This window comes from Streptomyces sp. GLSS-08, from assembly GCF_056387915.1.
This window is the reverse complement of sequence record NZ_JBWJAQ010000035.1, coordinates 1-48,052: the sequence shown is the minus strand read 5'-3', so window position 1 is coordinate 48,052 and position 48,052 is coordinate 1. Positions and strand designations below refer to the sequence as shown.

Below are 48,052 nucleotides of genomic sequence, written 5' to 3'. Positions count from 1 at the left end.
CGCCCCCCCCGGCCACCTCATGACCCCCGTCCCGCCGGGACGTAGCCGTCGTCCACCCGCCGTCACGAGCCCCGACTCGTACGCCGCCACCGGCGCCTGCACCGGCGACCGGCGCCCTGCACCGGCGACCGGCGCCTGCACCGGCCGACGGGGCGCAGCACTGCCCGGTAGGTGCGAGGCGTCCGGTCGAGGGGGTCGGCCGCGCGGTGCCCGCCGTCGCGGAAGTACACCTCGCCCAGCGCCTCGGCGGCGACCTGACGCAGCTCGTCCTCGTCGACACCGGCCTCCTGGGCTGCAAGGAGGCGGGCGGCGTGGCGGGGCGGCAGGGCGAGAGTGAGGTGGCGCACGCGGGCCCGGTCGGTGCTGCCGACGGCGGCGGTGTAGCCGAACCTCGCCTGCACATCGATCATGATGCCGCTCGTGGTGGCGGTGCTCGGCTCCCCGGAGGTCGTCGCGGAGTTGGCCCGCCGGGTCGCGGATGTGGACGCGCTGGAGAACGGGGTGACGGCACTGTGGGAAGCCGTCGTGTCCAGGAAGCCGGCCAACGCGCGAGCGCTCGCCGCCGCCGGGGCCGATCCCTGGCGGCTGTCGCTCGGCGGCTGGTCACCGGGGCGGCTGAGCCTCGCCGGACCGACACCTGAGCTGTTCCCGGTACCGGAAGGGGTGGCCCTGACCGACGCCGAGCGTGCGGCAGCCCAGGAGGCCCATCGGCTCACCACGGCACTGGGCGAGTTCTATGACGACGGTACGGGGCTGGCCTGCGTGGCCGGGATCGACGCGGCCGAGGCGGTGCGCCGTCTTGAGGCGACGCCGGTGGACGGCGAACTCCTGGATGAGCTGCAGGAGTTGTTGGAGGAACCCTACGCGTACGACGTGGACGAGAGTCTGCACATCGTCGGCGTGACGTCCGTGCCGGGCGGCTGCGTCGTCACCCAGCCCTGGGGGTACGCGCCGAGCATGCCGGGCGTGCTGGCCCGGCTGTCCGCCGGCACCCTCTGCTACGGCCTCTACGCCAATCCCAAGAGCGGCGACCAGGGAAGCATCGCCCGTCATGGAACGATCGAGGGCTCGGACCTGCACCCGGGCGGAGGGCCGGACGAGAACGACAGCCCGGGGGAGGTGCTGGCCTCATACCTCTACCTGCACGACGCCGTCGCCTACGCCTGCGCCTTCGCCGGACTGCGCCCGGCCGACAGGCGCGCCGTGGCCGGACCGCCCGATGTGTGGGTCGAACTGCCCCGACGCGACTACTGGAGTCACTGACTCGGATTTCCCGACCAGCGCTCGGTGGTGTGGAGGTGAGAAACGCGAGCGGCCATCAGGTGGACCTCGATCCGCGGACCGGCAGGGTCCGCGAATGGCACGAAGGCCCGCTGGACGCACCGAAGCAGCCCGACGAGAGTCCGGCGAAAGGGCCTGGAGGGTGTGCCCGGGGCGCTGCCCCGGGCACATTCCCCTGGGTTAACGTGTGGACACCCAACGCCGCCCTCTGTGCGGGCCGAAAGGGCGTCGCATACGCCAGGTCACCCCCCTCGGTCTCTTCGGTGACCTCTCCAGCCAATCCCACTTCAGCCACAACGCGGAGGAGATCGTGGCGCTTTCGGGCCGGACAGCCGCACATGAACGCGCACGCGTGGCGGAATATCTGAGAACGGCGCCCGTGATCATTGCCCTCATGGGGCACTCGGAAAACGTCGTGGGCCGCCGATTCGCCGTCACGGCCGGCACGGCTGCATCAATACCGGGGATCAGGCGGCGACGAGCTCCTGCTCACGGTCCGGCGTTTTGACCTGGGGCTTCTTGTTCGGCAGCGAGAGACGGAAGACCTTGTGCCACGCGGAGAACACCTGCTTGGGCAGCGGGCCGGTGACGTACTCCAGCTCGTACTTCTCGAACAGCGCGTGCACCTTCACCGCGACCTCGGCGTACCGGTTGCTCGGCAGGTCCGGGAACAGGTGGTGCTCGATCTGGTGCGACAGGTTGCCGGTCATGAAATGCATGGCCTTGCTGCCGCTGATGTTCGCCGAGCCCATCATCTGGCGCAGGTACCACTGGCCGCGCGTCTCGCCCTTGATCGACCGGCGCTCGAAGACCTGCACGCCCTCGGGGAAGTGCCCGCACATGATCACCGAGTGGGTCCAGATGTTGCGGACCAGGTTCGCGGTGAACGTGGCGGCGAGCGTGGAGAGGAACGACGGGCCCGACAGCAGCGGGTGGATCACGTAGTCCTTGAGCACCTGCTTGCGGATCTTGCGGCCCACGGCCTTGGCCCGCGCCCGGAACTCCGGGTTGTTGCGGCGCCGCTTGTTCAGGTTCTTGCCGAGCTCCAGGTCGTACGCTGCGATGCCGTACTCGAAGAAGCAGGCGTTCAGGAAGTTCCACAGCGGCTGGCCGAGGTGGAAGGGGTGCCACCTCTGGTCCTCGTCGACGCGCATGATGCCGTAGCCGAGGTCGTTGTCCTTGCCGATCACGTTGGTGTACGTGTGGTGCAGCTCGTTGTGCGAGTGCTTCCACTGGTCGGCCGGCGAGACGTGATCCCACTCCCAGGTGGTGGAGTGGATCTTCGGGTCCCGCATCCAGTCCCACTGGCCGTGCAGGATGTTGTGGCCGATCTCCATGTTGTCCATGATCTTCGCCACGGACAGACCGGCGGTGCCGAGCAGCCACGCGGGCGGGAAGAACGAGAACAGCAGCACGCCCCTGCTGACCAGCTCGAGCTTGCGCTGCGCCGAGATGACCTTGCGGATGTAGGCGGCGTCTTTCTCCCCGCGGTCGGCGATCACCTCGTCGCGGATCGCGTCCAGTTCGCGGCCGAGCTCCTCGATCTGCTCCGCGGTCAGGTGGGCGGTGGGGTCGATGGCGGTCAAGGTGCTCCTACCGTTCGATGTCGCAGGGGCCCGCCGCGGCGGACACGCAGGTCTGGATGAGGACGCCCGGCTCGGCCTCGGTGATCTCGCCGGTGCGCAGGTCGCGGACGGCGCCCGCCTTGAGCGGCGTGACGCAGCCGAAGCAGATGCCCATGCGGCACCCGGAGGGCATGAGCACGCCGGCCTCCTCGCCGACATCCAGCAACGGCGTGGCGCCGTCCGCGTCGACGGTCTTGCCGGTGGCGCTGAACGTGATCTCGCCGCCGTCACCGGCGACGACGACGCCTGGGCGGAAGCGTTCGGTGTGCAGGCGCTCCTGGACGCCGTGCTCGGCCCAGTGCTCTTCGGCGGCGTCGAGCAGGCCCACGGGCCCGCAGGCCCAGGTCTCGCGCTCGGCCCAGTCGGGCACGAGTTCGTCGAGGCGGGCGATGTCGAGCGTGCCGTCCGTGTCGGTGTGCACCTCGGTGAGCCGCAGCTTCTTGTCCGCGACCAGGTCGTGCAGTTCGCTGCGGAAGATCACGTCCTGCGGCCTCGGCGCGCAGTGGACCATGACGACGTCGTCGAACTCGGTGTCGCGCAGCATGCCCATCACGGGCGTGATGCCGCTGCCGGCCGTCAGGTAGAGCACCTTGGCGGGCTTGGCCTGCGGCAGCACGAAGTCACCGGTCGCATGGTCGAGCTGGATCAGCGTGCCCGGTTTCGCCCTGCGGACCAGGTGGTTGCTGACCTTGCCGTCCGGGATCGCCTTCACGGTGATCGTGACGCGGCCGTCTGGGCGGTTCGTCGGCGAGGTGATGGAGTAGGCACGCCACAGGCGCACCCCGTCGACATCGACCCCGATCCGCACGTACTGACCGGCTGTGTGGCCGCGCCAGCCCCGTCCCGGCCTGATCACGACAGTCGCGGCGTCACCCGTCTCGGGGTGCACGGCCTCGATGCGCCCCCGCAGGTCAGCGCCCGCACGCAGCGGGCTGACCAGGTCGAGGTAGTCCGACGGCAGCAGCGGCGTCGTGACCATCTCCAGCAGTTTCCACGCCCTGCTGCGGAGGGCTGCACTCGTCATGACTCCAGCTTGCTGCGCCCCAAGGCGTAAAGTCCTGACCGCAGGACGTAAATCTGATCGGCTGAATTGTTCGCAGGGAACAAAACGTGAACCATGCAATCCGGAAGGCCGGCGAACTGGCCCTGGACGACACGACGGTCACCGCACTTCGGGCCGCGCTGAAGACCACCGCCGACGAGGTCGTCCAAGCGATCATCGACGAGGTCCCTCCCTACGCCAACGCCCTCGCGGGCCGCATGGGCGCAACCATCCGCCGAGCCGTCCGTACCGCCCTGGGGCACTACCTGGACCTCGCGAGCGGGAACGCCACAGGCGGCGACGCCGGTGACGCGGCCTACGAGCTGGGCCGCGGCGAGGTGCGCGACGGCCGTTCGATGGACGCCCTGCTCAGCGCCTACCGCGTCGGCGCCCGCGTGGCCTGGCGATGCCTGGCAGCGGGTGCCGTACCCGCAGGTCTGCCCGCCACCGAGGTCGCCAAGTTCGCCGAGCTGACCTTCGCCTACATCGACGAGCTCTCCGCCGCGAGCGCCGCGGGCCACGCCGACGAACTGGCCGCCCGGGGCAGGGCCCACGAGCGCCACCTGGAACACCTGGCCCGCGACCTCCTCGCCGGCGCGAGCCCGGACGTGCTGCGGGCCTCTGTCCAACGGGCCGGGTGGCAGCCTCCGGTTTCCCTGACCGCGGTCCTGCTGCCCGCCGCCCAGGCCCGGCCGGCCTACCGCACACTCGACCCGAGCACCCTCGTCCTCGACGATCTGCCGGACGCCACCGGTGTGCTGCTCGTCCCCGATGCCGACCGATCACATCTCTTGCGGCAGCTGACCGACCGCACCGCCGTGGTCGGCCCGGCCCGGCCATGGACTCGTGCGTCCGCCTCGTACGCACGAGCCGTACGCGCGCGCTCCCTCACCTCTGATATTCGCGACACCGAGGACCACCTGCCCGAGCTGGTGCTGAGCGCCGACGTGGACGCGTTCGCGGACCTGCGTGCCCGAGCCCTCGCACCATTGCGGACCTTGCCCGCCGCGACCTCACGGCGGCTGGAGGAGACGTTGCGGGCGTGGCTGCTGCACCAGGGCAGGCGGGAGGAGGTGGCGGCGGCGCTGTTCGTCCATCCCCAGACGGTCCGGTACCGGATGTCGCAGCTGCGGGGGCTGTTTCCGGATCTCGCATCGCCACACCGGGTCCTTGAACTGACGCTGGCGGTCGGTCTTCGGGTCAGCTGACGCGTACTGCCTGGTTCTCGGTGCATCAGCCGGCTCATGCGGCCCGCAGAAGAGCGGTATCAGCGAGCTGAGACCGGGGGTTGTGCCTCCCTCCCTTCCGACAGCCAGCCAGCCAGCCGGACGACCGACCGGGCCGGCCCGGCCCACGCGCGGGGGATGATGGGAGGTGACAACGGACGTGAGATCAGGAGCTTCCATGGCGAAGCGGGTTCACCGACCCCGTGAGGACGCGGAGTTCAGTTTCATCCTAGGGATGAGCGCAGTTCCGGTCCTCGCGTACTTCACCGGGACATGGCCCAAGGCAGTCGAGCCCTGCCGGGTGATGGACCTCGTCGTGGGTGGCATCGCCGACGACTACGCGGGCCGTCTGACGGCCGTCCGCGCCGACATCACGCGTTGTCCGGCCGCAACCGAGCGATACGGGATCACCGAAGCCCCGTCCTGCGTCCTGCTGAAGGAGGGGGAGGCGGTGGCGCACGGCACGGGGCCCATGACCATCGCCGAGGTACGGGAGTTCCTGGACGGCCACCTCTGAGCACGGGCCGGGTGAACAGGACGCGGCCGGGTTGACCTCGGTTTTTCAGCGGAATGATCATGGTACGCGGGCAACTCGTCCTCGAAGTCACAGGCGGCCACGGCTTTGAAGCCGTACTGTCCCCCGACTTGATCACCCTTCTGGCTGATCGGCGAAGTACACAGGGGGAACATGAAGCGAAGATGCACGGCGTTGGCCATGACGCACATACTCAGCCGACGCATTGCACCCGTTCTGATCCTGGTTCAGCTCGCGTACGTCGCACTGCTCGAAGCCATGTTCGCTCTCGCACCCGACACCGCAGAGCTGGACCACACCAACCCTTCGAGCTCGGGCGGGACCCTGCATGCCGCGGTCGGCGTCGCCGTGGTCCTCACATGGGCGGGAGGAGCCGCACTCCTGGGACTGGACAAAGCGCGGACAAGCGCACCCCGTGCCCTGAGTATCGCCTGGCTCGCGGTCCTCGCCCTGGGAGAAGTCGCCGTCGCCGTCACTTCCTGGCCAAGATCGCGGAAGAGACCTTCGGCCCGGACACGCTGAGCATCACCGCCGCCACGGCGATGTGCATAGGCATCGCTCTGGCATGCGCCACTGAACTGCGCACACTCGTTCGTCCCTCTTCTGCCGACACCAGCAGCTGACGCGGGGACATGAGCGCACGGAGGCCCCCCGCCATGGCCGGGGTGCCACCGTCACGCCCCGCGCTCCGGGTCGTGCCAGGCCGCCTCGGCGAGTCCGCGGGCGTCGAGGGCGAAGAAGTCCGCGACGGGCTCGCCCTCCACGACCGCACCGACGCCGTCGATATCGACCACGGACCCGATCAGTTCTGCGTACCGTTCGTCATCGGCGGCCTGCACCGCCATCTCGAGTGCGATCCACCCGCCTATCGAGGACCCGATCAGTGCGACGTCTCGTTCTCCGTGCTCCCCCCGCGCTACACGATCATGCGCGCCCCCGAGGACACCACGGAGGAGGCCGAGGAGTACGCGGACGCCCACGGCTTCCGCTCCACCCGCCCCCTCGGGCCCGGCTGGACGATTCTCGGCCCGATCGACGACATCGGCCGCGAGGAGAATCGGTGCCACGGCGCGAACGCAGCAGCACTCGTCCGTCGGCAAAGCGGGCGAGCTGCGCCCTATGACCGGCCCACTTGGGCTCCGCAGCGTGCCCAGGCGGTAGGTCTGAGCCCGGAACAGGGGTGGTGAGCATCGGTTCAGGAAACGTCCAGACCATGGCGACCATTCAACCCCGCCCGGTCAGAGCATCAACAAGGGATCACGTGAGGGACCCTGCCGGATTCGGGACCGCATGCCGGGTGATCACCTCTGGCCCGCCAACCTGTGTCACTCGACCTATAGTGGCTCAGCTGCGCGCCGCCAGCCGCACTGTCGGCCCATCCGGGAACGTGAGGAGATGCGCCATCGCCTGTTCCTGCTTCTGGTCCTGGTCCTGATCACCGCTACGGGGTGCGTAACTGTCCCAGCCCGGCCAGGAGTGGAGTCACCTTCCGCGCATCCGCCTGTGCGAGCGCAGCGCCTGTCCGGGCCGGTCACCATGATCCGGGTGTCTCAGGCGCCCGCGCGGGAAGCGCTGGTGCGCGTGGGCGACGACCGCAAGGGATGGCCTCACACGCGGACCCCGGTACGTCCGCGCCGGGCGACTGCTGCACCGCCCGCAGTTGCCCAGCAGCACGACCGCCCCGTGCACTCCAAACCCCGCCCGGTCACGCCCCGACGCTCCCGCCCCCAAGCGCCGGCCGCTCCGCGCCACGCACCCAGCCGCCCTCGCCCGCGTCCCGGGCCCGAGCAGATGCGCCGGCTGTGCCGCAAGGCCGACGGAGTTGCGTCCTCGGGCATCGTGAACCTGTGCCACCAGACCTGGGGGTAGCGAGGACTCGCCTGCGAGCTTTCGCCGTCACCCCATCGGTTTTGTCCATGAGAACGGGTTCTGGCACGAGTTGTGTGACGCGGGCGCACGTTCAGCGACGGCCCCGTGCCTAGTAGATGTGGTCGTCGGCGCGTTCATCCTCGGGCGTCCGTCGGAGACGCCACACGCCGAAGCCGGCCCCAAGGGCTCCGCCCATGAGAGCTGCCGCTCCTGCCCACACGCCGCTGGGCGAGAGCGCCGCAGCGAGCAAGCCGGCCAACAGGGCGCCAATCATCAGGTACATGACGACGATGAAGCACGCAGCAAGGTAGCGATTCCTCAGCGGCGTCATGCCACCTTGCATGAGGTCCTCCTGTCCCCTTCGGCTGGTCCCCTTCTCGCCTGTCCCAGAACGTCCATGACAATCCGGCTCACGGGGTCGCGTCACAGAAGATGAGCCAGAGCCTTCTCGGGCTCTGGCTCAAGATCTGTGGAGCCGTCACGCTGAGTGGTTCGCCAGCCCTCGACTATTCGAGGCGGCGGGGTGCCGAGCCTTGTACGATCCCGGACGGGATGGGGCCCGTAGCGCAGTGGTTGTCGCGCCTTCACCGCATGTGGGAGGACGCCGGTTCGAATCCGGTCGGCCCCATCCTGCTCTTCCTCCTGCAGCTTCCTATGACGCCCAGAAGCACCTCTGTTATTGCTCAGAGTGCCCGTCACAAAAGTCCTGCCAGAACCGAAACCGGTGAACAAAGCCACTCGGGCGTCGGCGAGGACCTGCTCGTGGTCGAAGGCGAGGGCGCCGGGGTCGGTGAGCGGCACCCACTGCACGGCGACGACGTCGGTCCCCGGCCCGGGCGGTGGTGCCGGCGGGCACGCTGATCGCGTAGGCGACGGCCCCGTACCGCCCCCGCAGGTCACGACCCGGCGGCGGCGTAGACGTCGATCAGCGTGAGGTGGTCCTCCTCGGTGGCGTGGATGCCGGTCTCCGCGGCCAGCTCCCGGACGGCCGTGGCTTCCGGGCTCTCGCCCGCGTCGATGCGTGCCGCGTCCGGCACCTGACCGTCGCCGCCCGCCAGGACGGCATGACCTGGGGAACGCTCGCGTCCACCATGACCGGCGACCCGCACGCACGAAGCGCACCGCCGCCCACGCCACCATCACGTGGGGGTCGTGATGGATAGGCGTGGCGGTTCGGCGCCGTGCTCCTGGGACGTCGTCGGCGTACGTCATCTCGGAGAGGTACAGCGGCTGTCGGTGGCGTACTCGAGGAACGCGGCCGGGCCGGTACCTCGAGAACAGAACTAGGGCGCGTATCGAGTCGTGATCAATCTGCGGGAATTGTCCTTCTCGCAGCCGGGATCGGCAGATCTCGTGCATCACGGAACGTAACTGTCCGATCGGGCAGAGGAGCTCAGTGAGCCGTAGCATCCGACGCTGTTCGGGTCGACCGGACGCGGTGGCCGGGACAAGCCGCCTTGGCTCGCGGCAACCACGATCACCTGCGTAAACGCCGCACCTCGGGCGCTGGGGGCGGGGATCGACGGGGAGGGTTCAATCCAGCTCGGAGGAGCGGACATGGCGGATCAGGGAGAGCGGCAGCGGGTGACTGTGGTCACCGGCGGCAGCCGGGGCATCGGGGCGGCGATCTGCCTGCGGCTGGCAGCCGAAGGGCACGACGTTGCCGTCGGGTACCGCTCGGGCGCCGAGGCGGCCGAGGGCGTGGCCGAAGGGGTGCGCGCGCTGGGCCGGGCGGCCGTCGCGGTCGCGGTCGACACCGCCGATGCGGCGGACGCGGACCGTCTGTTTGATACTGCCGCCGCGCACCTGGGGCCGGACACCGGGCTGGTGAACAACGCCGGGGTGAGCGGGCCGGTCGGGCCACTGACCAGCGCAGATCCGGAAGGGGCGGCAGGTCGTCGGACATGGGCTCGGCTCGTTGGCGGTCGGAGTGTCACGGTGCGCAGTAATTCGAACAAGTGCTCTAATGAAGTGTATGACGCACCGCTCGTTCCCGCCGGATCTGGTCGCCCTGCACGTGGCCTACACCCGCACCTACCAGGCACTCGCCCATGCACGGCCGGTGCACAGCGCACGACTGCGCCGGGACCTGGTCCAGCTGCAGGCCCGCCTGCTGGACCACCCGTACTGGTCCCACCGGCCCGGCAGCCCGACGGCGGGCTGGGCGGTGTTGCGCGAGCAGCTTGCGCGAGGAAGCGGCACCCGGGGGAGGCGAGCAGGATGAGGCACAAGCTGGAGTACTTGAGTGCGCGGCAGGAGCAGATCCTTGCCTGCATCCGACGCGAGATCGTAGAGCGGGGTGAAGCGCCCACGGTGCGGGAGATCGCTCGTAGCGTCGGTCGGGCGAGCACGTCGTCGGTGGCCTACCAGCTGCGGCAGCTGGAGAAGCGCGGCGAGATCAGCCGCGAGGCACGGCGGCCGCGGTCCGACCGCCTCGGACAATGACAACGACTGGCGGAGCTGGTTGGAACGGCGCCGCTGTCAGGAGGCCGGCCCGGTGCGGAGCCGCCGCGCGTCCCGAACGAGTACGTACGAAGCGCTGAGGAAGATCACGGCTTCAGCCACGAGCCAGAGAACCGAGGCCCCAGAGCGGTACTCGCGAACGGCAAGAACCAGCAGCGTTACGCTGGTAAGGACGCCGAAGGCCGAGATCAGAGCGCTGATGCGTTTGGTCACACGGACATCATCAGCGACACCCTCGGCCAGCGGTAGTGATCCAAACGAACCGGCTTAGTGCATCCATCCGACGCGGAGCTTGGGACTGTGTACCGCCGCCAGAGGGGTGCTGAGGGCCCGTCGCGCAGGACGTCGGCCAGGGGTGCCGCGAGGATGGGCACGGTGCGCCCGAAACCAGTCGGTGGCAGTTGTCCTGTGGCCTCCTCGTCCGACCCGAGCGGGTTTTTCGCGCGCAGACGTCCTCGCGCGGTCCATGCCTTTCCTTCGTTGAGAACGACCAGCCCTCGGTGAGACAGGACACGTGTTGATCAACTAGCAGGAAGAGGGCAGGTCAGAACGCGTCCTGTTATGGCTTGGCCGGTGAACTCCCACCGCGACACCGTGTGCATGCGGGGCCACTTCGTCGTGGCCGCCCGATGGGCGGCCACGACCGCTGAGACGGCGTCCGCCAGCGGAGTCCCGGACGGATCCGGCATCACCGGGTCGTCGGCGAGCGCGACCAGGGCGACGGTGAAGTACCGGCGAACGTCTTCGGACCGTCCCCTGAAGCGGCGGATCCAGCCGCGGACCGTGCCCTCGGCCCGGCCCAGATGCGCGGCCACCTGGCGGTGCCCCATCCCCAGGGTCGCTATCTCCAGCCCCGCCGCGATCACCTCGGCCGCGTCCGGCGCGGCCAGATCGCCGCCGGCAGCAGCACGTGAGTGACCTGGCAGCCCGAACATCGCGACCGGCGAGGACGCACGGACAATCGGGCCCCGAGATCACCGCGTACTTCCCGGGGCGGCCGTGCCCCCACGGCGCGGGGACCCCCTTGCACGACGGGCACTTCAACTTGCCTTCCCGCAAATGCTGTTCGACCAGCAGCACGTCCGTGTCCACGATCAGCACCCGGTGGCCTCCGCAACGTGGAGCGTGCTCACCTCCCGAGCACGGACAAAGCACGGCCAGCCTGCCCAAACATCTAAAGGATCATGTGGCGTCCGGGCGATCACGGAGGATCACTCAGCTTCCGGCCACCCGTCCAGGGCGGCAGCCAGGCGGTGGCGAAGAGCCTGATCCTTCAACTCGCCGGCCAGACGGTAAGCGATCGGCCCCACCTGCCATCCTGCGTGATAATCGAAAGGCGGAGGCGGACCAGCTGCATTGTGCGCGAGCTTCGCTACCAGCTCTGCGAGCCGGAAGCATAGGTCCTCCGCATCTGTCAGGGGCTTGTCCTTGTCGAGCCCGCGCTGACGGATCCGATCGAAGACCGCCCGGCCCTCCGGCCATTGCGTGCTGTCTACGGCAAGAGCCAACGCAGCTTGGATCTCCGGGGACTTTCCCAGCGTCAACGAAGCAGCCTTGAGCACCCCGCCCGCCCACACGACCGGGTCCCGCTGACGCTCAAACAGTGAACGCCCCCACAAGGCAATTCGGTCCGCGCTTCCACTCACTTCGCGATCATGCCAAGACCGTCAGCCACCGACAACCACGTTCCCAAAGCTCCTTCGTGTTCACCGTGTCGTCGCACACGAAGCGGCACCAACCCACCCGTCAAGATCACCAATCATGTTCAAGCTGAGAGTCGCGGACCCCCGCCTACATGCTCATGCAGAGAGTCGTCCAACACGAAACACCCTCGGGCGCCCCGACGCTGCTTTTCACCTTCGACGACCGGCCGGGGCAACTGGGCAGGACGTGGCACAGCGACGGCCTCCTGACCGCGTACCGCGACGGCGGGGACGCTGGGACGGTCTCTTCCCCGCGCCCGTCGGTGCCGGCCTGGCGGCTGTCCAGACCGGCGGACGGGGCGACGTCACGCAGGGACGCCGAGCGGCGGGTGCTCGAGCACGCGGGGCCTGTACTCGACCAGCTGGATGCGGCCGTCGAAGGTGCGGTGCTCGTTCATCTCGAGGGCAACGTCCGGATAGCCGTCGTAGATGCGTTCTTCGCCCGTGGCACCGGTGATCACCGGGAACATCACGACGCGGAAGCGGTCGACGAGTCCGGCTCGTAGCAGGGACCGGCACAGGCTGAGGCTGCCGATCGTGCTGAGGAGCCCCGAGCCGCTCGACTTCATGGCGCGGACCGCCTCGGCGGCGTCATCGCGGACGAGCGTGGAGTTCGCCCATGTCAGAGGCTCCTCGAGTGAGGAGGAGAACACCACCTTGGGCGCTTGCGTGAGTTCGTCGACGGACGCCTCTTCTTCGGGCCTGAACTCGTCTTGACCTTTCGGGACCTCGCCTGCGGCGAAGCCTGACATCAAGCGGTAGGTGTTCGCTCCCATCAGGTAAGTGGCCGCGGGCTGGTCGCCGAGCCATGCGAGGTACTCCGGGCCTTCGAGGCCCCAGAACCCGGGCCATCCCTCTCCCGATGCGTAGCCGTCGAGGGAGGTGATGAAGTCGACGAGAAGCTCCGACATGGCGGTGTCCTTTCCTCGGGCGTCACGAGTTTGGACCGGCCGGCACCCACAAACTCATCGGCCAGTGAAGTAACTCGTCAAGTGGATCTTGTCCACAGGAGCATTCGGATCATCCTGCGCGAGCACTACGACAACGCGGAAAGCCAGCGGTGGCGGTTCGTCCCCCACGCCCGGCTACCTCTGGGCCTTCGCCTCTATCACTGCCTCGCCCGGCGCCAAAACCCACTACCCGCGCCGCCCTGACGACCACGGAGACTGGCACGCCGGGACGGTGAGGCCTTTGGAGAAGCCGTAGGCGGCATCCGCGGTCACCCACCGGAACGGGATCTTCTCAGCGATCGCCCTGCGGACCATCGCCTTCGCGATCACTACCTTCGTCTCGAAGGCGATCGTGTCTTCGATGCCCGAAGCCCGGCACCGGTCCCGGTCATCGGTCCATGACGTGGGCAGATACAAACGGCGGTCGATCAACGTGCGGCCGCGGGCACCGGCATAGGCGAGGAAGACACCGACCTGACAATTCTCCGTCCGCCCCGCCGTTCCCGAGTACTGACGCTGGACGCCGGCCGAGCGGACGCCCTTTTTCAGGAAGCCGGTGTCGTCCACGATCAGCACCGCATCGGGGTCACCGAGGTTCTCCACCACGTAGTCGCGCACGTCGTCCAGGACCTCATCAGCGTTCCAGTCGATCCGGTTCAGCAGCCGGTGGATGCGGTCCGGAGCAGCGTGACCTGCCTGTTCTGCCAGTGTCCAGCCGTTCTTCCGCTCCAGCGGAGCAACCAACCCCTGCATATACGCAAGCGCCGACTCCCGCGGCTCACTCCGGCTGAACCGATGCACGAGTCGCTCGTGCAACCGCTCCAACTCACCCGCCCACAACCTGACATCAGCAAGGTCCCCACCCATAACCACACCAACGAAAGACCTGGCCAACAGTCACGGCATAGACCGTTGCAGTACTAGTTCGAGAAGAGTTTCGACCTCAGACCATACAACCAAGGTGAGGTGCACGAGTGGGAGTTCGGCGGGCGGCGGTGACGGCGGGACCGACACCGAGAAGGACGGCTGAGGCCAGGCGCCCCCGCGTCAGTTATTCGGCGGCGGTGATGTCACCGACGGGGATGCAACTGACATCCGAGATTCCCGCCTCGCACAGTGTGGCGCCCTCCAGGTTCGCCTTCTCCGACACGATCTGCCAGGCCCAGTGGTAGTACACGGTGTTCGGCTGGAGGGTGCCGAACACCGAGTCGATACCCTTCGCTCCCTCGCCGCCGTAAAGCATCTGGTCCTCGGTCATGTACGGCGTTGCGCCGTCGAGTACGCCCCCGATGTGCGAATTAAGCTCGTCCTTGAGGCTCGGATAGTCGATCGCCAGCGCTGCGTAGGGCGCGTGAATGCTGCGGTTACGGGGCTCGGCCTCCACGCGCAGGAGCAGGGTGAGCGCCATCGTGCCGGCCGGCGGAGGAGTGCCTGGGACGTTCACCGCGGTCTCGGCTTTGAGGATCTGGACGGTGTACGTGTACTTGCCGTCCACGTGCAGCACGGGCTCGCGCGCCGAAGGCATCTTCTTCGGTTCGGGTTGGGCGGTCGCGTTCTTGCCCGGCGAGGGGGTCCCTGACGCTGTCGGCGACTCGTCTCCTCCGGCTTCGGCCGTGTCCGCCGTGTCGCCGTTGCCGCACGCCGACAGTGCGGTCATGACGACGACAGCGGCACACGCCCACCGCCTGGGCGCGCGGATCCGTCGGCCATCCCTCATTGAGCTACTCCCCCGGTTCCCACACATGAGAAAATCCAGTAACTAGGCGATCATCTTAGGGGATGGCCATGACAACGCGGGGCGCCCGGGCCTCAGTCCTAGCGGCCGGTCGAGGCGGCCGCCGACACGAAGACGATACGGACTGACCGCAACGGGCCGCTAACTGGCTCTAACAAAAGCTGTTGATCATGTGACTTGTGGCTTGTCCGCTCGTTGGTTTGGTCGTGGGGAAACGTCTGTCGCGACCGTGGATTGTGTCGAATGAACTGTGGTCGCTCATCGAGCCGTTACTGCCTGTGCCGGGTCCGAAGCTGGTCGAGGGCAGACCTCGAGTGCCGGACCGCCAGGCCCTGTGCGGGATCTTGTTCGTGCTGCATACCGGGATCCAGTGGGAGTACTTGCCCCAGGAGCTGGGCTTCGGGTCGGGGATGACCTGCTGGCGGCCTGGAACGAGGCCGGCGTCTGGGACCAGCTGCACGTGCTGCTGCTGGAGAAGCTGCGGGCGAAGAACCAGCTGGACTGGTCGAGGGCGGTGATCGACTCCTCGCACGTCCGCGCGGCCCGACGGGGCCCAAAAGCGGGCCCAGCCCGGTCGACCGTGCACGTCCGGGCAGCAAGCACCACCTCATCGTCGACGGCCAGGGCATCCCGCTCGCGGTGTCCTTGACCGGCGGAAACCGCAACGACGTCACCCAGCTCCTGCCGCTGCTGGACAAGATTCCGGCCGTAGCGGGCCGGGCCGGCAGACCGCACCGACGGCCGGACGCGCTGCTGGCCGACCGCGGCTACGACCACGACAAGTACCGCCGCTTGCTCTGGCAGCGAGGGATCCGCCCCGTGATCGCGAAGCGAGGCCAACCACACGGCGCCGGCCTAGGCATCTTCCGCTACGTCGTCGAGCGCACGATCGCCTGGCTCCACGGCTTCCGCCGCCTGCGCATCCGCTGGGAACGCCGCGACGACATCCACGAAGCGTTCCTCGGACTGGCCGTCTGCCTGATCACTCACCGCCACGTCCAACGGTTTTGTTAGGGACTGTTAGCGGACGTGGCCACCGGATGCACGGATCAGGTGAGAGCGCCGAGTTGAGGACGACCCGGGACGGGAGGGGTTGGGGAGCCAGTCTCTCAGGCTCTTCGCCATCCTCGGCTGACGAAAGCCCCAGCCCAGGATGTGTGATTTTCGCTGCCGTACTGAGGGTGTCTTGCTGTCGCGGTAGGGGGCAGGCGTTACAGGAACCCTTGCCCCTGTATGGAGACCAGCATGACGACCTCCCGGGTGCCGCGGCTCTCGCCCGGCGGCATACGTGACAGCGCCGCGATCGCCCGACTGGAGCAGGAGAACGCGCAGTTGCGGCATGCTGTCGCTTCCTACGCGACGGTGGACCAGGCCATATGGTGTCCTCACCGCGATTCACCGGCTCGCGCCGACCGCCGGATTCGACGTGCTGCGTGAGGTGTCCCAGCGCACCAACACCAAACTGCACACGGTGGCTGAGACGGTGATCGCCTGGGCTTTGGGGCAGCCGCTGCCGGAGCCGGTGGGGCGGGAGTTGGAGGCGGCCGTGCAGCGGCGCTCACGTCGGCGGGATGCCCTGGACACGGAAGCCGGGTAGAACACCGTGGCCGGGCACGGCGCGGGTCAGGCGGTCAGGGCCTGCTCAACCGTGGGATGGCAGCCGATGACGTCGTCCAGGCCGACGATCTCAAGGAGCCGCAGCACCGACTCCTGGGCGCCGGCGATACGCAGCCACCCTTGAGCGTCACTCATGCTCTTGTGGGCGGCGACGAAGATGTTGATGCCGCTGGAGTCCATGAACGTCACGCCGCTGAGGTCCACCACGGTCCGCGGCGGAGCCGCGCCGTCGTGGGACAGGAGGGCCTCGCTGAGCATGTCCTTGACGGTGTGGTCGATCTCGCCGCGCAGGGTGACCACCCGGATGCCGTCGACGGCAGTGTGATCGACCGACAGCTGGCCGGGCCGGGCTGCTCCGTGAGTGTCTGTCACTGTTTCCTCGACTGTGCTCGCTGATGGGACCTCAAGGCCCCGGCGCGATAGTGCGCCGGTATCCTGCGTCGATGCTACGGCGAACATGCGTGCGGCCCGTTATGCGGTTCCTGCGGTTCCCACGGGGCAGGTGAGGCATGGGTACGCGCAGGAAGTGTGAACGGGGGAACAAGGGTGGAGTCGGCTGAATCAGTCCCCGAGGGTGAGGCCAGCGTGATGCCGGACGCACCTCCGATACAGGACACCGTCGCTCTGGACGGCGACGGGCACGTCATAGCTGAGGCGCGTCACCGCGCGAGGGACTTCCTCACCCGCGTCCAGGCTGTGCACGGCATCCCGGTGTCCGCGCGCGCGATGGACCTGACCCAGCTGGTGGTCAGCGAGCTCGTCACCAACGCCCGCAAGTACGCCCCCGGCCCCGTGCTGATGGAACTGCGCATCGCCGGCGCCGTCGTGGAAGTGATCGTGTGGGACAGTGATCCCGTCCTGCCTGTGGCCCGGGCCGCCGATGCGGACAGAGTCGGACAGCACGGCCTGGAGATCGTCATGGCCGTCGCTCAGGGCTTCGAGGTCCAGCGGGAGCCGGTCGGCAAACGCATCACCGCCCGCATAGCCCTACCCGACGACCCCGGCGGAGACATCACCGGACGCCGCCCCCAATAGCAATCGCCGTTGGTGACGACAAAGGCGATGTCGGCGCCGTGGACGGGTCCGGCAGTGCCCTTGACTGCGCGAGACCACCCAGCCGGCGACGGTGGTGTGCTTGCACTGCGCTACGAACATCCGCCCGGCCGGGTCCTTCCCGACGGCATCGGCGGCCTGGCCGCCGTGCTGCCCGACGTGCCGGGCAGCAATCCCGTCACGGATCATCAGATCCCGCACCGTGAAGGCGCCCCTCTTCGCCTGCGCCGTGGACGCGAGCTTCCCGCCCTCGGCGGCCGGCCGCAGCAGGGGCCGCCACCCCGTCGCAGCCGGCCCCACAGTACGGAAGTGGGCGCCTGAAGTACTACGCCGAACCCACTGCGGTACCTCTGTGGGGGCCGTGCCAGTCCAGGCACAGGACGGTGGCGTCGTCTCGCGGCGGCAGGCCATCGTAGGCGTCGGTGACCGCGCCGACCAAAGTGCGCACGACCTCGCGCGGGTGATCCGTTGCGGTCTTGCGCAGCAGGTCCGGCAGGTCGACGGTGGCCGCCTGGTGTTCTTGCATGCCGTCGGTATAGAGCACGAGGCGGTCGCCGGAGCGAAGGTCGATGTCCTGCGCCTGGTACGGAATGGGCCTGGCGATGCCGAAGGGCAGGTTCACCCGCAACTTGATCTCCTCGACCGCGCCATCGCGCTGCCGCAGCGGCCAAGGGTGGCCGGCGTTGACGAGCTGGGCGCCGCTCCCGTCCAGGGCGATGCGCAGCATCTGGCCGGTGGCGAACGTCTGCCGGCCGTGATCGAGCAGCGCCTGGTGGGTCTGGCGGGCCTGTTCTACCAGGTCCGCGCCGGCGCGGCGGGCGCCGCGGGAGGCGTTGACCGCGAGGGTGGCCATGAGCGAGGCGTCGACGTCGTGGCCCATGGCGTCGGTGACCGACAGGTGCAGGAAGTCGTGGTCGAGGTTGTAGTCGTAGGTGTCACCGGCGATGTCGGAAGCCGGGACCAGGGCGCCGGCGAGGGCGAACGCGGCCGTCTCGCACGAGGAGGCCGCCGGTAGGAGCTGGCGCTGGATCTCGGCGGCCAGGCTGACCGACGTGGTGCGATTACCGTAGTGGTAGAGGTCGGTGAAGCGGCGGTCGGTCACGATGATGTACGCCAGCGCATGCGCCGCCTCCTCCACTTGCTCCAGCACCTGCGGCGTGGCCTGGTTGAGGAACAACTCCAGGACCCCGATGGTGTCGCCGCGGTTGCTGACCGGAGCCAGCACCCGCTGCCCTTGCTCCCCGACCGTCGCCCGCACAAGCTTCTGAGTCCGCAGGACCTCGTCGTAGGCGCTGTTGCCGGCGAGGGGTACCTGTTCGGGGCGCTCTTCGTAATCGGTTGCCGCCGTGTCATGGACCCGCAACAGGCGCCGGCCGACGATGTCGACGAACAGGAACGACACGGATCGCGCGCCGAACCGGTCGCGCAGATTACGCGCCACGACATCAAGGGAATGCAGCGGCGCGGCCCCCTCCGCCGTTACCAGGACATCGGCCAGCCCTATCCGATCAATGTCCACGGCAGCCTCCTCGATACTGCACCTGCGATTGGACGACATCGCGGCGCACGCCGTCACTGACGACGGTGAAGGCCAGCCGCTGGGTCAGTGCGGGCGCGTCTGCGGAGCCGACTTCTCGCCGGTAATCCACGACCACGGCTTCGGTGACCTCGCGCAGACGTGCCACGGACGCGTCAGCGAGGTCGGTCGACGACGCGCTGGCGGACGGCACCTCACCGTCGATGGTGATGTTGGCCGTGAACCCGGCGTCCGGCTGCGGATGGACGGCGGCGAAGGCCACGTCCGAAGCAGTGGCTTCCAAGCCTTCCGGACGGGCCGGAAGCCAGCCCTTCGGCAACCGGAATTCGAGGGGCAAGGGCAGCGTCGCAGGCAAGGCGGGCCCTCCTTTCTACTTAGCTGAGAGTGCAGGGAAGTCAGCAGAAGTTGGGAACAACTGCGGGAGAGAGGAACGGAGTGGAGGGTCTTTGTCGAACAGGCCTCGGCTTCATAGCGCTGGCCGCCGGGGCCTGGGTGGCCGACGCCTCCCGCATCGACGACGTCCTCGCCCGCTGTCCCTGACCGATAGGGCGTTGCTCAGGACAGCGCGCGTGGTCCGTGCCCGCTGGCTTGTGGGACGACCGGCCCTGGCGATAGCCCGGGGGGCGCCTTCTCGTTCCTTCCTCCGGTCACTGTTGTTGAGCACGCCGTGGGCGGGTTGAGGAACCTGGGGCGCAAGGGCTGCTGCAGGCGCGTGTGTTTCGCTCAAGTGCGGGGGAGGCGGACGACGGTCACGAAGAAGTCGTCGATCTGCCGGATGGCGGAGACGAACTGGTCGAGGTCGACGGGCTTGGTGACGTAGGCGTTGGCGTGGAGCCGGTAACTGCGCAGGATGTCCTCCTCGGCTGCGGATGTGGTCAGTACGACGACGGGGATGTGGGCGAGGTCGGGGTCGGACTTGATGCGTTCGAGAACTTGACGGCCGTCGTATTTGGGCAGGTTGAGGTCCAGCAGGATCAGGTCGGGGCGTGGTGCGCCGGTGTGCTCGCCTCGGCGGTAGAGGAAGTCGAGGGCTTCCTCGCCGTCGCGGGTGACGTGCAGGGTGTTGCCGATCCTGTTGTCTTCGAATGCTTCACGGGTCATGAGCTCATCGCCAGGGTCGTCCTCGACCAGAAGGACTTCTATGGGCTCGAGGGGCGGGGTGCTCACGCAAGGGCTCCTTCAGTGGCAGGCGGCTGTTCGTCGTGGGGCGGGGCGGGCAGGGTGAAGCACAGCCGGGCCCCGCCGGTGTAGGTGGTGTCGATCCAGATGTGGCCGCCGTGGTGTTCGATGAGCTTCTTGCACAGGGCCAGGCCGATGCCGGTGCCGGTGTAGGCGTCGCGTCCGTGCAGGCGCTGGAAGATGACGAAGACCTTGTCGGCGAATTTTGCGGGAATGCCGATGCCGTTGTCGGTGACGCAGAAACGCCATGCGTTCTCGTGGCTGTCGCGGACGGCGGTGATGTGCACGGCCACGGGGCGGTCGGGGGCACGGAATTTGATGGCATTACCGACGAGGTTTTGCCACAGCATGGTCAGCAGGCTGCGATCACCGGTGACGCGCGGCAGTTCCTCGGGGCGCTCGATGCGTGCGCCTGCTTCGTCCACGGCCACGCTGAGGTTGGCCAGTGCCTTGTCCAAGGTGGTGTCGAGGGCGACGGTTTCGCGGGCGTCGTTGAGCCGGCCGACCCGCGAGAAGGTCAGCAGATCGTTGATCAGTACCTGCATGCGCTTGGCGCCGTCAACGGCGAAGTCGATGTACTGCTTGCCCCGGCCGTCAAGCTGCTCACCGTAGCGTTTGTCCAGGAGCTGGCAGAAGGAGGCAACCTTGCGCAGTGGTTCTTGCAGGTCGTGGGAGGCGACGTAGGCGAACTGCTCGAGTTCGGCGTTGGAGCGCCGCAGCTCGGTTGCCTGGGCGTCCAGGTCTTGTGCCTGCTGGGCCAGGCGTTGCTGCTGGGAGCGGGAGGCTGCGAGTTCGTTCACGATGCGGCGGCGCATGTCGTCCACGCCCAGGGTCACCAAGCGCAGGTCGCTGGGGCCGCGGGCGCGGATGTGGTGGCCGAAGTCGCCGTCGGCGATTCGCCGGGCGTCGGCGCGCATGTGGCCCAGCGGGCGGCCGACGATGAAGTGGAGCATGACCGCCAGGGCTGTTCCGATGAGGAACAGGGTGCTGAGCATGGCGATGAAGGACCAGTTGCGGACGGAGCGGGCGTTCGCCAGTTGTGCTTTGGCCTGCTCTCTCACCTGTTCGATATGCGTGTTCTGCTGGTTGGACAGGGTGCGGAGGTGCTCGAAAGTCTGGTGTCCCTCCTCCATCCTGGCCCGGTCGTCCTCGCGTACCGATCCGGCCTGCGCCGCGGTGATCAGCGGCGTCGCGTAACGGCGGCGCCAGTCGTCCGCCGCTTGGAGGAGGGTGTCGAGGTCGGTCTTCAGCTGCTTGTCATGCGCGATCAGGCCGCGCATGGTGCGGCCGTGTGCCTGCTCGGACTGCAGGCCGTCGGTGTAGGGCTTGAGGAATCGCCGGTCGCCGGTGATGGCGTAGCCGCGTACTCCCGATTCCTGGTCCACCAGCGCGGTCTGGATGCGGAGGGCCTCGGCTCGGGCGGGCTGGACTTGGCTGATGATCCGGTCGGAGAGCTGGGCGGTCTGTGCCAGCTGCTGGGAGCCGATGGCCGCGGCCACGAGCAGGATCACTCCCATCAGTGCCAGGCCCAGGTGAACCCAGCCCTGAACCGTCAGACGGGCGGCCCACGTCAGGCCCTCGGGCGCGGCGGAGTCGTTCGCCGCCGGGGCGACAGGCGGGCTGATGGTACTCACTTCGTGTTCCAGTCCAGGTGTACGACGGCGCGGTCGTCGATGTGCCCGCCGTAGGCGGCCGACAGTGCCTGCGTGCGGGCGATGAGGGTGTCCAGGAGTTGCTCCGCCGGCAGGTGCGCGTGGTCCTGGGCGATGGCGAGAAGGCCTTCCTCGCCCAGACGCTGTCCCTCCGGCCCTGTGCGGCCCTCGAACAGGCCGTCGGTGAACAGAAGGAGGGCTCCGGTCCCAGGCACCGCAACACGGCTCTGCGGCCAGCGGGCCCGCCCGGCGGGCAGTATGCCCAAGGCCGGCCCGCCGGGGCTCTGCAGCAGCTGTGCCCCCTGCGCGCCGGTGATGAGGAAAGCGGGCGGGTGACCTGCACGCAGCATGAGCGCCGTACCCCGGTCCGGGGCGAAGGTCACGGTGGTGAGAGTGGCGAAGATTTCAGCGGAGGAACGCTCGGCGCACAGGATCTCCTCCATGAGGTGCATGAGGTCGTTGCCCCGGGCTCCGGCCAGAGTGAAGGCGCGCCAGGCCACCCGCAGGCAGACGCCGAGCGCGGCTTCATCGGGTCCGTGCCCCGACACATCACCGACCAGCGCGTGCACGCTGCCGTCCGCCGATTCGACGACATCGAAGAAGTCACCGCCGAGAAGGGCGTTGGCGCGCCCGGATTCGTACCGGGTGACGACGCGCACCGTCTGGGACCGCAGCAAAGGAGAGGGCAGCAGTCCGCGTTCCAGGCGTGCGTTCTCCTCGGCGCGCAGGCGGCTTGCCTGCATGGCGGCCGCGGCCTGCTCGCTCTGACGGCGCTGAATGGCGTAGCGGATCGCCCGCCCCAGTGCGGACGGCTCGATGAGTCCCTTGAGGAGGTAGTCCTGCGCGCCGGCCGCGACGGCGGACAGCCCCATACCCTCTTCGGCGAGCCCGGTCAGCACCACCACGGCCGCGCGCGGTGACGCATGAAGGACATCCCGCAGCAGATCAAGACCCTGCGCATCGGGAAGGTGCAGATCCAGCAGGACACACTGCGGGGCTTGCGCGCTTTCCAGCATGGCCCGGGCCTGCGCCAGGGTGCGTGCCCGTCGCACTTCAGTGGCCGGGGCGGCGTCGTGGAGGAGCTCCTCCACCAGCACAGCGTCCCCGTCGTCGTCCTCGACGAGCAGGATCTGCGCCAAACCCTCTCCACGCGGCGCGGCAGGAGGCGGAAACTGCTTCTGTACGCCGTCGGCCGCCCGGCCGACGGCGTCGATGAGCCCCACTATGAATCCCTCCACATCGCCGCGCTCTGGCGACTCCGCGAGAGAATACTTGTCGTGTCTTAATGGTTGCAACGGGGGGCGCCGTTACTCCGCTTCCGCGACCCCGCCCTGCCAGTCCAGACACACGACCATCGCGTCATCGGCCGGCGCCGGGGTGCCCCTCCACTCCTCCAGAGCACGCAGCACCGCGGCCGGAACCTGGGCGGCTGGCAGCAACCGGGTGTCGGTCAGAGCCCTGGCCAGCGCACGCTCGCCGTACTTCTCACCCTCCGCCGAAGCCGCGTCGTAGATGCCGTCACTGACGAACAGCAGCCGGTCCCCGGGCACCACATTCATCAACTGGACCTCGTACGGCGTCTCGTCCACCATGCCCAAAGGCAACTGGGCGTCGAAGGGCACAAGCGAGACCCTGCCCTCACGCAGCAGCCACGCCTGCGGGGAGCCGGCGTCCACCACCTCCACCCGCCCGGTGGAAAGCTCAAACCGCAGCAGCAGTGTGGAGACGTGCATGCGCCCCTGGTAGTGGGCGTAGATGGCCTGATCGGTGAGCGCGGCCTGACCTGCCAGCGCCGTGCCACCCCGGCGGGCGTTACGCAAGGCATTGACCGCCAGATTCGTCAGCAACGCGGCGTCGATGCCCTCACCCATGCCATTGGTCACCGTGAGCGTCAGGTAATCGGCCTCGGCACACCAGTCGAAGTTGTCACCGTGGATCTTGTAGGCCGGCTCCAGCTGAGCACCCAGCTCGTACTCGGGACGAGAAGAGGCCCGCGCCGGCAGGAGCTGCCACTGCAATTCCGCCGCCAGCGTCAGCCGCCGGGTCCGACGTGCCTGCAAATACAGGTCGGTGTCCCGCTCGGACAGCACCAGCTCCCGGCCCAGAACGCCCGCGATCACCTTCAACTGCTCCACGTCGCACGCCTGTGCCGGCAGCGTCACACGCAGAACGCCCAGCCGGTCACCGCGCACCGTCACCGGCACCAGCGCCTCCACCCACCCCGGCGCGACGTCCCGGACAGTGGTCTCCTGCGAGCCGAACAGGCGCCCCAGCTCCCCGGTGAACGCGGAGATCGGCTTCCCCGTGTAGGGAGGGACCACCACCGGCTGCAGCACGGTCATCCCGTAGTCCGCCAGCAACAGCTCCACCTCCTGCGCACCCCAGTGCTGGGCCAACAGGTCACGCAATGTGTCCAGCAACCGGTGCGGCGCCGCGCTTTGCAGAGCCCGCTCCAGCGCAAGAAGAGTCTTCACCTTCGGTGGACCGCCTTCACAGATCGCCAGCCGCCCAGTGCGGCTGGAAAAACATGCGTCAATGCGTGCACGTACACCGAGGGCGCAAGCGCCGGAGCGGCACGTGGCAGACACCTCGGCCGCGGGATGACACAGTGGGCAGGTGACCCGCCATCCCGCTCTGCCCACAGTCGCCGAGGCTGCCAGCCGCGCTCTTGACCTGATGGAGGAGAGGTGGGCCAACGTGCCCGATGTGAGCATCGCGCCCTTGTCGCCCTCGCAGCTGCGCGTGCTGTACACGCTCGAAGACCACGACGGGACGAACCTACGCACTCTCTCGCGGACACTGTCGATCACCTCTGCGGCGGTCAGCCAGCTCTGCGACCGCATAGAGGCAGTCGGCTTCCTCGAACGCGTCCCCAACCCGCACAACGGGCGGGAAGTGCAGGTGCAGCTCACCGATCCGGGACGCGCCTACCTGGAGAGGCTGAGAAGCGAGCGCCGTGAAGTCCTGACGCCGATCATCGAAGCCCTGCCCAGCCACGACCGCGCCGCACTGCTGGAGGGCCTGTCCGCTGTAGCCGCCCTCACCGCCGTCGCTGAAGCCTCCCCGCCCCCCTGTACCGCACGCAGAGCCTGACGCCGTCCCGTCCATCCCCTGCTCCCCGGCTCGAAGACTCACGCGCCTTGACTGAACACGAGGACGCACACTTCTGCCCCGGTTTCCGGATGCCATTTTGACCCCGGAACAACGATTGTCAAAACTTAACGATCTGTGCGGCAGTCAGACATTCACCCGCCGCCCCACGCACCAGGAGCCACTGCGCCCGTTCAGCCCCAGACGGACGACTGATTGAACGCGCTCATGCCCTGCAGCAGATCCCGCCGACTGCGCACACTCAGCGGTTCCAGCAACCGGCGAAGCTCATCCAGACGCTGCTCCTCCACCTCACGCAACAACGCCTGCCCGGCAGCGGACAGCCTGATCAAGGTCTCCCGACGGTTGCTGAAGTTCTCCTCTTTCACCAGCAGACCAGCGCTCTGCAGTCGGCCGATCAGCCGACTGATCGACGACGGCATCGCACCCGTCACCTCAGCGATCTTCGTGGACGTGACAACACCCGCCGCGCCCACCACCCTCAGCACACGGAACTGAGCGGGCGGAACAGCAGGCGCCACCCGGCGGTCGACGCACTCCCACAGGCGGACAAGCCCATCCGCCGCCTTGGCGGTGCCCCCCTCAGACCTGCTCAAGCCGACCACCTTCCCCATGCTGCATTCGCGGCCCCGCATCAATCCAGCGCTGGAGTGCTAACACCCCCATACCGGTGATCACCAGCATCATGCTGGCAGGCGTCAGTCAGGGTAAGCCACCCTCCCTGGTCCAGCACTGCCACTGACCACGCCGGCGACCTCGACGCCGTGCCGCGCCTGACGGTCGTCAAGTGAGCGAGGACATCGAACACCCCGGCCCTGGTCCTCGCAGTGCCCAGAGGTCACATCGCCTGGCGGCCAGCGACGCCGCCGCCGGGATCGTCGGCGCCGGGCGAACGTGGCACCGCCCTGGCATTGCCGACGCTCCTGGTCACCGTGCCCTGTGCTCATCCTGACCGCCGAAACGGCCCCCGTCCTCGGCCGGCTGGTGGGCATGGAGGCTCGTCGAAGACGGCAGACCTAGCGCCATCGTGACGCGTGCACGATCCGGTCGTGATCCCGTCTCCACTGGCTGGGCCGTCGGCCGCCGTGTCGCCAACAGCCAGGGCTAAAACGGCCCGGGCATCGCGCCAGCGAACCCAGCCATGACACAATCAAACTGATCCGTGGTCAATGCCGCCCCGGTCGCTGAGGTACCCGACGACGCGCTGTTGCGCCCCATGCTCGCCCACCATCTCCTGGGCGACCCGACTGCACGGACAGGTACGGTCCCTGCGTGAACTGCCGCAGCGCGCCGCGCCACGGCTCGGGTATCGGAACGTTCAAGCAAACTACCCCTGGCTGGGAGCTCGTAATGGCGCGGATAGTCCTGCGTGACAAGACCGCTGAGGATTCTGGGCATTGGGTTCCCGGAAAACCTCCCCTGTCTACGTTCGGTCGGGTGCTGGCCATGATGCTGGCTTTCGCGGGGACGGTCGTATTTGCGGTGGTTCTGGCCCGGCTGACTCTGGAACCCTCGGCAGCATCCGTGCCGCTGACGCACAATAACCTGCGCCCTGGTGACTCCATCCGCGCGTACCTCGAGCAGCCCATGGCCGCGGACACAGTCAAGCAGCTCGGCGGCAATATCGTGATGGGGATACCGTTCGGTGTGCTGCTGCCGGTACTGGTACCACGAACGCGAGGACTCGTCCGCGTGGCGGTGGCCACAGCTCTCGTGATGATCCTCGTCGAACTCGTCCAAGGCGCCCTCATTACCGGGCGCGCCTTCGACGTCGATGATGTGGTGCTCAACACCACGGGTGCCCTCCTGGGTTACCTGCTGATCGGCCGCCGGATGGGTCTCGCAGTGCATCCCCGACGCCGCCACTGGTGGCACCGGTTCACCAAACGCCAGGTGACTGCCCAAGACCCGGCATAGGTGCGCCGCGCCCCCTGTTCTTCCGCCGCTCCTCGCCGGGCGCACCATGGAGTTTGATGCTCGGGGCCCGGCCCCGGAGGTGGGGGCGACGGCCCGCACCACGCCGCCGTCATATCGCGTAGGGGAGTTGCGGCAGGTCCACAGCCGCAGCACGCCGGCGGCAGGCAGACCGTAGCGGTCCGCGGCCCGGCTGATCAGTGACGCGGTCAGAGCTTCCCGGCCGGCGGCACGGTCCGTAACACCCGAAGACCAGTACGTCGGCACGCCAGGTCCGGGCTTCGTTGCCGACCTCCAGCTCAGCTCTGAAGCCCGCCGCCCGAGCGGCGGTGGCCAGCTCCAGCTTCAGCAGGTGATGCTCCGGCGACTCGTTCGCCAACTGGCAGTCACGCGGCCGCACCTGGTGGTAAAGGTGCCTGGCACGGTGCGGGGAGATGCGGGCGAACACCCTTCCCCGGCACTCCGTGCACGCCAGCTCCAGCCCTTTCACACGGTGGACGTCCGCCCAGGACCGGCCGCAACCGAGATCATCCGGCGACGCATCCAGCCGACCCCAGTCCGCGTGCAGGGCGGTGTATTCCATCGGCCCCCAACGTGTGGTCTGAGAAGGACAGCATCCCCCGTGCCGTCACGGCGATACCGGGTTGGACGAGACGGTAACGCCGCAGGCGTTCTATGTTCACGCCCGCCCGGGCCCGGCAGGCCATCTTCACCGAGAAGACACTGGCCCCAGGCGGATAGGAATCATGATGAGGATCATCGAGGACGGTCTCTACGCCCATGACCGGATCGTCTGCGGACCGCTCGCCGAGGCAGCCCTGCGACGCGCGCGGCGCAGGGCTGCGCCTGGAGCGGCTCCAGCAGGATCTGGCCGCACTGACCGACGCCCAGCTGCTCGACGAGGTGCGCCGCGCCCTGCGTCACTTCATGCAGCGCGAACCGCGCATGGACCAGGTGGCGAGCCTCGCCCGGCAGATCCGCAGCGGTACCCGCTGCGACTGGCTGGTGACCGACCGGCTCGCTCTCGCCTGACCGGGCCCGCTTCAACGCCCCGGCCCCTATGCACCTGGGGCCGGGACGTCCCGCCCATGTCTGGTCGGGGCGAGGGCTCCACTCATGGATCGTCCAAGCCGCAGCCAGAAATCGAAGGGGCAGGTCCGCAACGGCGCGGGCGGGCTAGAGAGAGCATCCAAGCGCTCGGCTACTGGCCGGGGTGAACAGCCTGGGCGCCGGTCCCCGCGTACGCCTTGGGCATCAACGTGAGCACAAACCGCCCCGCCGGATGGGCGGCTGAGGGCCTGGACGCGTGGATGGCGTGGACGGCGGCCCAGGAGTGCCCGAAGCGCAGCAGTTCGGTCGCGGTGACCGCGGCATCGGTGTCGAACGCCTCGATCCGGATGAACCGCAGCCCCTTGATGTAGGAGAGCAGTCCGGGCCGCTCGGCGTCGCCGGCCGTCAGCGACAGCACCGGCGCATACAGATCACCCAGTCCGCCGGAGGCCTGAACGTAGAACGCTGCGACCGCCTCGTTGAACGGATCCTTCGGGTCGAACAGCGCTGCGGCGGTCGTGTGGTCCAGGACGACCGCGATCGCCGCCACTACGCGGCCGTCTGCGAGCCGTGCTGCGCTCCGCCCAGGCGCTCCAGCAGAGCCCGTGCCCTCGCCTCGGCCTCGGGACTGGGCGCGCTGCCGAGGGCGGAGGTGAGTTCGGCGCGGGCCAGCTCGGCACGCTCGGCGTATTCGGCCTGCGTCGGCGTACTCTGCGCCAGCTCCTCGACCAGGCTGCGGATGGTCGTGCCGTGCTCGGCCGCCAACCGCGCCAGCCGGTCCCGCGCGGCCGCGCTCACCTTGATGCTCGTCTCGTCTACTGCCATAGTCCGACTCTACCGCGTTCCTCTACTGACGGTAGAGGAACGCGGTAGAGTCGGACACCGTTTCTCCGGGCCGGCGCCGGAGCGGGGCCCCGCTCCGGCGTCCGCGGCAAATACCCCGAAGCATGTGGAGCGCTGCGGGCCGCCTGCGATCACCGGGACGACTCATCGCAACTGCTGTCCTCTGACGAGCGCAGTGGGCAGTGACGCGCCGAGCACCAGATCACGTGGCAGCGCCAGTTCGAAGCGCTGCTCCAGCACGGCGAGAGAGGCACGGTGCGCCGTGTCCCTCTTTTCCTCCTCCGGGATTCCGGCCGCGATGATGTCAGCGCGGATGAGGTCAGCGCCGGGGCCGGTGATCTCCTGCGACCACGTGTGCATGTACATGTCGAAGCCGCACACGTACTGATCGTCGTGGAAGTAGGCGAATGAGGGTGGTGGGACCTTCGGGTTCTGCTTCTCGTAGTACAGCTCGAAGACGTGGACCCCGTCTCGGGATGTCCCGTCGTGGTACGCGGGCCCGAGGACGGACGGCCAGTGGCCGTAGGCTACGACGAAGCCCAGGCCGGCGTGGTCGCCGTAGCGGACGGCGATGCTGTCGGTGTCGCCGCGCTCGGCGTCGAGCCGGTCGATGAGCTCTTCGGGCTGCGACCCGGTGGTGGCGTGAACCGGTACGGGACCGCCCGTTGCGGCGAGGCGGGCGGCGAGCTGTTCGCCGGTCAGGCCCCGGGCCAGCTTGATGTAGTAGCCGAGCCAGGAGATGTCCGCATCGGCTATCCATGTGATCCCGCCGGAACTCACTGCACGTCTCCGTCCTCTGGTGTGGTGCGGCCCGGGACCGGCCCTGTGACCGGCTCCGGGCCGCATGTGCGGTCTGCGTCTATCTTGCTATCGGATGTCGCACTTGATCGTCGGCTTCGTAGCATCGCACCTGTCGAAGCCCGGCGTTCGGACAAAATATGCGTCCTGATCGATCAGCCGGAGTTCTTTGGCGAACGTGGGAAAGCGGCTCATCGAGGTGGAGTTGACCCACCCGGACATCGCGGACCGGCCGCACACTTCAGACCACGTCGGCGCAGCCTTGCGCTCGTCATCGTAGAGCCGCCAAGTGCCGTCCGACAGCTTGGTGGCGTATGTCTGCGTGCACTTGTCGCCCGAGGTGACCTGGTTGGTGCCGCCCATGTCCGAGGGCATTCCGCCGCTGTTGTAACTCGCGGCGAAGATGAACTCGTCACAGGAGGCCTTGTCGGTGGCGGAGATGTCGGTCACCGGTGTGGTACCGGGATGGCCGGATTTGGCGGCCCAGCCGTCCGGGCAGATGACCCTGCGGTTGGCGTCGGGGTCGCGGCCGTACTTGTTGCGCTCACCGTGCTCGCCGGTATCACCCCTGCGGTCGGGTAGGTAGCTCAGTGGCGCACCTTGGCGGATCTTCGCCTGGATCAGCCAGGCGTGCGCGGCAGCCGCCGGGGTCTTGGCGGTGTTGAACACATAGCCGGGCATGTAGTCCCGGAACACGCAGCCCGCCGGCGAGTACACCATGTCGCAGCGCGCGTACACCGGGTTGCCAATGAAGCCCTGACTGTTGTCCGTGGGGAACGTCTCCGGCACCGACGTGGAGAACGTCGCGTACGGTGCGAACGCCAGCGCCTGGGAGAGGTCGGAGTCCTTCTTCCCGGACTCATCCGGCACTCCGCCGGACCACTGCACGGTGGCCGTCGCAGTCTCCTCGTGGGGGTCGATGTCGTAGGACCCGCCCCACATCAGGTTGCCGTCCCAGGCGTAGGAGGGCTTGTCCATGCAGCCGGCGGAGCACTGCGGGGAGATCGTCAGCTTGATCGCCCCCGGCTGAGCCGGGAACGGCAGGTGCCCGGCGGGCATCGGCAGCGGCGTGACACGGGCCCACAGTTTCAGCTCCGTGCCGGTCAGCGCCGTGCTCATGTGAGAGGAGTACAGGAATTCCTGGTAGCCCTTCTCATCCTGGCCCGCCTCGTCGGTCACCTGGACGGAGAACTTCCCGTACATGCACGCCTTGTCACGGGTGAAGATCGACAGGTAGGTGCCCTCAGTGGCACCCACTTCGCAGGAGGTGTGCAGCGGCGGGTTCGCGGCTCGTGCGGACTTCAGCCTCGCCCTGGATGCGCGGGCGGCTTCAAAGTCTGCCTTCGTGGCCGGCTCCCAGGCGATGCACAGCCGGTCACCTTGCGCGGTCGCCTCGCAGTGCCGGTCATTTCCGGCGTCCTTTGTCTGCACCGAACCCCAGCCGGGGACCGGCTGCCAGGAGGTGTCGAACGCCGGGTCCGTCGCGTCCTTCTTAGGAACCAGCGACTCAGGGTTCCGCGCCGAGGTCGAGGCGGAGGAAGCTCTCACCCGCGGCCAGTACCTCGCCGACACCGCGACGGACTTGGACCGGCCCAGGCTCACCGGCCCCGCGGGCGCGGAAGCGGAACAGCGCCTCACCGCCTTCGCCCAGCACGCCGTCTTCGAGGGGCAGGTCGTCACCGACGAAGCACGCCTCCTGCGGATCATGAAACGCCACGACCCCGCCATCTACCCCGGCACCTTCGTCACCTGCGTCTACAACCCCGACCGCGCCATGTGCCGGCCGCCAGCGGGCACGCCGGAGGAACCGGAGCTCAGGGACTGCCAGCCGCTCGCCTGCCGCAACACCGCCCTCACCCCGGCCAACCGCGACGCCCACGCCCGACACCTGGCCGATCTCGACCAAGCCCTGGCCCAAGGCGGCCGTCTCACCCCTTACGTCCGCCACGCCTCCAGCAGCAGCGCCAGGACACCACCGACTTCCTCACCGGACACACCCCGGAGCCCACATGAAACCGCCGATGCCCGACGCCGATGCCGTCCGCACCGCCATGGACACCGTCCTCGCCGAAGCTGCGTCCGCCGGGCGCCGCGCCACGGTCACCGCGGTCGAGCGGCGCCTCGGCGTCACCCACGCCACCTTCTACCGCCACCACCAGGACCTGATCACCAACTACTTCCAACCCCGCGCGATGCCCGCCAGTCGGCCGGGAATCCCGTCCCAGGCCACCGGCCAGCGAGACCAGAACAACCTGGGGCGCCTGCGGCAGGAGAACGCCGACCTCCGCCGGACCCTGCACCTCTACGGAGAAGCCATCCGCTAGCTCACCCTTGAAAACGACGCACTCAGGCAGCGAGGCACCCTCGTCGCGCTGCCCACCGGCCGATGTCCGTAGGTGACGGCATTCTCAGGGGCTTTCCGTCTCACCTGGGCGGCGTAGTGCACGGTCAGCGCCACCTTGCGTGGGCCGGGCGAAGTGCCGGGAATCGGATCGCCATCAACGGGGTTGGTGGGGGATGAGCCGTTAATTGGAGGAACATGCGAGCGATTCAGGTGTACGAAGTGGGCGGTCCCGAGGTGCTGCAGGAGGCCAAGGTGGACCAGCCGCGGCCGGGTCCGGGCGAGGCGATCGTGGAGGTCGCCGCATCCGGGGTCAACTTCCTAGACGTCTACCACCGCGAAGGCCGGTACAGCCTCCCGCTGCCCTTCACCCCGGGCGCTGAGGGCGCCGGCACGGTCGTCGAAGTTGGACCCGGTGTCGCTGACGTCGCAGTCGGGGACCGGGTCGGTTGGGTGGAGATTCCCGGCACGTATGCCGAGCGGGCCGTCGTAGACTCCTCCCGGCTGGTGCCGCTGCCCGACGATATCGGCTTCGAGACAGCCGCCGCCGCGCTCCTCCAAGGCATGACCGCGCACTATCTCGTCAAGGACGCCTACCCGGTTCAGGGGGGCGACACGGTGCTCGTGCATGCGGCTGCTGGTGGCATGGGGCTACTTTTGACCCAGCTCATCACCCATCTCGGCGGCAGGGTGATCGGCACGACGTCGACCACGGCGAAGGCCGAACTGGCGAAGCGTGCCGGGGCCGCTGAGGTGATCCTTTCCTCCGCAGTCGACGATCTCGCAGCCGAGGTGAGGCGGCTCAACGGCGGTCAGGGGCTGCCGGTTGTCTTCGACGGCGTCGGCGCGCACACCTTCGATGCGAGCCTCGCCAGCCTGCGAACCCGCGGCCATCTCGTGCTCTTCGGCGCGGCAAGTGGTGCCGTGCCGCCGTTTGATCCGATTCGGCTCGCCCACGGCGGTTCGCTGACCCTGATCCGACCCAGCCTCGATCACTTCATCGCCGATCGGTCCGAACTGCTCCGACGGGCCGCCGATGTGTTCGAGTGGGTGCGCTCCAAGGCGCTTAAGGTCACCGTAACGGGCCGCTACGCATTGTCCGAGGCCGCCCAGGCCCACAGCGATCTGGAGGCTCGGCGTACCACCGGCAAGCTGCTCGTCATACCCGATGCGGCCGCTATTGGACGCCGCGAGGAGACGCAGAGCTGATCGCGGGTGACGAGGTCGGGGATCTTGGAGACTGAGATGTCGAGGGCATGGCCGCCACTTCCACACGATGCGTAAGGAGCTGGCGCCGTACGCCAAGGCCCTGGCCGTACGGGAACTTGTTGGCAGGGCGCGCGAGGTTGCGGCGGCCAAGGCCTGACATACAGGTGCCTCCGGGGGAGTTGTCGGCAACCAAAGCACCAAGCGCGGTAGGCGACTTCGTGGGGTGGCTCCTTCAGGTCGGCTGCGCCAGGCCGAACTCGCGGTGGAGGAAAGCCGTCTCGCCTCCGACAGTTCGAAGTGGAACGCGAGCAGCGTGTGCACGACGCAGGATGGCACCATGACGACGACACTCGCCGCTGCCTGGGCACGAGTCCGAACGGCTTTGGACTCGCGTGCCCCCGCGACAGCACGGACCGTCCGGCCACCGGCGACCTTGCACAACATATCCCGATCTCCTCCGGTAAAGACCTGTCGAGGTAGCGCTCCTGACCGCCCGAGCGGCGCGGCGGGACCACCAGTCGGCGGGCCAGGGCCCCTGCCGCCTCGTTGCCGTGGTCCGTTCGCACGATGTGGAGAGAATCGTCTCAGGCACCCGGCATGTCAGCCAAGTTGTACAACGCCCACTGAACCGCTCCGAATCGATGGAGGCCCGGGTGAGGCTTCGCACTGACAGCGGTGGGTACATCCGCAAGCATGGACGCCGGCGCATGGATATCGCTGATAGCTACGGGGATCGTCTTGCTCATCGGAGCAGGGCTCATCTGCTACGAGCATTGGGGATCCGGCGCGAACCAGAGCCGGGAGTATGACCTCGGTCCGGACAACACCAGCGGCGGAGGCGGAGGCGGCTGACGCCCAGAAGGGGCGCCGATGCAGGTTGAACCTATGGGAGGGCCAGGCAACCCCGACGCGGACGGCCAACAGCAGCCGCGCACCGAGTCGTGCACGGTGACCCTCACCCTGCACACCGCAGACGCGGGCGAACTGGCCGGCAAACAGGTCAGCAACATCAAGGAAGCCGGCACCGACCGCGAAGTCGGCTGAACGGAAGCCCTGGAACTACACTCGGTGCGCGGCACGACAGCCACGTTCGTCGCAGCCACCAGTCATCCGACCAACCGCTCGGACACTTCGTTGCAGTGCGAGAGCGGTCACCTGTACGTGGTCCAGCTGACCGATGCCGACACCATCAGCCTCGGTGACGAGGGCAGCCAGTCCGCCGGTGCACCCACGGTCCTGCACCACAGCCGCGGCACATCCTGAGCGGCACCGCGGGGGAGGCGCGAGACGGCACCGGCGGCCGGCAGCGTGGGGAAGAGCGGTTGCCGACGGCCCGGCCTATGCCTTCTCGGTGAGGTGAGCGAAGACGACGAGGTTCTCGGTGTAGTCCTTCGCGGTGCCGTCGTATGCGCCGGCGCAGGTGATGAGCCGTGCGAGTGCCTTAGGGGTGTCGTCGTAGACGCGGCGATTCGGGAAGTCGTCCTTGCTGAAGCTTTCGACGGAGTCGACGACAAAGACGGCAGTGGTGCCGTCCGCACGCATGACCTCGAAGCTGTCTCCGGCGGTGAGTTCATGGAGCCGGGCGAACACCGCAGGGGCTGTGACGGTGTCAAGGTGCCCAGCGATGAGCGCGGTCCCCTGCTCGCCCGGCGAGATCCCGGCGGCATGCCAGCCCACCAGGTTGGTGTCGTTCGCCGGCGGCGCGCCGAGTGCGCCGGAAGGCCCGATCGCCAGGGGAGTGAAGGGCGCGTTCACCCCGATCTTCGGAATCTTCAGCCACGTGGGGGCCGATCTAGGCATCGTCACGCCGACCCCCGGGCGCGATGACTTCGTGGCGGACGACGAGGTGGGCTCTCGAGACGCGGACGAACCGGTCGCATCGTGGGTGAAGCTGTTCGGGCCCACCACGAATACGAGCACGAGCAGGACCAATGTCCAGAAGACGGCGGTTGCGACCCATCGCGCTCTACGCCGGGACAGACCCGCACCGGTGAGATCTGGTCGGGGCTTCACCAGGAACACCTTTCGAATTCGCGAGACGGGTTTGGAGGCCGGGCGAGGGGTGCCCGGACGTGAGGGCCGCCATCCAGAAGGGACGGCCCTCGCGTCCGGCCCGTCCTAGGCCGTCGTGCCGGCGGCCTTCTTGCGTCGATAGAGAACGAACGCGGCCGCCGCACCGACCAGCACGACCCCACCGGTCACGTTCGTGCCGTTGCTCGCGAGACCGCCTCCGCCGGTGTGCATGCCGCCCGTCGGCTTCTGGTGCTCGGGCTTCTGGTGTGTGTAGCCCTCCTCCTTCTGCTCGTCCTTGCTCCAGCCGTTGTCGTTGACCAGAGACAGAGCACCACCACCGGTGTGCATGCCGCCGTGCGGCTTGCCACCGTCCTCGTCGTGCTCCTTGGACCATCCGTCACCGTCGCTCAGGGACAGGGCGCCGGATCCGGTGTGCATGCCGCCGTGCGGCTTGTCGTGGTCCCACTCCTTACTGCGCGAGGAGTCGTCCTTGTCCCAGTCGCCTGCGGAGAGGGCATGGGCACCTGGTGTGGTGATCGCCAGGGCGGCAGCAGTCGCGGTGGCGGCAAAAAGAATGCGGGCAGAGCGCATCGATGGCTTCCTTCCGTCCCCTACGCCGGCCGACTCTTTTCGTCGGCTCTTCACGCGTAGCGACATGGCTTACCGTCAGCCGTCCATCGGTCGCGTGCCACTCGCGGTAGTGCATACGGGAAACGCCCCAGCAATGCGTGATCCGAATGGATGTCAGCGACCTTGCGGGCTGGTGCCCGGTGCGCGTCTCTCACGCATTTCACCGCCCGGTGCGTCCCACCTCGATGCCGTCGACGGCCGTCCTCGCAAGGGCCGGTCTTTCGTACGGCCCATCCGACGTACGGGCCGGCCCTCGATTTGCCCGGAACAGCGGCAGATCGGGTGCGGAGGACGTCCGCTCGCAGCCGGTCCGTGCGCGGTTGGTGGACGGAACGTCCGGCACCGCGTACGTCTCACCGACACTGTGGGCTGGGGGGGTGCCTCTATGTCTTTCGTCAAGCGAGGCGTGGGGTTCGGGGTGCCGGGGGCGGCCGCGACCACCCACGAGTGATGGTCGCACTCTGCCCGAATTGTCACGCGGTCAAAGCGCGCGGGCGGACCCGGAAGCAGCTCACCAAGATATTGCGCGGCGTCGCAGAGCGAGCACATGCGGCCGCGAACACCCTCTTGACCGAGACCGAGAAGTAGCTCCCCTCGGGCGCCGGTAGAGCGCGATTCGTACGGTCTACGTACGCACTTCGTACGGTTATTGAAGGTAGGGTGGCGCTCTGGAGGTGCTGCATGTCCGAGTTGTTTGATGCGGTGGATGCGCTGGTCGCATCTCGCTCGCCGTTGCCGCCTGCGGTGGAGCGTAAGCGGCTGCGTACCGCGCACGGTCTGACGTTGGATGAGGTTGCTGCGGCGTTGCAGGTGCGTCGGGCCACGGTGTCGGGCTGGGAGTCGTTGACGAAGCCGGTCGAGCCGCGGGGCCGGGAGCGTGAGGCGTATGCGCGGCTGCTGCGGCAACTCGCGGAGCTCTACCCCGCCCCGGAAGAGCCGGCCGCCCCGGCGCCCACCGCGGTCGCCGGCACGCCCGCCCCGGCAGCACCCGCGCCCGCCTCGGAGCAGGCGCGCCCAGTGCCCCCCAGTCCGGGACCGGAGGCTGCGGCCGGGACCGTAACTGAGCACCCCCAGCCACCTGTTGTCCCCGTCGCCCCGGCTTCGGAGGGTGCACCGCGTCCCTCGCGTGCTACCGGGGCGTCGTCGACATCGCGTCGTCCGCCCGCGCGGAAGGCGGCCCCGGCCGGGACCCCGACCGAGGGTGCCGACCCGCGGTTCGAGAACGGGCCGCTGGCGGTCGTCGACGTTGAGGACGGGCAGGTGATGGCGTACTGCACTGGCGGCCTGATCCTGGACGTGCCCGCCAAGTCCCTGCCGACCCTGGTGGACTGGACCCTGAAGGAAGCGAAGCTCGGCCAGCCGAGACTGTCCGGCCCCGGCAAGGACGGCGACCCGCTGCTCGTCCTCACCGAGGCCGCCCTGGAGCGCTACGGCCTGCCCGTCACCCTCGCCGACGACGAGCGCCTCGCCGGTCGGATCCCGGAGAGCCACAAGGTCGTCAAGCAGCTGGTGCGCGCCGAGTGGCAGCTGACGAAGCGCGGGTTCGGGCCGTGGGCGCGGATCTACCGCCCCGCGCAGGGCTCGGACCGTCAGTGCGTGCAGCTGTGCATTCCGTCGTGGCACGCGCTGGGCACCCGGCACTGGGGCGAGGTGGGGCAGCTGTCGCCGGCCGAACTGGCCCGCGTCCTAGGCGTGTTCGCCTCCCGGGTGATGACGCCCCGCGGATCGACGGCGGTGACCGGCCTGGAGCTGATGACCGCACTGCACCCTCCGACCAGGGCCTCCGAGCCGGACGCCGACGGCAAGCGCCACTCCGAGCACAACCCCGGATCCCTGGGCAGGGATCCGGTCGACCCGGCGCCGTGCGAGGCCCCCGACGGGCACCCGCTCCTCAAGGACCTGCCGCGCTTCCACGTCCGGGGTTCGGCGGAGAAGCTGTTCGAGGAGGCCTACGACTGGGCGCGGCCGATGACCGACGCCGAATGCATGCAGCGGCACCTGGTCGGCATCGACGTCAACATGGCCTTCGCCGCCGGCGCCAATGGCCTGATCGTCGGCCTGGGCGCACCGACGCACGTGACGGCGCCGGAGTTCGATGCGAAGCTGCCCGGATCGTGGCTGGTGGACCTCTCGCACGTCGCCCTGTCCCGGGTGAAGGTCGGCAAGGACAAGTGGGCAGACCTGGACGCGAGTCTGCTGCCCAGCCCGTTCACGCCGAAGGGAGACCGGCCCGAGGGCCCGGCCTGGTACGCGACACCGACTGTCGCCTACGCGCAGGAGCTCGGCTACGACGTCACGCCGGTCGAGGCCTGGTTGCGGTATGACAACGGCCGCTATCTGGATGGCTGGTACCAACGGCTGCGCGACGCGTACCTCGCCACGATGGCCGACCTCGGCGTCCACGCCGACCTCTCCCCGGCCGACTTCCTCACCGCGATGGACGGCTACAAGGACCGCGACCCGGAACTGGCGATCGTCGTCTCGGCCATCAAGGCCACGGTCAAGGGCGGCCTGGGCAAGCTGCGCGAGCGCCCGCGCGGGGAGGGCTGGAAGCCGGGCGAGCCGTGGCGGGCGCTGTCGCGTCCGACGTGGCGCCCGGACATCCGCGCGGCAGTCATCTCCCGCACCCGGATCAACCTGCACCGCAAGATCATCAAGCACGCCGCGTTCACCGGCCGGTACCCGGTCGCGGTCCTGTCCGACTGCGTCGTCTACGCCGCCGACGGGCCCTCCCCGCTGGACTTCCTGCCCTACCGCGACGGCAAGCCGCTGCCGGGCGGCTTCAAGCTCGGCGTCAACCCCGGCCTGGTCAAGCACGAAGGTACTCAGTCTGTGCTGTGGGGCGAGGAGGTTCGCGAGCGGTTCAACGCCCCGGAGCTCAACCTCGCCCGGTACATCAAGGACGGCACCGTCACCGACATCGACAACGGCGAGTAGGGGAGCAGGCAAGCGATGAGCATGTTCGGGGACGGCCTGGACAAGGCGGTGCAAAAGGCGTTCACCCGCCCCGCACCCAAGTCCGCGGGCCCGCAGATGCGGTACATGGTCAAGCAGCTCGGCGGCACGAAAGCGGTCGCCGAACTGCTCGGCATGTCCCAGCGGCAGGTGGAGCGGTACGTAGCGGGCACAGCCAAGAAGCCGCGCCCCGACCTCGCCGCCCGCCTGGAGCACGAGGTAATCAAGCGCTGGCAGCCGCAGATCCGGGCTAAGGCCCGCAAGAAGGCCACGACGACCGGCGGCATCGTCATCGACGCCCGCGCCCGCATGGGCTACACCGCGCCGATCGGCTCGACCGACCAGGACCGCATCCGGCACCTGACCGTCGCCCTGCCGCCCCGCTACGCTGCCCGCCTCTTCGACGCCCAAGCGGCCGGCGCAAGCGACACCGAACTCCAGGAGATCGCGGCCGAAGCCCTCAAGGAGGTCTACTTCCAGGACGGCGGCCGCCGCGCCGGCAGCCTGGAAGAGGTCCGGTTCACCGACGTCGAACACCTCGAGTTCGACCTGTAGCAGCCCGCCCCGAACAGGCCGCGAGCCCGGCCCAGTTGGTCCGGGCTCGCTTGCGTATCCGTGGGGGCTCGGATGTTCATGCACACGTGCCGTGTCCAACGACCGCGGCCTCCACCAGCCAACACCCGAGGTGAGTACCTAATCCTGATCCATGCATGACAAAACGCCTTCCAGGGGCGCGTGTAGAGATCGGGGATGCAGGTTGCACACGAACGTCCCGAGCTTCGTCGCCGACAAGCGCCTGCGGGACTACGGACAGTTGATCAGCCCATAATCGGAGTCAGTGCCGAGCGACCCGGCGCATCGCACCCGCCCCGGGTGCGCTCACCGCGATCGGAGAGCATCGTGAAGAACAGCGCGTTGTGGCGAGTGGTTGACAACGACAGTGGTAGCCAGTCCATCGTCAGCACGCCCTCCGAGGCGGTCGCGTTTGTCAACAGCCGCTTCGACACCGATGACGACGACGAGCCGTTCAGCATCACCGAGGTCGGTCCTCTCCTTCCGAAGCCGCTTGGGGTCATCACTGCATGGGCCGCCGAGAAGGACGGCGAGCGAACCGACGGACGTACTGCGCCGATCACCATCAGGCCGGTTGTGACGGACAACGCCAGCGAGTGCGAAGACGTCGTGCTCTGGGGCGACGTATATGTCTCCTGGGACCACGACATGTACACCGTCGAGGAGCCGGAGAGCTCCGAGTACAGCGAGGCTTACAGCGCAGCCGAGTTGAGCGCGATCCTCGACGAGTACGCCGACGACTACGAGTACGCGCCTGAAGGGCCTGAAGGGCCCGACAGCCACAGGTGGCCGAAACCGGAAGAGTTGATCACCTACGGCGCCCAGGAGTGTGCCAAGCGGTTCGGGCACCTCGACGACGACGCCCTGCTGTGGCTGGCCGCCACCCGCATCACGCTCGCGGTGTGGCGCAACACACCCGTCGAGAACTGGCATGCCGGGAAGAGTCCGCTGCACGACGGCACAATGATGCGGATCAACACGGCAACCACCCGACTCGTGCGCTCGATGCTGTCGTTCGACCATGTCGACTGGATCGCTGTCGGGCTCGCGATCGTCAACCCGTCTCGGGTTCTACCGACCGCGCAGTCTGTGCTCGAGCTTGGGCTGTCCTGCCACAACCCTGACGACCCGGCGCACGAGGTTGATCCGCGAGAAGAACTCGCGGAGATGGCACAGGTCGCGATCTCATGGGGGCGAAGGTACTGCCTTCACGAGAAGGAGTTCGGCCTGCGAACCCTGATCGAATCCTTCTGCGCGTCCGACAACGGCTGGTTCGGAGCTCCGAGTTGGGGGCGCATCGTCGATCGGTTCCTTACGGCTGTCGACGACCGGAAGAATGCGCACTGGCGCATGCACCGGGACAAGCCTTGGTTCGACGATTGGTTCACCAACCGCCCGGCCGACATTGCGGACACCACGGAATTTCGTCGGCTGCTCCATGCCGGGCCCGACCTGCTGTCCGAGGAGGCCGCCGAATGGTGCGTGGACGGTGCCATCGGCTACGTCTGCCCGGACGACCACGCAAACGGCTGCCCGCGGTGCGGTATCCCGCTGGCAACGGAGTCCTCAAACGAGTGACGGCAGTGGCCAGCGATTCTCAATCCCGCGCCAGTTCGGCCAGTCACATGACACCGCGACTGAGAAAATGACACGGGATCTGAGAACAGGAGAGCCTTTACCCGTCCCGCGCCGAAATCCGCAACAGCCCAGATGAAATTCCTCCTCACGCGGGCGCAGGGCTCGACCAAAGTCCTGACGGAGCGCCTGGGCATCTCACGCCGCACCATCGAGCGCTACCGCTCCGGAACGCTGAAGACCCCGCAAAAGCGTCTGCAGGCCGCCCTGGTCGAGGAGACTCAATGCAAGGGGAAACCGCAGGTCAGGGATCAGACTCGGAGAAAGGCGTCGACCTCCAGCAGGATGATGGTGGAGGTGACGGCCTACTTCGGGTTCATCGCCTCGGGCAGCTCCGACAACGGCCGTACACGCACCATCACCACCCCGATCTCGCCCACCTCCGTGCAGCAGATCCTGGACCTCTAGGAGGCCGGAGCGACGGAGGAAGACCTGCATCCCCTCGTCGTGGAGGCCATCACCGAGTCGTATTTCACTGAGTGGGGCACTCGCGCCCATGGTATGCGTGCGGATTTTTACGCACGTTCAAGCTGTGGATTTCCTGTTCTGACGCAGTCGAATTCCAGCCTGCTATAAAGAAATCCGGCGGGTAGCCTCAGAAGCGTTCTGGCGGCGGTCCGCTCTGATTTATCACCACGAATGCGAGGTCGAAGACGACCAGGATATGGCTGCCCGACGGCGGTACCCGCCGACCGCTCACCCTGCCCCGCCGTCACCGGGCCATGGACGCCGGCGCTGTTGCGGCGGCCCTCGAGGAAGCGCGGCTCGATGCCCGGCAGGCGTCCCGGCACGAGGACCCGGCCGACGACGTCCGGGGCCCGGCGGAGCTCGCGGACTGGGAGTTGTGTCCACCAGCTGCTCGCCGACGCCGTCCCGGGCACCGTCTACGACTCGACGACGTGTTCGGCGCGGCCCGCGCCCACTCATCGCCCAGTCTGCTCAGGCGTTGCCCCAGGCTTCGAGGAAGCGTGTGCGGTCGTCCGTCCGCCGGCTGGCGAGTAGAACGTGCCAGGCACTGGTCTCAGCGTCGCGCAGCCACAGCCGCCCCAGGTACCGACTTCCGCCGGTGAACGTGTCACGCGCCAATGCGTCACCGAGCACGTCGGCTACAGCGTCGCGCTGTTGGTCGGAGAGTTCTCCCAGAAAGCTGAGTACGCGGTCTGCGATGCCTCCCTCGTTGCTTTCAAGAATGCGCTCGAAGAACGGACCACCCGCGTTGCCGGGATCGATGTAGAGAGCGGCGTCACCTCCCGCCTGCCCCAAGGAACGCCAGAACTCAGCACCATCGGGCGTGCCTGGCAAGGGAAGCGCGGCAAAGAGGTCGGCCAGATGTCCGTTGGCCGCTTGCGAAGCCATCCGTGAGGAGCTCACCCCCCCAAGACAGCGCCCGTGCCTGCCGCATGAATGGGCGATGACCGGCCGTATCCAGACCACCGACGGCCTGAGCACCAAGAGACCGCATCGCGGGCGATGCCTGGTACCCGTCGAGCAGGCCGGGCCTGGACCTCAAAAGTTGGCGAGGCGTATGTCGTAGCATTCATCGCACATGTCCGCTTCCGGGACTATGTACCCGCCGTTCCCACACCACTCGCAGATCCCTTCCCAGTCGCTGCCGCACCCGAAGCAGATGTACGAGTCTGCGGCGGGATAGCCCAGGGTGCGCACCGGAACAATGGCCGAGGCGGCGCAGGCCGGGCAGGTGGCCAGGTCGTTGCCAGGATGGGCGGCGCGGCCACGGCCGGGGATCGGGCCGCGCTCAGCCGGTTGCGCGCCGCCCGGGCCGCCGCGCCCCGCCGCCGTCAGCGCGGCGGCGTCAGGTGAACATCGGCAGGGAGAAGTCCGGCTGCGGGCGATGTCAGCGTGCGGGGAGGACGGTCTCAGCGCCGCGGCCGCGTGGGGGCGGCGGGGTGCGGTGCGGGGGTGAGTCGCGCGGCGTATGGTCAGTCGTCGGAGCTCAGGCCGCTGGCGCGGGCGATGCCGTCCAGTTCGTTGTAGAGGGCCTGCTGCTCGGTGACGAAGTGACGGTGCGTTTCGCGCAACTCTTGCAGTTTCGCCGGGTAGTCGGCGGTGGAGGCTTCCACGATGGCGAAACCGGGCCTGCCGTGGGGGCCGGGCATCTCCACGAGTCGGTGGTCTATGCGGCCGGTCAGGAGAATCGCCAGGACCGTCGCGTACTCCCGCTGCACCTCATCGGTGAACTGTGAGGCGTCACCGACAGGGCCGGCCTGATGGCCCTCGGCTATCAGGTGCGCTGTCTCGTGCACGGCCTTGGCCAGGACGTCGTACTGCTCGGGGTCCATGCGGGCTTTGAGCGTCTGCATGTAGAGGGAGACGTTGTCGATCCTGCCGTCGTCTGAGCCGGAGTTGTCCGCGTCGTTCATCTCGACAGCCTGGCCCGGGAGCCGGCAGGCGTCCAGGCCCATACGCGGGGCGGCGCAGAGCGGTACAAGTACAAGTACCGGTATGGCGTCCAATCGGATCCGGCAGCCGGCCGTGGTGGACCGGGCCCGTCGAAGCGCTGTACAGGCTCAGGCGGGCATCGGTGCCGGCCGCAGCGACGCGAGCGGAGAGCGCCGGAGTCACCTCACGCTGATTGGTTCGGCCTCGTCGGCCAGGTCGGTCAGGATGTCGCTGATGCCCTCGATCAGCCCTGAGAAGTCCTTATCGCCCAGTCCTGCCCGCACGCACTCCACGACACGGCCGGCCCATTCCACCCGCGGGGCAAGGTGCAGGGCAGCGTCCAACCGCTTGTGGGCATCGAGCTCCCGGAAGATGAAGTGCAGGAAGCCAGCGGTCATCAGGGCGCCTGGGGCGGTGTATTGCCGGTGAGCCTCCGCCGCCGCCCGGACCAGGCCTTGGGCGTTGGCCGGGTCATACGTCTTCATCGCGGTTTCGAGCAGAGCCCACGCGCCTGCCAGGTGGGCATCCATTTGCCGACGCCGCCCTGGGACGGGCGGATTGCCGAACCGGCGCGCAACTTCCCCATGCAACTCTGCGCGATCGATGACGTCATTGAGGTCCATGCCCGTATCGCTATCCCGGCGGACAGCCGAGCGCATGAGACATAGCCGCAGGGCACGCCCCGTTCACCTCGATGGCGCAGTGCCGCGAGCGGAGCGCCCGGCCGGACAGGATGCTCCCCGAGCAGGCAGCGGTGGCACGACACCGACCGCGGCACTGCCGGCACCTCAGCGCTCGGCCTGCTCACGCAGGAAGCGGCGCTCCTTAATCCGTCGACGCACCTGCCACCAGCGGGCGGTGTAGGCAAGGTCTTCCCGGCAGACGTCCAGGAACGCATTCCGGGCGGCCACCACAGCATCGGCCTGCTGCTGGAAGCGGTCGGCGCTCTTCTCGTTCAAGTCCAGGTCGCCGGTCGCGGCAACAAGGGTCTCCGCGGCGGCGATGACGTGCACGCTGCCGCACAGCCGTACGCCCTGCAGCGCGCCGATGAGTTCGCTGCTGAGTTCCCATGCCTGGGGCAACTGGCCCAGCAGCATTTTGTTCGCCGCCCGCTCGTCCGCGCTCAGATCGGCACCGAAACCCCCCAGTACGTCCCAGGTGGGCCACCCAGCATCCGCACCTCTTCCCCGGCGGAACATGCACGGACGCCATCGGCGGGCCCAACTCGACCCGGCCTGCCCGGCACCCTGCGACCGAGACCACCACGGCTACGACCAGCGCATGTCGATCTTGGACAACTGCTCGATCCGTTCCGGTGACAGCGTCGCGGCCCTGCTGCGCTGGTTGCCGATCCAGGCGCCCAGCTTGAGCTCCCGCTCCTCCTGGTCGTCGCCGCCGACGATCCGTTCGATGTGCTTGCGCGGCACCTGAAGGTGGCCTTCGCGCTGGTAGTACTGTTTGGCGGCCTCGTAGTTCATCGACCATTTGTCGGCCTGCGTGCGGCGCTTGGGCTTCTCGTCCTCGGTCGCGGGTGTGATCCCGAGGACTTGCTCGCACATCCACTGTTGTACGCCCGTGAGCTGGTCCCACCCGAGCCGCACCGACTGCACCCACCGCCCCAGATCCTCGCCCTGGCGCAGGACCTCGCCCGCCGTGGTGGGCAGCGCCTCGCCCGCGTCCAGGTGCATCCGCACAAGGTGGAAACACCGCTGCCACGTCACCGGCCAGGCCGGGCACCAGGACGCGTCGATCTCTTCGAGCTGTTCGCGCCGCTCATCCGACATCGCCCCGGCCGACTGGGCCGGCAGGCCCTCGGCACGCCGCTGCTCGATGTCCATCGCCTTCCGCGCGGCGGCCCGGGCGTTCTTCAGCCAGATACCCACCTTCGTGCCCTGGTAGGTGGCGTCCAGCGGGGCCAGGAGGTGCCCGTGTTCGGCGGCCCATCCGCGGGCGGCGGCCAGGCCTTCCTCCCATGCGACGTCGTAGTGAGACCAGACCATGCCCAGCTTCTCCAGCTGCTCGACACGGTCCTGGTCCATGTCCCCGCGGGTGTAGAACCTGCGCGCGTCGGCGGTCCACTGGCCCAGCGGGAACCCGGCGAGCGAGGCCGGCCACCCCTCCCTTTCCGCCTCTTGGTCGTCGACGGCAGGCACGCGGAACGTGAACGGCACCTTCAAGTCGCCGTGCTCGCGGGCGTAGATGACGGCCGCCTCCACGCCGCGCCGCCAGTGCTCGTGCTCCGGGTTGAGGACCCGCAGGTTGATGAACGCTGCCAGCTGCGCGGGGTCGCGCGGTGTGCTGAACTTCAGCAGTTCTCTGGCCGGCACCGAGAGTCGGTCGCTTCGGTCGCTCTCGGCTCCCTCGCCTTTCTCTCCGCTGCGGCTCTGCACCCCCCAGACACGGCTCCGTGCTTGTTGCTCGGCGAGTTGCTCGACGATGCGGGCATCGTGTGCGCGGAGTGCCTCGAGCAGTTTCGCCAGTCCGCCGTACGCCCGGGAGGTGAGCATGTTGTCCGCCGTCTCGCCGGGCCCGAGCAGCACCGGCACCACGAGCGAGGCCACCTTGCCCTCGCCGGGCTGTATCCGCAGCGCCCGGCCCACGGCCTGGACGAGGTCGGGCATCGAGCCGCGTACGTCCGCCCAGTACACGGAGTCACATTTTTTGGTGTCGACGCCCTCGCCCAAGACCTTCACCGAGCTCAGGAAGCACTTCTCCACGACGGTGCCGTCCGTGGCGATCCCGGCGGCGAACTCCCAAAGGAGCCGGCGGCGGTGGAGCGGCTTGTGGTCGCCGCACAGCCAGCCCGCCCAGATCGTCTTGGGGTACAGCTCGGGATCGCTGGCGTGCAGCTGCGCGGCGACGTCCGGGAGGGCGGCCGCGAACGCCTCGGCTTCCTTGACGACGTGGTGGAAGACGAGCGTGCGCCGGAAGTTCTCCTCAGCGGACGCCTTCACCAGGGCGGTCTGCAGGGCGGCGAGCCGGGCCCCACGCACCTCTGCCGAGCGGCTTTCGGCGCCCAGGAGCTGCGCGGCCTGGAGCGCGGTGTCGGTGACGTCGACGCATACGACCTGGTAGGGGGCACAGATTCCCCGGTCGATGGCCTCCGAGAGGGTCAAGGTGAACGCCCTGCTGCCGAAGGGACCGGCGGGGTCGTCGTCCATGCTCGCGACCAGCTCGCCTGGTGCGCCTGCCTCGTCCTCGTCCCCGAGCTGCCACAGCCGGGGCGTGGCCGTCATGTAGAGGCGGCGCAGGGACGGGATCTTCTGGTTGTCGTGGACGACCGCCCACGGCTTCCCGATCCGGCCGGAAACCCGGTGGGCCTCGTCCACGACGATCAGGTCCCAAGCCGAAAGGCCGGCGGCGTGCGCCCGCTCCAGCGTGCCCAGACCGAGGCTTGCGTACGTGGCGTACACGGTCACCTTGTCCAGGCCGTGCGTCCACTCCACCAGCTCGTCCACGTCCGTGGTGTTGGGGAAGGACACCTCCTCGCCCCGCAGCGAGGACACCCCGATCATCGGCCCCCGGCGGCCTCCCTCACGCCACGCGGCCTCCGTCTGGACGAGCAGGTCCAGCGAGGGCACGAGCACCAGCACACGGCCCGCGTGGAGTTCCTCCGCGCTGCGGACCGCCACCCGGGTCTTCCCGGACCCGGTCGCCATGATCACCTGTGTCCGAAGCCCCCGTTCGGGTACAAGTGATCTTGCAGGCAATTCGAGTGCACGAAGAACGGCGTCCACGGCTTCTCGCTGGGCTGCCTCGCGCTGATCAGCGCGGTCTGTGCTCGACATACTCGTCTACCTTGTCCTTGGGATCGCCCGATCGACGTGACGGCAACCCCCCGTTAGAGCCCAACCCTTGAGACGTATGACGGAGCGACCCTGGTCTCCTTGCGGGAGGTGAATCTCAGGCGGCCGTGACAGGCCAACATCATCTTGATAAGGTTCGAGTCGCTTCAGAGGTGACACTCCTCAAGTCCAGAGTCTATCCGACTCCAAGATTGAAGCACTTCATTTCCGCATTCTTCCAGGAAGACCTGACAGGTAATTCCTGACTGCAGGCATGCGCGACCTATGGTGGGGAAGTTTCAGTGAGACGCGTTACTCGCATACTTCTGGCATTCGTTTCTGTGTTGGGTCTGGGGCTGGCCGGTAGTGGGGTGGCGCATGCGGCGCCCCAGCCCGGTGAGTCGGTTTGCTACAGAGCGTACGTCGCCAACTATGGCTGGCACTCCTTGGACTGGAAATGCCAGGGTGCGCAGGCCGGTTTCACTGGAAAGAACCTGCCCATTGAGAAGCTTCAGATAAAGATCACCGGCATGGGTGTCTTCTGCGCCAATGCACATATCAGGAACGTGGGCTGGCAGGGCTCGCGGTGCGCAAACAGCGGCATGGTGGTTGAGGTAGGAACCGAAGGCCAGGCGCTCGCTATGGAAGCAGTTGATGTCTATGCCGACTACCTCGGCGTCTGGGGCCGGGGGCACGTAACGAACAAGGGCTGGCTGCCTAATCAGGTTGCCGCCCCGACCATGAGGCTCGGCACCACCGGTGAGGTCCGCAATCTCGAGAGTATCGAAATGTGGATCGAGTAACCCACCGACCCTGGGCAGAGCGAAGCGGGCCCAGGGTCGGTGGGGCGGAGTCCTGCAGCTCCGGTAGCGCAGCGGACGGAGCATCATCAGGCGCCCCGCAGCGTCCCACGAGCTGGGGTGCTGCGGGGCCGGCCGTTTCGGCACCCCTACGTTTTGTGTGGCCCACTTCCGCCAAAGCTGCATGCTGCATCACCTGATGCAAGGTCACCGACCCCACCCTCTCCCCCTTGCCGCTCGGGCCGCAGGCCCGTTGGCGGACTCGCGCAGCGGGTCCGGCCTTTGGGGCGCGCAGCGCCCCGGGTGGCTGGAGCGCAGCGGAGGCCACCTCGCGGGGCCGCAGGCCCCGCAGCTCCGGGAGCGTAGCGGACGGAGCGTCACCGGCCTGGCGCAGCCAGGCCGGTGGGCTGATCGCGCAGCGATCAGCAGGCGCTCCCGCGGAGCGGGAGCGCAACACCCGCGCGCAGCGCGGGTGTTCGCTTGCACATCGCGCAGCGATGTGGTACCCGCGGAGCGGGTACCACATCG

The 48,052-nt window shown here is 68.2% G+C and carries 49 protein-coding genes, 1 tRNA gene and 5 pseudogenes; 22 read left to right on the top strand and 33 right to left on the bottom strand.

The features are described 5' to 3' along the window. Positions 1-200: 200 nt before the first annotated feature. Positions 201-428 (bottom strand): annotated as a pseudogene (gene tpg / locus AC0ZLC_RS33555) (telomere-protecting terminal protein Tpg); the annotation flags it as partial. On the opposite strand from tpg (AC0ZLC_RS33555), the gene AC0ZLC_RS33550 reads away from it, so the two are divergent. Further along, positions 409-1,263, top strand: a complete 855-nt coding sequence (locus AC0ZLC_RS33550; RefSeq protein WP_476755704.1) for an ankyrin repeat domain-containing protein — start codon at positions 409-411, stop codon at positions 1,261-1,263. The pseudogene tpg (AC0ZLC_RS33555) and the gene AC0ZLC_RS33550 sit on opposite strands and share 20 nt — an antisense overlap. A 485-nt stretch (positions 1,264-1,748) precedes the next feature. On the opposite strand, the gene AC0ZLC_RS33545 is transcribed toward AC0ZLC_RS33550, so the two are convergent. Both AC0ZLC_RS33545 and AC0ZLC_RS33540 read right to left on the bottom strand, forming a co-directional pair. Beyond that, positions 1,749-2,867, bottom strand: a complete 1,119-nt coding sequence (locus AC0ZLC_RS33545; RefSeq protein WP_476755703.1) for a fatty acid desaturase family protein — start codon at positions 2,865-2,867, stop codon at positions 1,749-1,751. A 7-nt stretch (positions 2,868-2,874) separates the two neighbouring features. Then, positions 2,875-3,930 (bottom strand): ferredoxin reductase, encoded by a 1,056-nt coding sequence (locus tag AC0ZLC_RS33540; protein WP_476755702.1) that lies wholly within the window; start codon positions 3,928-3,930, stop codon positions 2,875-2,877. A gap of 86 nt (positions 3,931-4,016) precedes the next feature. On the opposite strand from AC0ZLC_RS33540, the gene AC0ZLC_RS33535 reads away from it, so the two are divergent. Together AC0ZLC_RS33535 and AC0ZLC_RS33530 are read left to right on the top strand one after the other, a co-directional pair. Next, positions 4,017-5,156, top strand: a complete 1,140-nt coding sequence (locus AC0ZLC_RS33535; RefSeq protein WP_476755701.1) for a PucR family transcriptional regulator — start codon at positions 4,017-4,019, stop codon at positions 5,154-5,156. Positions 5,157-5,352: 196 nt separating this feature from the next. Continuing rightward, a complete protein-coding gene (locus AC0ZLC_RS33530; RefSeq protein WP_476755700.1) occupies positions 5,353-5,691 on the top strand; it encodes a thioredoxin family protein in 339 nt (112 codons plus the stop codon). A 692-nt stretch (positions 5,692-6,383) separates the two neighbouring features. Here AC0ZLC_RS33530 and AC0ZLC_RS33525 read toward each other — a convergent pair. Further along, complete coding sequence (locus AC0ZLC_RS33525) at positions 6,384-6,554, bottom strand: hypothetical protein (protein WP_476755699.1); 171 nt, start codon at positions 6,552-6,554, stop codon at positions 6,384-6,386. Positions 6,555-7,687: 1,133 nt separating this feature from the next. Beyond that, complete coding sequence (locus tag AC0ZLC_RS33520) at positions 7,688-7,921, bottom strand: hypothetical protein (RefSeq protein WP_476755698.1); 234 nt, start codon at positions 7,919-7,921, stop codon at positions 7,688-7,690. A 211-nt stretch (positions 7,922-8,132) separates the two neighbouring features. On the opposite strand from AC0ZLC_RS33520, the gene AC0ZLC_RS33515 reads away from it, so the two are divergent. Further along, positions 8,133-8,206 (top strand) — tRNA-Ala (locus AC0ZLC_RS33515). 268 nt (positions 8,207-8,474) lie between these two features. Here AC0ZLC_RS33515 and AC0ZLC_RS33510 read toward each other — a convergent pair. Beyond that, a complete protein-coding gene (locus tag AC0ZLC_RS33510; protein ID WP_476755697.1) occupies positions 8,475-8,687 on the bottom strand; it encodes an NUDIX domain-containing protein in 213 nt (70 codons plus the stop codon). 448 nt (positions 8,688-9,135) lie between these two features. Here AC0ZLC_RS33510 and AC0ZLC_RS33505 point away from each other — a divergent pair. The 3 genes and pseudogenes from AC0ZLC_RS33505 to AC0ZLC_RS33495 form a co-directional block, all read left to right on the top strand. Next, positions 9,136-9,465: pseudogene (locus AC0ZLC_RS33505) on the top strand (SDR family NAD(P)-dependent oxidoreductase); the annotation flags it as partial. Between the two features lie 88 nt (positions 9,466-9,553). Beyond that, positions 9,554-9,802 carry a hypothetical protein gene (locus AC0ZLC_RS33500; RefSeq protein WP_476755707.1) on the top strand — a complete coding sequence of 83 codons (249 nt, stop codon included), beginning with the start codon at positions 9,554-9,556 and terminating at the stop codon, positions 9,800-9,802. Beyond that, positions 9,799-10,023, top strand: coding sequence for a LexA family protein (locus tag AC0ZLC_RS33495; protein WP_476755706.1), 225 nt, complete (start codon positions 9,799-9,801; stop codon positions 10,021-10,023). Before AC0ZLC_RS33500 ends, AC0ZLC_RS33495 begins: the two co-directional genes overlap by 4 nt. Before the next feature lie 36 nt (positions 10,024-10,059). Here AC0ZLC_RS33495 and AC0ZLC_RS33490 read toward each other — a convergent pair whose 3' ends face one another. The 6 genes and pseudogenes from AC0ZLC_RS33490 to AC0ZLC_RS33465 form a co-directional block, all read right to left on the bottom strand. Next, entirely contained in the window at positions 10,060-10,254 is a 195-nt protein-coding gene (locus tag AC0ZLC_RS33490) for a hypothetical protein (RefSeq protein WP_476755696.1), read from the bottom strand. 308 nt (positions 10,255-10,562) lie between these two features. Continuing rightward, on the bottom strand, positions 10,563-10,976 hold the full coding sequence (locus AC0ZLC_RS33485; RefSeq protein ID WP_476755695.1) for a helix-turn-helix domain-containing protein: 414 nt from the start codon (positions 10,974-10,976) through the stop codon (positions 10,563-10,565). 276 nt (positions 10,977-11,252) lie between these two features. After that, positions 11,253-11,687, bottom strand: a complete 435-nt coding sequence (locus tag AC0ZLC_RS33480) for a hypothetical protein (protein WP_476755694.1) — start codon at positions 11,685-11,687, stop codon at positions 11,253-11,255. A gap of 362 nt (positions 11,688-12,049) precedes the next feature. Then, entirely contained in the window at positions 12,050-12,655 is a 606-nt protein-coding gene (locus tag AC0ZLC_RS33475) for a dihydrofolate reductase family protein (protein ID WP_476755693.1), read from the bottom strand. Between the two features lie 276 nt (positions 12,656-12,931). After that, positions 12,932-13,561: pseudogene (locus AC0ZLC_RS33470) on the bottom strand (IS701 family transposase); the annotation flags it as partial. A gap of 184 nt (positions 13,562-13,745) precedes the next feature. Then, positions 13,746-14,351, bottom strand: a complete 606-nt coding sequence (locus AC0ZLC_RS33465) for a hypothetical protein (RefSeq protein ID WP_476755692.1) — start codon at positions 14,349-14,351, stop codon at positions 13,746-13,748. A 296-nt stretch (positions 14,352-14,647) separates the two neighbouring features. Between AC0ZLC_RS33465 and AC0ZLC_RS33460 the strand changes: the two are divergent. After that, positions 14,648-15,443, top strand: a pseudogene (locus tag AC0ZLC_RS33460) (IS5 family transposase). 325 nt (positions 15,444-15,768) lie between these two features. After that, positions 15,769-16,026, top strand: a complete 258-nt coding sequence (locus AC0ZLC_RS33455) for an ANTAR domain-containing protein (RefSeq protein WP_476755691.1) — start codon at positions 15,769-15,771, stop codon at positions 16,024-16,026. A 26-nt stretch (positions 16,027-16,052) separates the two neighbouring features. Here the strand turns inward: AC0ZLC_RS33455 and AC0ZLC_RS33450 are convergent, their stop codons facing one another. Continuing rightward, positions 16,053-16,418 (bottom strand): STAS domain-containing protein, encoded by a 366-nt coding sequence (locus AC0ZLC_RS33450; protein WP_476755690.1) that lies wholly within the window; start codon positions 16,416-16,418, stop codon positions 16,053-16,055. A 216-nt stretch (positions 16,419-16,634) separates the two neighbouring features. On the opposite strand from AC0ZLC_RS33450, the gene AC0ZLC_RS33445 reads away from it, so the two are divergent. Further along, the gene (locus AC0ZLC_RS33445; protein ID WP_476755689.1) at positions 16,635-17,081 is read left to right on the top strand and encodes an ATP-binding protein; all 447 of its coding nucleotides are present in this window, start codon (positions 16,635-16,637) and stop codon (positions 17,079-17,081) included. Between the two features lie 343 nt (positions 17,082-17,424). Here the strand turns inward: AC0ZLC_RS33445 and AC0ZLC_RS33440 are convergent, their stop codons facing one another. The 6 genes from AC0ZLC_RS33440 to AC0ZLC_RS33415 all read right to left on the bottom strand — a co-directional run bounded on the left by AC0ZLC_RS33440 (position 17,425) and on the right by AC0ZLC_RS33415 (position 23,941). Then, on the bottom strand, positions 17,425-18,657 hold the full coding sequence (locus AC0ZLC_RS33440) for a PP2C family protein-serine/threonine phosphatase (protein ID WP_476755688.1): 1,233 nt from the start codon (positions 18,655-18,657) through the stop codon (positions 17,425-17,427). After that, positions 18,608-18,991, bottom strand: coding sequence for a hypothetical protein (locus AC0ZLC_RS33435; protein WP_476755687.1), 384 nt, complete (start codon positions 18,989-18,991; stop codon positions 18,608-18,610). The genes AC0ZLC_RS33440 and AC0ZLC_RS33435 overlap by 50 nt, the downstream gene beginning before the upstream one ends. Before the next feature lie 368 nt (positions 18,992-19,359). Beyond that, positions 19,360-19,803, bottom strand: coding sequence for a response regulator (locus tag AC0ZLC_RS33430; protein WP_476755686.1), 444 nt, complete (start codon positions 19,801-19,803; stop codon positions 19,360-19,362). Beyond that, a complete protein-coding gene (locus tag AC0ZLC_RS33425) occupies positions 19,800-21,449 on the bottom strand; it encodes a sensor histidine kinase (protein WP_476755685.1) in 1,650 nt (549 codons plus the stop codon). Before AC0ZLC_RS33425 ends, AC0ZLC_RS33430 begins: the two co-directional genes overlap by 4 nt. After that, entirely contained in the window at positions 21,446-22,606 is a 1,161-nt protein-coding gene (locus tag AC0ZLC_RS33420) for a PP2C family protein-serine/threonine phosphatase (protein ID WP_476755684.1), read from the bottom strand. The genes AC0ZLC_RS33425 and AC0ZLC_RS33420 overlap by 4 nt, the downstream gene beginning before the upstream one ends. A gap of 168 nt (positions 22,607-22,774) precedes the next feature. After that, positions 22,775-23,941, bottom strand: coding sequence for a PP2C family protein-serine/threonine phosphatase (locus tag AC0ZLC_RS33415; RefSeq protein ID WP_476755683.1), 1,167 nt, complete (start codon positions 23,939-23,941; stop codon positions 22,775-22,777). A 142-nt stretch (positions 23,942-24,083) separates the two neighbouring features. Between AC0ZLC_RS33415 and AC0ZLC_RS33410 the strand changes: the two genes are divergently transcribed. Beyond that, positions 24,084-24,560 carry a MarR family winged helix-turn-helix transcriptional regulator gene (locus AC0ZLC_RS33410; protein WP_476755682.1) on the top strand — a complete coding sequence of 159 codons (477 nt, stop codon included), beginning with the start codon at positions 24,084-24,086 and terminating at the stop codon, positions 24,558-24,560. A gap of 191 nt (positions 24,561-24,751) precedes the next feature. On the opposite strand, the gene AC0ZLC_RS33405 is transcribed toward AC0ZLC_RS33410, so the two are convergent. Beyond that, positions 24,752-25,174 carry a MarR family winged helix-turn-helix transcriptional regulator gene (locus AC0ZLC_RS33405; protein ID WP_476755681.1) on the bottom strand — a complete coding sequence of 141 codons (423 nt, stop codon included), beginning with the start codon at positions 25,172-25,174 and terminating at the stop codon, positions 24,752-24,754. A gap of 850 nt (positions 25,175-26,024) precedes the next feature. Here AC0ZLC_RS33405 and AC0ZLC_RS33400 point away from each other — a divergent pair. Together AC0ZLC_RS33400 and AC0ZLC_RS33395 are read left to right on the top strand one after the other, a co-directional pair. Continuing rightward, positions 26,025-26,495 carry a VanZ family protein gene (locus tag AC0ZLC_RS33400; protein WP_476755705.1) on the top strand — a complete coding sequence of 157 codons (471 nt, stop codon included), beginning with the start codon at positions 26,025-26,027 and terminating at the stop codon, positions 26,493-26,495. Positions 26,496-27,272: 777 nt separating this feature from the next. After that, positions 27,273-27,524, top strand: a complete 252-nt coding sequence (locus AC0ZLC_RS33395; RefSeq protein ID WP_476755680.1) for a hypothetical protein — start codon at positions 27,273-27,275, stop codon at positions 27,522-27,524. Positions 27,525-27,693: 169 nt separating this feature from the next. Here the strand turns inward: AC0ZLC_RS33395 and AC0ZLC_RS33390 are convergent, their stop codons facing one another. The 5 genes from AC0ZLC_RS33390 to AC0ZLC_RS33370 form a co-directional block, all read right to left on the bottom strand. Beyond that, positions 27,694-28,092 (bottom strand): PIN domain-containing protein, encoded by a 399-nt coding sequence (locus AC0ZLC_RS33390; RefSeq protein ID WP_476755679.1) that lies wholly within the window; start codon positions 28,090-28,092, stop codon positions 27,694-27,696. Next, positions 28,092-28,367, bottom strand: coding sequence for a hypothetical protein (locus tag AC0ZLC_RS33385; protein WP_476755678.1), 276 nt, complete (start codon positions 28,365-28,367; stop codon positions 28,092-28,094). Before AC0ZLC_RS33385 ends, AC0ZLC_RS33390 begins: the two co-directional genes overlap by 1 nt. 162 nt (positions 28,368-28,529) lie before the next feature. After that, the gene (locus tag AC0ZLC_RS33380) at positions 28,530-29,165 is read right to left on the bottom strand and encodes a hypothetical protein (RefSeq protein ID WP_476755677.1); all 636 of its coding nucleotides are present in this window, start codon (positions 29,163-29,165) and stop codon (positions 28,530-28,532) included. Between the two features lie 87 nt (positions 29,166-29,252). Beyond that, complete coding sequence (locus AC0ZLC_RS33375) at positions 29,253-30,440, bottom strand: hypothetical protein (protein WP_476755676.1); 1,188 nt, start codon at positions 30,438-30,440, stop codon at positions 29,253-29,255. A 250-nt stretch (positions 30,441-30,690) separates the two neighbouring features. Further along, complete coding sequence (locus AC0ZLC_RS33370) at positions 30,691-30,900, bottom strand: hypothetical protein (protein ID WP_476755675.1); 210 nt, start codon at positions 30,898-30,900, stop codon at positions 30,691-30,693. A gap of 292 nt (positions 30,901-31,192) precedes the next feature. Between AC0ZLC_RS33370 and AC0ZLC_RS33365 the strand changes: the two genes are divergently transcribed. Together AC0ZLC_RS33365 and AC0ZLC_RS33360 are read left to right on the top strand one after the other, a co-directional pair. After that, positions 31,193-31,507: a hypothetical protein gene (locus AC0ZLC_RS33365; protein WP_476755674.1), complete on the top strand. Its 315-nt coding sequence runs from the start codon at positions 31,193-31,195 to the stop codon at positions 31,505-31,507. Positions 31,508-31,722: 215 nt separating this feature from the next. Then, the gene (locus tag AC0ZLC_RS33360) at positions 31,723-32,733 is read left to right on the top strand and encodes a quinone oxidoreductase family protein (RefSeq protein WP_476755673.1); all 1,011 of its coding nucleotides are present in this window, start codon (positions 31,723-31,725) and stop codon (positions 32,731-32,733) included. A gap of 446 nt (positions 32,734-33,179) precedes the next feature. On the opposite strand, the pseudogene AC0ZLC_RS33355 reads toward AC0ZLC_RS33360, so the two are convergent. Continuing rightward, positions 33,180-33,317 (bottom strand): annotated as a pseudogene (locus AC0ZLC_RS33355) (AraC family transcriptional regulator); the annotation flags it as partial. A 286-nt stretch (positions 33,318-33,603) separates the two neighbouring features. Here AC0ZLC_RS33355 and AC0ZLC_RS33350 point away from each other — a divergent pair. After that, the gene (locus AC0ZLC_RS33350) at positions 33,604-33,777 is read left to right on the top strand and encodes a hypothetical protein (RefSeq protein WP_476755672.1); all 174 of its coding nucleotides are present in this window, start codon (positions 33,604-33,606) and stop codon (positions 33,775-33,777) included. 24 nt (positions 33,778-33,801) lie between these two features. Further along, positions 33,802-33,996, top strand: coding sequence for a hypothetical protein (locus AC0ZLC_RS33345; protein WP_476755671.1), 195 nt, complete (start codon positions 33,802-33,804; stop codon positions 33,994-33,996). Between the two features lie 75 nt (positions 33,997-34,071). On the opposite strand, the gene AC0ZLC_RS33340 is transcribed toward AC0ZLC_RS33345, so the two are convergent. Both AC0ZLC_RS33340 and AC0ZLC_RS33335 read right to left on the bottom strand, forming a co-directional pair. Beyond that, positions 34,072-34,653: a class F sortase gene (locus tag AC0ZLC_RS33340; protein ID WP_476755670.1), complete on the bottom strand. Its 582-nt coding sequence runs from the start codon at positions 34,651-34,653 to the stop codon at positions 34,072-34,074. A 198-nt stretch (positions 34,654-34,851) separates the two neighbouring features. Then, positions 34,852-35,337, bottom strand: coding sequence for a hypothetical protein (locus AC0ZLC_RS33335; protein WP_476755669.1), 486 nt, complete (start codon positions 35,335-35,337; stop codon positions 34,852-34,854). Positions 35,338-36,057: 720 nt separating this feature from the next. On the opposite strand from AC0ZLC_RS33335, the gene tap reads away from it, so the two are divergent. From tap to tpg (AC0ZLC_RS33315), 4 genes are all read left to right on the top strand, one after another. Continuing rightward, entirely contained in the window at positions 36,058-38,313 is a 2,256-nt protein-coding gene (tap, locus tag AC0ZLC_RS33330) for a telomere-associated protein Tap (protein ID WP_476755668.1), read from the top strand. A gap of 15 nt (positions 38,314-38,328) precedes the next feature. Further along, positions 38,329-38,886 (top strand): telomere-protecting terminal protein Tpg, encoded by a 558-nt coding sequence (gene tpg / locus AC0ZLC_RS33325; protein ID WP_470180047.1) that lies wholly within the window; start codon positions 38,329-38,331, stop codon positions 38,884-38,886. A gap of 345 nt (positions 38,887-39,231) precedes the next feature. Beyond that, positions 39,232-40,482 carry a hypothetical protein gene (locus tag AC0ZLC_RS33320; RefSeq protein ID WP_476755667.1) on the top strand — a complete coding sequence of 417 codons (1,251 nt, stop codon included), beginning with the start codon at positions 39,232-39,234 and terminating at the stop codon, positions 40,480-40,482. Positions 40,483-40,614: 132 nt separating this feature from the next. Next, the gene (tpg, locus tag AC0ZLC_RS33315) at positions 40,615-40,947 is read left to right on the top strand and encodes a telomere-protecting terminal protein Tpg (RefSeq protein ID WP_476755666.1); all 333 of its coding nucleotides are present in this window, start codon (positions 40,615-40,617) and stop codon (positions 40,945-40,947) included. Between the two features lie 531 nt (positions 40,948-41,478). Here the strand turns inward: tpg (AC0ZLC_RS33315) and AC0ZLC_RS33310 are convergent. The 5 genes from AC0ZLC_RS33310 to AC0ZLC_RS33290 all read right to left on the bottom strand — a co-directional run bounded on the left by AC0ZLC_RS33310 (position 41,479) and on the right by AC0ZLC_RS33290 (position 46,727). Next, a complete protein-coding gene (locus tag AC0ZLC_RS33310) occupies positions 41,479-41,895 on the bottom strand; it encodes a hypothetical protein (protein WP_476755665.1) in 417 nt (138 codons plus the stop codon). Between the two features lie 584 nt (positions 41,896-42,479). Next, on the bottom strand, positions 42,480-42,920 hold the full coding sequence (locus tag AC0ZLC_RS33305; RefSeq protein WP_476755664.1) for a hypothetical protein: 441 nt from the start codon (positions 42,918-42,920) through the stop codon (positions 42,480-42,482). 198 nt (positions 42,921-43,118) lie between these two features. Next, a complete protein-coding gene (locus AC0ZLC_RS33300; protein WP_476755663.1) occupies positions 43,119-43,562 on the bottom strand; it encodes a hypothetical protein in 444 nt (147 codons plus the stop codon). Positions 43,563-43,727: 165 nt separating this feature from the next. Then, on the bottom strand, positions 43,728-44,036 hold the full coding sequence (locus AC0ZLC_RS33295) for a hypothetical protein (RefSeq protein WP_476755662.1): 309 nt from the start codon (positions 44,034-44,036) through the stop codon (positions 43,728-43,730). 171 nt (positions 44,037-44,207) lie between these two features. Continuing rightward, on the bottom strand, positions 44,208-46,727 hold the full coding sequence (locus AC0ZLC_RS33290) for a helicase associated domain-containing protein (protein WP_476755661.1): 2,520 nt from the start codon (positions 46,725-46,727) through the stop codon (positions 44,208-44,210). A 341-nt stretch (positions 46,728-47,068) separates the two neighbouring features. On the opposite strand from AC0ZLC_RS33290, the gene AC0ZLC_RS33285 reads away from it, so the two are divergent. Further along, a complete protein-coding gene (locus tag AC0ZLC_RS33285) occupies positions 47,069-47,527 on the top strand; it encodes a hypothetical protein (RefSeq protein WP_476755660.1) in 459 nt (152 codons plus the stop codon). Positions 47,528-48,052 lie beyond the last annotated feature (525 nt).

What these genes read in the sequence shown, in the direction of transcription:
- tpg (WP_476755666.1), top strand. Translation starts at nt 40,615, where the DNA reads ATGAAATTCCTCCTCACGCGGGCGCAGGGCTCGACCAAAGTCCTGACG.
- AC0ZLC_RS33300 (WP_476755663.1), bottom strand. Translation starts at nt 43,562, where the DNA reads ATGGACCTCAATGACGTCATCGATCGCGCAGAGTTGCATGGGGAAGTT.
- AC0ZLC_RS33305 (WP_476755664.1), bottom strand. Translation starts at nt 42,920, where the DNA reads ATGAACGACGCGGACAACTCCGGCTCAGACGACGGCAGGATCGACAAC.
- AC0ZLC_RS33495 (WP_476755706.1), top strand. Translation starts at nt 9,799, where the DNA reads ATGAGGCACAAGCTGGAGTACTTGAGTGCGCGGCAGGAGCAGATCCTT.
- AC0ZLC_RS33365 (WP_476755674.1), top strand. Translation starts at nt 31,193, where the DNA reads ATGAAACCGCCGATGCCCGACGCCGATGCCGTCCGCACCGCCATGGAC.
- AC0ZLC_RS33455 (WP_476755691.1), top strand. Translation starts at nt 15,769, where the DNA reads ATGCTGTCGCTTCCTACGCGACGGTGGACCAGGCCATATGGTGTCCTC.
- AC0ZLC_RS33445 (WP_476755689.1), top strand. Translation starts at nt 16,635, where the DNA reads ATGCCGGACGCACCTCCGATACAGGACACCGTCGCTCTGGACGGCGAC.
- AC0ZLC_RS33310 (WP_476755665.1), bottom strand. Translation starts at nt 41,895, where the DNA reads ATGGCTTCGCAAGCGGCCAACGGACATCTGGCCGACCTCTTTGCCGCG.
- AC0ZLC_RS33485 (WP_476755695.1), bottom strand. Translation starts at nt 10,976, where the DNA reads ATGTTCGGGCTGCCAGGTCACTCACGTGCTGCTGCCGGCGGCGATCTG.
- tpg (WP_470180047.1), top strand. Translation starts at nt 38,329, where the DNA reads ATGAGCATGTTCGGGGACGGCCTGGACAAGGCGGTGCAAAAGGCGTTC.
- AC0ZLC_RS33335 (WP_476755669.1), bottom strand. Translation starts at nt 35,337, where the DNA reads ATGCGCTCTGCCCGCATTCTTTTTGCCGCCACCGCGACTGCTGCCGCC.
- AC0ZLC_RS33350 (WP_476755672.1), top strand. Translation starts at nt 33,604, where the DNA reads ATGCAGGTTGAACCTATGGGAGGGCCAGGCAACCCCGACGCGGACGGC.
- AC0ZLC_RS33440 (WP_476755688.1), bottom strand. Translation starts at nt 18,657, where the DNA reads ATGTCGTCCAATCGCAGGTGCAGTATCGAGGAGGCTGCCGTGGACATT.
- AC0ZLC_RS33525 (WP_476755699.1), bottom strand. Translation starts at nt 6,554, where the DNA reads ATGGCGGTGCAGGCCGCCGATGACGAACGGTACGCAGAACTGATCGGG.
- AC0ZLC_RS33520 (WP_476755698.1), bottom strand. Translation starts at nt 7,921, where the DNA reads ATGCAAGGTGGCATGACGCCGCTGAGGAATCGCTACCTTGCTGCGTGC.
- AC0ZLC_RS33530 (WP_476755700.1), top strand. Translation starts at nt 5,353, where the DNA reads ATGGCGAAGCGGGTTCACCGACCCCGTGAGGACGCGGAGTTCAGTTTC.
- tap (WP_476755668.1), top strand. Translation starts at nt 36,058, where the DNA reads ATGTCCGAGTTGTTTGATGCGGTGGATGCGCTGGTCGCATCTCGCTCG.
- AC0ZLC_RS33540 (WP_476755702.1), bottom strand. Translation starts at nt 3,930, where the DNA reads ATGACGAGTGCAGCCCTCCGCAGCAGGGCGTGGAAACTGCTGGAGATG.
- AC0ZLC_RS33475 (WP_476755693.1), bottom strand. Translation starts at nt 12,655, where the DNA reads ATGTCGGAGCTTCTCGTCGACTTCATCACCTCCCTCGACGGCTACGCA.
- AC0ZLC_RS33500 (WP_476755707.1), top strand. Translation starts at nt 9,554, where the DNA reads ATGACGCACCGCTCGTTCCCGCCGGATCTGGTCGCCCTGCACGTGGCC.
- AC0ZLC_RS33550 (WP_476755704.1), top strand. Translation starts at nt 409, where the DNA reads ATGATGCCGCTCGTGGTGGCGGTGCTCGGCTCCCCGGAGGTCGTCGCG.
- AC0ZLC_RS33395 (WP_476755680.1), top strand. Translation starts at nt 27,273, where the DNA reads ATGACCGGATCGTCTGCGGACCGCTCGCCGAGGCAGCCCTGCGACGCG.
- AC0ZLC_RS33290 (WP_476755661.1), bottom strand. Translation starts at nt 46,727, where the DNA reads ATGTCGAGCACAGACCGCGCTGATCAGCGCGAGGCAGCCCAGCGAGAA.
- AC0ZLC_RS33295 (WP_476755662.1), bottom strand. Translation starts at nt 44,036, where the DNA reads ATGCTGCTGGGCCAGTTGCCCCAGGCATGGGAACTCAGCAGCGAACTC.
- AC0ZLC_RS33360 (WP_476755673.1), top strand. Translation starts at nt 31,723, where the DNA reads ATGCGAGCGATTCAGGTGTACGAAGTGGGCGGTCCCGAGGTGCTGCAG.
- AC0ZLC_RS33385 (WP_476755678.1), bottom strand. Translation starts at nt 28,367, where the DNA reads ATGGCAGTAGACGAGACGAGCATCAAGGTGAGCGCGGCCGCGCGGGAC.
- AC0ZLC_RS33465 (WP_476755692.1), bottom strand. Translation starts at nt 14,351, where the DNA reads ATGACCGCACTGTCGGCGTGCGGCAACGGCGACACGGCGGACACGGCC.
- AC0ZLC_RS33400 (WP_476755705.1), top strand. Translation starts at nt 26,025, where the DNA reads ATGATGCTGGCTTTCGCGGGGACGGTCGTATTTGCGGTGGTTCTGGCC.